This is a genomic window from Streptomyces sp. NPDC051907, assembly GCF_040681075.1.
Taxonomy (GTDB): domain Bacteria; phylum Actinomycetota; class Actinomycetes; order Streptomycetales; family Streptomycetaceae; genus Streptomyces.
In genome coordinates, this window is record NZ_JBFAYB010000079.1 from 1 (window position 1) to 44,032 (window position 44,032).

Consider the following 44,032-nt stretch of genomic DNA (forward strand, 5'->3'; position numbering starts at 1 on the left):
ACGCGGGCGCACGGCGCGCTCGATCCGCCGGCCGCTCGCCCGGGCGCCCGGCCGAGGGCGGCCCTGCGCTCGCCGCGCTCGACTTCCACTCGAGTCGCGGCTGGCATCTTTTCGAGGGTGTCGACGACCTGGAAGGGTTCCCCATGAGCCAGACACCGCACGTCCGCCCCGCGGACTCCTTAGAGCCCGCCGGCCCAGCGGCGGGCTCGTCCTCACGGCGGCGGTCGGGCCGCTCGTCCGCCGAGCGCGGGGTCCGGCGGTGGCCGGTGATCCTGCTGCGCTGCCTGATCACCGCGTTCTTGGTGCTGACCCTCGTACAGCCCGTGCTGGCCGGGATGTTCGTCACCGGCGAGGTGGACCTGCTGGAGCTGCACGAGATCAACGCGCACACCATCAGCTTCCTGTCCTGGCTGCTGGTCGTCAGCGCCGTGCTGCTGTGGCGGCCCGGTCGCGGCCCCCTCTGGCCGATCCCGGTCGCCCTTCTCCTGTCGGTCCTGGTGCAGATGCAGTCGGGGTGGGGCTTCTCGCGGGCGCTCGAACTGCACATCCCCGTCGGCGTGGCCCTGACCGCCGGCGCCACCGCCCTCGCCTACTGGGCGTTCTCCTACCGCGGCGGCCGCCGATGAGCACGCAGCGGAGGCCTCCCCTGTCCCGGCGGCGGCTGCTGGGGCTGGCCGGCGCGATGGGCGCGGCCGCCGCGGCCGGCGCCGCGGGCTGCGGCAGCCTCGGCCGGGAGGTGGCCGGCGAGCTGCTCGCCAGCTCCGCCGAGCTTCCCCAGCCGTTCCAGATCCCGCTGCCCGTGCCGAAGACCGCCGTGCCGGTGGGCGCCGCCGGCGGGGTCGACCGCTACGAGCTGGTGCAGCGGGTCGCCGACGTGGAGATCCTGCCCGGCCTCAAGACCAAGGTCTGGGGGTACGACGGAACCTTCCCGGGCACGACCGTCGTCGGCCGCTCGGGCCGGCAGATCGTCGTCAGGGTGCGCAACGAACTGCCCGTGCCCACCTCCACCCACCTCCACGGCGGCGTCCAGGCCCCCGAGTCCGACGGCTATCCGACCGATCTCGTCGTGCCCAAGGGCTACCGCCACGACCCCGCCGCCGGCCACGGCGGCCACGGCGGGGCGATGCAGGTGGCCCCGGCGGACTGGACGCTGTCGCAGGGCGCGAAGGACTACACGTATCCGCTGGACCAGCCCGCGGCGACGCTCTGGTACCACGACCACCGGATGGACTTCAGCGCGCCGCAGGTCTGGCGCGGGCTCGCCGGGATGCTGCTCGTGCACGACGACGAGGAGGAGCGGCTCGGGCTGCCCTCCGGCGAACGGGACGTGCCGCTGATGATCTGCGACCGAGCCTTCGAGGAGGACGGCGCGCTGCGCTATCCGTCCCTCGACCCGTCGCTGACCGGCGCGCCCGGCGTCGAGGACGCCTACATGGAGGGCGTCATGGGCGATGTGATCCTGGTCAACGGCGCGCCCTGGCCCGTCTTGGAGGTCGACGCCGCCCGCTACCGCTTCCGCCTCCTCAACGCCTCCAACGCGCGCCGCTACCGGCTCGCGCTGGAGCCCGGCCCCCGCGAGGGCGCCTCGTTCACGCAGGTGGGCAGCGACGCCGGGCTGCTGGGCGCGCCCCGCTCGCACGAGGAGCTGCCGATCGCTCCCGCCGAGCGGTTCGAGGTGATCGTCGACTTCTCGCGCTACCCGGTGGGGACCAGCGTCACCCTGGTCAACACACTGGGCGAGGGCGGCGCCCGGCGGGTGATGCGGTTCAAGGTCGCCCGGCGCGCGAAGGACGGCAGCAAGGCCCCGTCCAGGCTCGCCGACGTCGAGCCGCTGCGCGCCTCCGCGGCCGTCGCGGAGCGGCAGTTCGACTTCCGGCAGCAGAGCGTCGACGGCGTGCGGATGTGGACGGTCAACGGAAAGCCGTTCCGCTCCTCACAGTTCGCGGCCAGGCCCCGGCTGGGCACTGTCGAGCGCTGGCGCTTCACCAGCGACTTCCACCACCCCGTGCATCTGCATCTGGCGCACTTCCAGGTGCTGGCGCGCAGCGGGAAGCCGCCGCTGGACAGCGACGCGGGCTGGAAGGACACGGTGGACGTGCGCCCGTACGAGGTGGTCGACGTGCTGGCCCGCTTCGGCGGGCACCGCGGCCGGTACATGTTCCACTGCCACAACCTGGAGCACGAGGACATGGCCATGATGGCGAACTTCCAGGTCGTGTAGGGGTGTCGGGCCCCTCGGTCCGGTCGGCTTCGAGCGGCGCGCGACCACAGCGATAGGCCGCTGCGTCACGGTCTGCGCATCGCGGACCCGCCGGCATCTCGGGGGCGGGCCGCAGCCGGCACTGAGAGGGGTTGGGGCGAGCCATGCGCGTACTGTTCACGACCTGGGCCTGGCCGTCGCATCTGTATGCGATGGTGCCGTTGGCATGGGCTTTCCGGGCCGCGGGCCACGACGTCCTGGTGGCGAGCCAGCCGGCCCTGGGCGAGGAGACCGCGCGGACCGGTCTGCCCGCCGCGTCCGTCGGCACGGACGTCGACGCCGTGGGGATGGTGCGGGGCTACGTCCTGCCCGCCGCGAACGACCCGGCGGACGGCGGCGGGCAGGCCCCGCGCACCGGCAAGGGCCCGCGCGCGATGCAGATGTTCTACGCGCACGCCGACTCCATGACGGACGACCTGGCGCGGCTGGCCCGCGACTGGCGCGCCGACGCGGTGGTGTTCGAGCCGACGGCGCTGGCCGGGCCGATCGCGGCCGCGGCGGCGGGCGTTCCGGCGGTGCGCCTGCTGTACGGAACCGATCTGATGGGGCGCGCCCGCGCGCTGCTGCCGCAGGTCCTCGCGCCGCTCGCCGAGCGCAACGGCGTCGGCGCGTTCGACCCGTTCGGCCTGCTGACCGTCGACCCGTGCCCGGACGACTTCCAGGTACCGGTCGACCATGCGCGCCTGGCCATGCGGTACGTCCCCTTCAACGGCCCCGGCGGGCCGCCTCGTCCCCCGCTCGGCCCGCCGGGGACCGCACGTCGCCGCGTGGTGGTGACCTGGGGTCACACGATGGCGAAGCTGGCGCCCGAGCGTTTCTTGGCGCCCCTCGTCGCGAACGCCCTCGCCGGCCCTGAGACCGAGGTCGTCCTCGCGGTGTCCGCCGGGCAGCGTCCGCTGCTGGGCGAGCTCGCGCCGGACGTCCGGGTCGTCGAGGACACCCCGCTGCATCTGTTGACCGACCACGCCGACCTGGTCGTCGCGCACGGCGGCGCGGGCACCGTGCTGACGTCGCTGCGGGCGGGCGTGCCGCTGCTGCTCGTACCGCAGCTGCCCGACCACCTCGGCCACTCGGGCCGGGTGCTCGCCACCGGCGCCGGCGAGGTGCTGACGCGGGACGAGGCGACGCCCGAGCGGCTGCGCGCCGAGGCGCGGAAGCTGATCTCCGGCGACGCGCACCGCGCCGCCGCGGACAAGCTGCGCGAGCAGATGCTGGGCCTGCCGTCCCCGGCCGAACTGGTCGCCGAGATCGAGTCGAGGGTGGTCGCATGTGCGGCATAGCGGGGTGGGTGGACTTCCAGCGCGGGCTGCGCGAGGAGACGTCCACGGTGCGGACCATGGTGGCGCAGCTCGCCAACCGCGGCCCCGACGCGGAGGCCGTGTGGGCTGACGACCGGGCCGCGCTGGGCCACCGCAGGCTCGCCGTGATCGACGTGGACGGCAGCCCGCAGCCGATGGTCGCCGAGGAGGACGGCCGCGTCCTCGCGGTGCTGGTGCACAACGGCGAGATCTACAACTTCCGTCGGCTGCGCGCCCAGCTGGAGTCGCTCGGCCACCGCTTCCGCACCGCCGGCGACACCGAGGTCGTGCTGCGCGCCTACCTCGAGTGGGGCGAGCGCTGCGCCGAGCGGCTGGAGGGCATGTTCGCCTGCGCCGTGTGGGATCCGCGCTCCGGCCGGCTGACGATGTTCCGGGACCGGCTGGGCATCAAGCCGCTGTACTACGCCGAGACCGCCCACGGCCTGGTGTTCGGCTCCGAGCCCAAGGCGCTGCTCGCCCACCCGTCGGTGGAGTGCGCCGTCGACACGGAGGGCCTCGCCGAGCTGCTGGCGTACATCGCCACGCCCGGCCACGCCGTCTACCGCGGCATGCGGGAGGTCCCCGCGGGCCATGTGGCCGTCGCACGGGACGGATCGCTCGTCGAGTCCCGCTACTGGACGCTGCCCAACCACGAGCACCCCGACGACCTCCCGACCACCGTGGACACCGTGCGGGGGCTGCTCCAGGAGTCCGTCTCCAGCCATCTGGTCTCCGACGTCCCGCTGTGCACGCTGCTCTCGGGCGGCGTCGACTCCAGCGCCATCGCGGCGATGGCCGCCGCCGACGGGCGGCGCCCCAAGACCTTCGCCGTGGACTTCGAGGGGCACACCGAGCGGTTCCGCAAGGACTTCTGGCACGAGGACCCGGACGCGCCGTACGCCGCCGAGGTCGCCCGCCACGTCGGCGCGGACCACGAGCCGGTGGTGCTGCGCACCTCCGACCTCGCCGACCCGGTGGTCGACGCGGCGGCGCTGCGCGCCCAGGACCTGCCGCGCCCGATCCCGGACATGGACCGCTCGCTGTATCTGCTGCTGCGCTCGGTGCGCCAGCGCTCCACGGTCGCGCTGATGGGCGAGGTCGCCGACGAGCTCTTCGGCGGCTACCAGTCCTTCCGCGACCCGACGCTGGTGGACACCGCGAACTTCCCCTGGGTCACGATGGGCCTGCGGGTCGCCCCGCACGGCATGAGCACCGGGCTGCTCGACCCCGGCTTCCTGAAGAAGATCGACGTGCCGGGGTACTCGGCCCAGCGGTACGCGGAGACGGTCGCCGAAGTCCCGCGCGTGCCGGGCGAGTCCGACCAGGAGCACACCATGCGCGTGGTCGGCCACGCCCATCTGTCGCGCTGGCTGCCGCTGCTGCTCTCGCGCGACGACCGGCTGAGCATGGCGGTCGGCCTGGAGCTGCGCGTTCCGTACTGCGACCACCGGCTGGTGGAGTACGTCTACAACATCCCGTGGGGGATGAAGACGGCGGACGGCCGGGAGAAGAGCGTGCTGCGCTCCGCCGTCGCCGATCTGCTGCCCGCCTCGGTGACCCAGCGGCGCAAGAGCCCCTTCCCGATCACGCAGGACCCGCGCTACGGCGAGGTGCTGCGCAGCCGCTTCAACGAGGTGGTCGCCGATCCCGCCAGCCCGGTGCGTCCGCTGCTGGACGGCCCGGCCTGCACGGAGCTCGCCAAGGAGGACCGCCCGATCGCGGTGGACGGCTGGGGCGAGCGGCGGAACGTGGAGATGGTGCTCCAACTGGACGCGTGGCTGCGGCACTACCGCGTACGACTCGACATCTGAGAGGGGCAAGAGCCCATGCTGCAAGAGGAGCTCAAGGAGCTCGCGGCGCCGATCCTGGACAAGGTCAAGGCGCATCCGTTCTGGTCGGGGCTGCGGGACGGGTCGCTGCCCGCCGAGTCGCTGGCCCACTTCGTCCAGCAGGACACCGGCTATCTGCTGCCCTTCTACTCCCGCGCGCTGGCCCGCACGGCCGCCGCCGCCCGCAGCGACGAGCATGTTTCGCTGCTCGCGCGCTCGATCAGCGGGACGCTGGAGGCGCGCGACAAGCTGCGCGAGGCGTACGGGTCGCTGGCGGCCGAGCTGGACGCGCCGGCGCTGGACCCCGAGGCCGCGGTCGATCCCGCCACGCACGCGCACTGCGCGTTCTTCCAGGCGGCGAGCGCGCGGTCGTTCGCGGCGGGCTTCGGGGCGCTGCTTCCGATGGTGTGGTTCAACTACCAAATCTCCAATGACCTGTTGGAGCGGCACACGCCCGGCTCGCGCTACGCGCCCTGGATCGAGGTCTACCACCCGGGCGAGGGCTACGGCTACGCCGTGCAGGCCTTCATGGGGACCGCCGACCGGCTGGGCGAGGAGTTCGGCGCGGTCGAGCGGGCCGAGTTCGTCAAGCACTTCAGCGTCAGCACTCGCTATGAGTGGGCCTTCGCCGAGGCCGCCTGGTCCAGGCCGTCCTGGCCGTTCTGACACACCGTATACACACTGATCGGAAGGGACTGCTGTGAGCACCCAGACCCCGCCCAGGTACCCGTTCGCGTGGACCCCGCCCATGCAGGTCCCCGAGGCGCTGCGCAATGTGCACAAGTCGTCGGCGATGGAGGTGACCCTGCCGAGCGGGGACGTCGCCACGCTGGTGACCCGTTACAAGGACGTGCGGGCGCTGTTCGCCGACAAGCGCCTCTCGCGCAATATCGCCCGCCCCGACTGCGCGCGGATCTCCAAGGACAACGACCTGTTCATGGACCCGAACATCGACCCGGACCCGCCGGAGCACACCCGGGTGCGGTCGCTGGTCACCAAGGCGTTCACGGCCCGCCGCATCGAGGCGCTGCGGCCGTATGTGCAGCAGGTCGCCGATCAGCTGCTGGACGAGATGGAGGCCGGCCCCCAGCCGGTCGAGCTGAACGAGGCGCTGGCCTTCCCGCTGCCGATCATGGTGATCTGCAAGCTGCTCGGCGTGCCGGCCGAGGACCGCGACCAGTTCCGCGCCTACGTCGACGGCTTCCTGTCGGTGACCAAGCTGTCGCCGGAGGAGGTCGGCCAGTGCCGGCAGAACCTGTGGAAGTACCTGGGCGACCTGATCGACTCCAAGCGGGACAACCCGGGCGACGACCTGGTCAGCGAGCTGATCCGGGTCCGCGACGACGAGGACGACAGCCGGCTCAACGAGCATGAGCTGCACTTCTGGACACAGGGTCTGCTGATCGCCGGATACGTCACGACGGCCAGCCAGATCGGCACCGGCACGGCGGTGCTGCTGCACCACCCGGAGTTCGTACGGGCGATCCAGGCGGACTGGTCGCTGGTGCCGTCGACCGTCGAGGAGCTGCTGCGCACGCAGATCATGGGCTCGTCGGTGGGGACCATGCGGTACGCGATCGACGACATCCCGCTCTCGGACGGCACGGTCATCAAGAAGGGCACCAGCGTCCTGCTCTCCGAGGAGGGCGCGAACATGGACCCGGAGGTCTTCGACTGCCCCTTCGAGCTGGACATCCGCCGCAAGGAGAACCACCACATGACCTTCGGCGCGGGCCTGCACTACTGCGTGGGCGCGGCGCTGGCCCGGATGGAGCTCCAGGTCGCCACCGAGTCGCTGCTGCGCCGGTTCCCGAACATCAGGCTGGCGGCGCCGGCGGAGGAGCTGCCGCGTGCGCTGGGCGGGTTCATGGAGGGATTCACCGAGATCCCCGTCGAGTGGTGAGGTGAGCGGTATGCGGGTGACGGCCAACTCCGAGACGTGCGCGGTGAGCAGTCTGTGCGTGTACCGGGTGCCGGGGGTCTTCGACCAGGACGAGGACGGTCTCGTCCAGGTCCTGGACGAGACGCCGGCGGAGGAGCTGTACGAGGAGATCCGGCGGGCGGCGAGGGGCTGCCCGACGAAGTCCATCAAGGTCCACGAGGACAGCGAGGCGCCGGCGACGACCTGACACGCCGCGGGCGAGGGCCCCTGGCACCGGGAACCATTCCGGGCCGGGGGCCCTTGGCGTGGGCGGCGGGGGGGCGCGACGGGTCGCCGGCTACGCGGGCGGGTTCCTGCCGGCCGGGGTGGCGGGTTCGGCGTACGCCTGGAGGATGGCCTCCGCGTGCGGTGGCGGCGGGGGGTGGACTTCGACCGGTCCCTGCGGGTGTGAGGGCGGGCGCGCGGGGATGCAAGGGGGCCCCGGCACGGGAGCCCACCGGGCTTGCGACCGGTACGGGACTCGACCGCAACCTATCCGCCGCGCGGGGGCCACCGGCCCGCCGGCACCATCGCGGGCTGCGGACGACTCGGGGCGCCCGGGCGCAACCGGCTCCCCGCGTGCGGGAGACGCGGCTCGCCAGCCGTACGGGACTCGGCCCAACCAGTCCCCCGGCCGCGGGAGACCACCAGCCCCCAGCCCCGCCGCAGGACGCGGACCCCAACCAGTCCCCCACCCCAACCCACCCCACCGCACGACGCAGGGCCCGGGCGCCTCCGAAGAGGGAGTCCGGGCCCTGCTCTCGTGCCGGGGGAATCAGGCCGTGCGGGACAGCAGTTGAGCGACCGCCGTCTTCAGCGCGCCCGTCGGGTCGGGCGCCGCGCCCTCGGAGCGCCAGGACACGAATCCGTCCGGGCGCACCAGCACCGCGCCGCCCGGCTCGATGCCGTACGCCTTGGCCAGACCCGGACCCGCCGCCGTGTACTGCGCGCCCGGTCCGCCGATGCGGTGCGCGGCGATCGCGACGCCGAGGTCCTCGGCGACGGTCTTCGCCGCGTCCGCCCACGCCTGGCCGTCCTCGGCGGTGAGGACCACCGGGGTGCGGCCGTACAGGTCGAGCACGGAGACGGTCTCGCCGTCGCGCTCCAGCTCCAGATGCGGCGCCCTGGTGCCGGGCTCCCCGCTGAGCTGCTGCGGGGAGACGGGCGGGCCCGGGGTGTAGCGGTAGCCGAAGACCGTGGTGGCGTACGCGTCCGCCTGGTCCTGGCCCTCCCCTTCGTCGCCCGTGCGCTCCTGCATCATCCCGAGCGCCTGCTGGAGCGTCATCCAGGCGACCGGGTGCCGCTCCGTCTGGTAGGTGTCGAGCAGCTCGGACTCCGCCTCGCCGTCGAGCACCGCGGCCAGCTTCCAGGCGAGGTTGCTGGCGTCCTGGATGCCGAGGCTCGCCCCGAACCCGCCGGTGGGCGGCACCAGGTGGGCCGCGTCGCCGACCAGGAAGACCCGGCCCTGACGGTACTCGCGGGCCACCTGCGCGCCGATGACGAAGCTCAGCCACTTCGCCCCGCCGGCGGGCAGCTGCGCGACGATGCCGACCTCCAGGTCGGGCTCGCCGATCGCGGCCCGGACCAGCTCGATCGCCTTCTCCTCGGTGATGGAGTCGAGGGTGTCCCCCGGCGGCATCCCCGTAGCGAAGATCCAGCGCTCCTTGCCGTCGTGCGCGAACAGGATGGTCGACGGCGCGGGCTTGTCCAGGTAGCAGACGCCGACCGGACGGCCGCGGGCCGCCTTGCTCAGGTCGGCCTCGAAGAGCACCGAGACGGTGGTCGCGAACTCGCCGGGGCCGTCGGTCTCGATGCCGAGCGTGCTGCGGATCGGGCTGCGACTGCCGTCGGCCGCCACCAGGTACTTGGCGCGGACCGTGCGCTCGGCGCCCGTGCCGGTGTCCTTCAGCACGGCGGTGACGCCGTCCTCGTCCTGCTCGAAGGAGACCAGCTCGGTGGAGAAGGCGAGCTCGGCGCCCAGCTCCCCGGCACGCTCGCGCAGCAGGTGCTCCAGCCGGTCCTGGTCGATCGGCGCCCACTCGCAGGGGCTGACCGAACCGCTCGGGTCGGGCTGGTCGGTGGGCCCGCTGAAGATCTCCGGGCCCGCCAGCGTCTCGGCGCGGATCATCAGCAGCTTGCTGAAGTCCGTGGCGAGGCTGGCCTCGGACCAGATGCGGTCCTCCAGGCCGACCTGCCGGTACAGCTCGACGGTGCGCGGATTGACGCCGCGCGAGCGCGGGTGGCTGAGAGTGTCGGGGTGCCGCTCGACCACGAGCGAACGTATCCCGTGCCAGCCGAGGAAGACCGCGGTCGACAGCCCGGTCACGGCGCCTCCGACGACGAGGACCGGGACCTCCTCAGTGGTCTTGCTCATGGACGGACTTCCTTTCCTCGGGTCGTCACTTGCGGCGCCGCGCTCAGCCGGCCTTGCGGCAGATGACGACCGTGTCGTAGTCGCTGAGCGGCTTGACCTCGGTGGAGGCGAAGCCCGCGTTCTTGGCGTGCTCGAGAAGCTCGGAGGTCGGGTACTCGGAGCCGCCGTCGGTGACGAGCAGCATGTCGAGGCTGATCACCAGGTTCTCGACGTGGTCGGGCTGGTCGTCGAGCATCCGGTCGTAGACGATCAGCGCGCCGCCGGGGTTGACCGCGTCGAAGGCCTTGGCCACCAGGTCGCCGCGCTGCTGGCGGTCCCAGTCGTGCAGCACATGGCCCATGGTCACCACGTCGGCCTTCACGGGCAGCGGGTCGGTGAAGAAGCTGCCGCCGTGGAAGTGGACCTTGCCGGTCAGCCCGTAGCTCTCGATGTGCTCCTCGAAGAGCGGCGCCATCGGGGGCAGGTCGAAGACATGGCCCTCGAGGTGCGGCTGGTTCTTCACGATGATGGAGCAGAGGTTGCCGCGGGCGCCGCCGACGTCCAGGACGGACTTCGACTTCGACCAGTCGAACTTGCCGACCAGCTCGGGGCCCACGACATGGGTGAGGGCGTCCATCATGTGCACGAACTGCTTGAGGATGTGCGGGTTCTCGACCACGACGTCGAAGTGGGAGCCGGACTGCTGCTCGCCGGTGCGCAGCGCCTCGCCGAGTCGGCCCCAGGCCGGGTAGAGGTTGCGGTTGGAGCGCTCGAGGAAGCCGCCCACCCAGGTACGCTCGCCGCGCACGAGGTAGGTGTCGGCGCCCTGGGCGTTGCGGTAGCCGCCGTCCGCGCGCTCCAGCAGGCCCAGGGCCGTCAGCAGGTTCAGCCAGTCGCTCAGGCCGCGGCCGTGCAGTCCGAGCTCCTTGCGGATCTCCTCCTCGCTCGAGGCCCCCCTCTTGTGCAGCGTCGTGAACAGATCCAGTTCGACTGCGGTCAGCAGCGCCTTGGCGTCGCAGAACGCATTGCTCAGCCGGATGATTCCGGCCGGCGTGCTGACATCCGGGCTGGTTTGCGTCATGCGCAGGACTCCTTCCAACACGGCGCATGGCCAGGCGCCAGGCCGTGTGGCGGAGAATCCACGGCACGGGTTGAGGTCGCCTCAAGAGGGACTGGGGCAGGGGTCCGGGGAGTGCGAGGCGGCCGGGAGCAAGGCGGCGCCTGCCCACTCGGCCACCGCCGCGTCTCCAGCGCCCCTCTAGTGGGCGTGGTTACTCATCTTGGGTGCCGTGGAGGGATCCCGGCGGAAGCCCAGCTTGCCCAGAGGGGATATGCATGTATGACGTGAAGATCCCGGTGCTGATCGTCGGTGGTGGTCCCGTCGGCCTGTCCACTGCACTGTTCAGCGGCCGACGTGGAGTGCGCACGATGCTCCTGGAGAAGAGGGACAGCACCTCCATGCTCCCCCGCGCTCCGGGTCTGCAGGCCCGAACCATGGAGCTGTTCCGCGCGGCGGGACTCGGCAAGGACATTCGTGCGCTCGAAATGGGTGACTCCCACGCCTACTTCGAGGGTGGGATCATCAAGGTCGAGACGTTCGCCGACATCGACAACGCCGAGCTGCTGGAGTCGCCGTCGCTCGACGGCGAGACGGTCAGCCCCGAGCGTGTGATGGGCTGCGGCCAGGACCGGTACGAGAAGGTGCTGGTGGCCAAGGCCAAGGAGTACGGCTCGGACGTCCGCTTCAACACGAAGCTGATCTCGTTCGAGCAGGACGCCGACGGCGTCACCGCCGTCGCCGAAGAGGGCGGCACCGGAAAGCGGTTCACCATCCGCGCCGACTACCTCGTCGGGGCCGACGGCGCCGGCAGCCGCATCCGCGAGGCGCTCGGCGTCAAGCGGGTCGGGCGCGGCACCGTGTTCAACGCCCTGAGCATCTACTTCCGGGCGCCCGAGCTCGAGACGCTGCTCAAGGACACCAAGTTCATCCTGTGCTACGCCTCCGCGGGCGGCACCCTGATGGGCCTGTCCCGGCTGCACGGCTGCGACCCGTGGCTGGCCGCGCCCATCTACTTCCCGGAGAAGGGCGAGAAGCCCGAGGACTACACCGACGAGCGCTGCATCGACATCGTGCGCCGGGCCGCCGGCAAGGACATCGACGTCGAGATCATGGACAAGGTGCCGTGGCAGGGCGCGCAGCTGGTCTCGGAGACCTTCCGGGACGGGCGGGTCTTCCTCGCCGGCGACGCCGCCCACGTCCACCCGCCGGCCGGCGGCTTCGGCGCCAACACCGGCATCCACGACGCGCACAACCTGTCCTGGAAGCTCGCCGCGGTCCAGCACGGCTGGGGCACCGAGGAGCTGCTCGACACCTACGACGCCGAGCGCCGGCCGCTGGGCACCGCCATGTCGGAGCAGGCGCTGGTGCGCAACCGCATCCGGCACGGCTACTCGACCGAGCAGGACCGGGCCGACTTCGTGGACGACGTGATCATCACGCTCGGCTACCGGTACCGCTCCACGTCGATCATCGGCGCGCAAAGCACGAAGGTGCTCACCCCCGACCTGGAGCTGACGGGCGAGCCGGGCACCCGGGCGCCGCACGTCTGGCTGCGGCGGGGCGAGGAGACGATCTCCACGATCGACCTGTTCTGGGACTCGTTCGTGCTGCTGACGGGCCCCGACGGCGGCGCGTGGGCGGAGGCCGCGGGACCGCTCGCGGAGAAGCTCGGCATTCCGCTGCGTACCCACACCATCGGCGCGGGCGCGGAGCTCAGCCCGACCGACCGCGACTGGGCCGAGGTCTACGGCGTGGGCGCGGGCGGCGCGGTGCTGGTGCGGCCCGACGCCTTCGTCGCCTGGCGCAGCGCGGACGGCGCCGAGGACCCGCAGGGCGTGCTCGCGGACGTCCTCGCCCAGGCCTCCGGCGTGCACGGCGCCGTAGCGGCCCAGTGAGAGGGCGGGCTCAGATGACGCAGGACGAGAGCGTGCATCCCGGCGCCGTGCTGGCGCAGGCGATGGCCTTCCAGCCGGCCCGGCTGGTGCTGACGGGCATCGAGATCGGGCTGTTCACCTCGCTGGCCGAGCAGCCGGCCACCGAGGAGGGCATCAGGAAGCGGCTGGGTCTGCACCCCAGGGGCACGGACCACTTCCTGGCGGCGCTCGTCGAGCTGGGCTTCCTGGAGCGGTCGCCCGAGGGGGAGTTCCGCAACTCCCGTGCGGCGCGGCAGTTCCTGGTCCCCGGCGACGAGGGCTATCTGGGCGGCTTTCTGCGGATCGCCGGCCAGGTGATGTACCCGGCGTGGGACCGGCTGGGCGAGGCGCTGCGCACGGGCGCCCCGCAGGCGTCCACGTACACCGGCGAGGACATGTTCGGCGAGCTGTACGAGAGCGACGAGAAGAAGGACGGGCTCGTCGGGATGGCGGAGGACGCCAGCCGACCGCTGATCCCTGCGCTCGTCGAGTCGTTCGAGTGGGAGAAGCACTCCTCCGTCCTCGAACTCGGCGGCTGCCGCGGCAATGTGCTGGCGGGCCTGGCGAAGGCGCATCCGCACCTGGACGCCTGCGTCTTCGACCTGCCGCAGCTGGAGGGCGACTTCACGACCCATATGGCGGACATCGGCATGGCCGGCAGGGTCCGCTACCACGGCGGGGACTTCTTCGCCGACGCGCTGCCGCAGGCCGATGTGCTCATGATCGGGCACGCGCTGGTCGACTGGAACGACGAGCAGCGCAGGCAGCTGGTGAAGAACACCTTCGCCGCGGTGCGTCCCGGCGGGGCGTTCCTGGTGTGGGACCCGGTGATCGTCGACGACGACGAGAGCTATCTGCGCAATCTGATCCGCAGCCTGAACCTGCAGCTGATGACGCCGCACGGCAAGGGCTACCGGGTCGAGCAGTGCGCCGAGTGGATGCGGGAGGCCGGCTACGCCGAGGTCGACCACACCTCGCTCGGGCACGACGTCACCCTGGTCGTCGCCCGCAAGGACTGACGAGGGCGGGCTGGATCTGCGGGCTGGATCCAGCCCGCCCGGTCGGCCGGACCGGATCAGGCCCTGTGGGTCAGGGCCTGATCCGGTCGAGGTGTTCCTCCTGGAGCCGGCGGCTGCTGCGCAGGAAGTCCAGCAGCAGCTCCAGCTGCTCGGCGGTGTACCGCGCGACCTGCCGGAAGCCGTCCTCGGCGAGCGGGCCGAAGAGCTCCCCGACCGCCCGCACGGCTTCCGGCGTCGGCCGCACCACCGACTTGCGCCGGTCCTTGGGGTCGGGCGAGCGGGTGACGTAGCCCAGCTTGTCGAGGCGGTCCAGCAGGGCCGTGACACTTCCCGTGGTGAGTCCGAGCGCCGCGCCCAGTTCGCTGGGCGCGGCGCTTTCGCGCTGCATGAGGACGTCCAGAGCGTGCAGGTCGGTGCGGTTGACGCCGAGGCGTTCGGCGGCGGCCGCGTCGAAGGAGTCGACGGCCGTCTGGAGCGCGCGGATCTCCATGCCGAGCTCCTGCTGAAGATTCTTCCTGTTATCGCTTGACATCCAAGTAACTCGACCTTCAAGATAAAAACCTCGATAGCTTGACTATCAAGATAGTCGAGCGCCAAGAGAAGTCAATATCGGGTCGTTGCCCGGGTTCCAGGAAGGAACACTGCGATGAACACCCAGCACACCGTCTCCACGGCCAAGACCGGTGCCGCCAATGCGGCGGAGGCCGCACGAGTCGAGGCGTACTACACCAATGTGAAGCGACTGGGCCACTGGACCGACTCCCGCACCGTCCAGGTCACCGCCCGCCGCAGCTCGGTCCAGCTGGACCTGCGGTCGGCCGCCATCCCCGAGGGCGACCTCGAGGTCGAGATCGCCGGCGAGCGGTCCATCGTCAAGATCCTGGTGCCGGACGGCACGGTCGTCGACGAGTCCGCGCTGGAGTACGTAGGCCGGTCCAAGGTCAAGGATCTGCAGCGGCACTCGGCCGCGGGCGGCCGCCGGCTGCGGCTGACGGGCGTCCTCAAGCGCGGCGAGGTCCGCATCGTCCGCGGCGGCGTGGCGACCCTGACCGCGATGTTCTCCAAGGAGTTCGTCGACGACTGCCGCACGGCCCACCGCGACGGCGTCCTGCCGACCGTGCACACCCCCGAGAGCGTCCGCGAGGGAACCCCGAGGGATGCGGGCTGATCCTTCAACAGAGTCTTGAGCACGCCCCCGTAGCTTCGGGACAGCCGCCTGCCGGGCCCTCCGGCGGGCGGCTCCACCGCAGGCTCAGGGGGCGTGCTTATGACACCTCATCAGATACAGGCTCTGTTCATCGGCCTCGCGGCCATTCTCGTCCTCAGCCGGGTCCTCGGCGCCGGCGCGCGCTATCTGGGCCAGCCGCCGGTCGTCGGCGAGATCCTCGCCGGAATCCTGGTGGGCCCCTCGCTCTTCGGCGGCGCCATAGCGGACTTCCTCTTCCCGGCCGACGTCCGGCCGCTGCTCGCCGCGCTCGCCAACCTCGGCCTGGTCCTGTTCATGTTCGTCGTCGGATACGAGCTGGACCTGGCCCTGCTGCGCGGCAAGGGGAAGGTCGCGGCCAGCGTCTCGCTCTGCTCGGTCCTGCTGCCGTTCACCCTCGGGGTGCTGCTCGCCCTCCATCTGAGCGACAGCCACCAGACGGGGAACCGGACCGGGTTCGTGCTCTTCCTGGGTGCGGCGATGGCCGTCACCGCCTTCCCCGTGCTCGCCAGAATCCTGTCCGACTCCGGCCTCGGCCGGACTCGCATCGGCGGGATCGCGCTCGCCAGCGCCGCCTTCGACGACATCGTCGCCTGGTCGCTGCTGGCCGTCGTGGTCACCGTCTCCGGCGGCGGCGACCAGTGGGCGATGCTCCTCGCGCCGGTCTATCTGGCGGTGATGTTCTTCGTGGTCAAGCCGGGACTGCGGCGGCTGTTCGACGACGACCGCGGCAGCGGGCGGATCAGCGCCGACCGGCTCATCGTCGTCCTCGGCGGACTGATGCTGTCCTGCTGGGCGACCGAATGGCTCGGCGTGCACTTCGTCTTCGGCGCGTTCCTGTTCGGCGTGGTGATGCCCCGCGGCACCACGGAGCTGGTCCGCATGCAGGTCGTCGACCGGTTCGAGCACCTCAGCCGGCTGCTGCTGCTCCCGGCGTTCTTCGTGGTCGCGGGCCTGAAGGTCGATCTGTCGCAGCTGGGCATGAAGGGGCTCGGCGAGCTCGGACTCATCCTGCTGGCAGCCATCTCCGGCAAGTTCGTCGGCGCCTTCGTCGGAGCCAGGGCGAACGGCGTGCCGTCGCTGCAGAGCACGGTGCTCGCCACGCTGATGAACACCCGGGGGCTCACCGAGCTGGTCATCCTCACCATCGGCCTCCAACTGGGCGTGCTCGACCCGCAGCTGTACTCCCTGATGGTCGTGATGGCCCTGGTGACCACCGCGATGGCGGGCCCGCTGCTGCATCTGCTGAAGCGGCGCGCGGGCAGCACCGAGGCGATCGGAGACTACCCCGACGCCGCCGCCGACCCGGGGGACGACGACGCGGCCCGCGAGCGGCCCGCCGTCTCGACGAGCAAGACGACGGGCTGAACGCGACGGCCCCCATCGGGGAGACCCCAGACTGGGGCCTGCCCGGCTGTCGAGGACCCGGGGACGACGACGCGACCCGCAAGCGGCCCGTCGTCTCGACGAGCAAGGCGATGGACTAAGCGCGAGGGCCCCTAGCGGGGAGACCCCAGACTGGGGCCTGCCCCGCCGCCAAGGACCCGGGGACGACGACGCGACCCGCAAGCGGCCCGTCGCCTCGACGAGCAAGGCGAGGGGGTAAGCGCGAGGGCCCCTAGCGGGGAGACCCCCGCCCGGGGACTGCCCCGCGACCAGCCGGGCTCCCTCGGACCGCCCACGCCGGCCACCGCACGGTGAGCGCGACCGTGCGGCTCAGTACGTCGCCCCCAGCGCGCGTCGTCCCGCGGACACGTCGTCGCCCTCGTCGCGGTGGCGCTGGTCGCGGTGCTGCTCGGGGCGCTGGGGATCGCCGCAGGGCAGCGGCAGCAGCCATAGAGCCGCGAGCGCTATAGACCGCCGTGTGGGTCGGCGGCCGCCTCAGCCGCCATACCCGCGCGGCCCGGCGGCCGCGCAGACCGGCACCTGGCGCCCGGCGCACGCTGCGGCGCGACGGCCCCAGCGCGATCGGGCGCGACACGCGGCACCCCCAACTCCCCCGCGCCCCCCACCGCGTCAGACCCTCTCCGCCCCGCCCCGGTCCGCCGAGGCCGGGCCCGCCGTGCCGGTCGCGACGCGCAGCCGGTCCGTGATCTCCTCGGCGGTCAGCACCAGCGCGAAGCCCTTGCGCAGCACGGCGAGCTCGGGCTCCTGGCGCGCCTCGTCGTCGGTGGCCGTGACGTCCGCGCCGAACACGACCTGGTAGCCCCGTTCGTACGCCTGCCGGGCGGTCGTGCCACAGCAGTAGTTGGTGAGCGTTCCCGTGACGACGACCGTGTCGCGGCCGAGGTTGCGCAGCACCGTGTCGAGCGGGGTGTCGTAGAACGCTCCGTAGGACGGCTTGCGGATCAGGACCTCGTCGTCCCGAGCGCCCATCGCCTCCCACACCTCCGCGGGGCCCGGCCGGCGCCAGTCGGCGTCGGAGTGCGGAAGGCAGCGCAGGGCGTGCGGCCGGTCCAGGCCGAGATGCGTGTCGTCGAAGATCGTCCAGATCACCGGGACCGCCGCGGCCCGGCAGTCCTCGACCAGCCGGCGCAGCCTGGGGGCCATCCGGGTGGCCGCGGGCACCCAGTACGGACTCCAGCCGGGCCGGACGAACTCGTCCTGCATGTCGATCACCAGCAGCGCGGTCTTCTCGGGCCGCATCTCGAAGGTCGCCCGGCCGTGCGCATAGGCCTGGCGCGCCCGCGCGGCCACCCACTCCTCGGTGTACTCCACCCCTGCCCCCTCCATCGACGACTGCCTGACTACCTCGGTTCGATGTACCTCGTTTCGATATGCGAGAGTAGCAGCATGCTGGAACTCTCGATCCTTGGATTCCTCGCCGACGGGCCCCTGCACGGCTACGAACTGCGCCGCCGTATCGCGCACTTGTCCGGCCACGCCCGCCCGGTCAGCGACGGCAGCCTCTACCCGGCGATCAGCCGGCTGGTCGCGGCCGGGCTGCTGGACCGGCGGACCGAGCCGGGCGCCTCGGCCGCCCAGCGGCACACCCTGAGCCTGACCGCGGCCGGCCGCGCCGAGCTGCTGCGCCGGCTCCGGGCGCCGAGCGACCTGGAGATCAGCGACAGCACGCGGTACTTCACGGTCCTCGCCTTCCTCTCCCAGCTCCCCGACACCGCCGACCAGCACGCGGTGCTGCGCCGGCGACGGGAGTTCCTGGAGGAGCCCGCGAGCTTCTTCCACGAGGGCGACCGCCCGCTCGGCGCCGAGGAGACCGACGATCCGTACCGCCGGGGCATGCTCACGATCGCCCGCGCCACCAGCCGCGCGGAACGGACCTGGCTGCGCGAGGTGCTGGACTGACCCAGCAACACCCGCCAACACCCGCCAACACCCGGCGACACCCGACAGCACCCGGCACCCGGCCGGCGCCTCCCCCGTACGAGAGCACCGGCACGACGACGGCCGAACGCCGCAGGCACACGCACGGGAGGGCCCGCCGGCCGACCGGCGGACCCTCCCGCTTCACCGCGACGCCCGGCCCCTCAGCCGAGCGTCGCCCCCGCCAGCAGCTCCAGCTGCCCCGCCTCGGCGGTGCAGGGGAAGACCAGCAGCTCGTCGCAGCCGGCCTCCTGGTAGGCCGCGGCCGTCTCCCGCAGCCGCCCCTCGTCGGTGATCACGGCCTTCGCCGCCATCTCCGCCTTGGGGCCGATGAAGGCGTAGTACGCCCGCAGATACGACTCGGCGACCTCCTGAGCCCCCGGGCCCAGGCACGCGTACACCAGCGCCACCAGCCGCGGCGCCCCGCTACGGCCCCGGTCCTGCCACGCCTGGCGGGCCTGGGAGGCCAGTTCGGCGTACGCGGTCGCGGAGCTCCCGCCGGCGATCCAGCCGTCGGCGAACGCGGCCGCGCGGGCCATCGCCGCGGGCGTGTGACCGCCCACGATGATCTCGGGCCCCTCGCCCTCGGGGAACGGCCCGATGCCGGGGACCGGCCCCTTGCCGGCCCAGACCTCCCGCAGCTCGGCGAGGATCGCGTCGAGCCTCCTGCCCCGGTCGCCGTACGGCGCCCCGGTGGCCCGGAAGTCGTCGTCGCGACCGCCCGCGGCCACCCCGACCGTCAGCCGCCCGCCCGAGATCTCATGGATCGTGGCGAGCTGCTTGGCCAGCAGGGGCGTGCCGGGGCGGTACGCGGCGAGCAGGATGGAGGTGGTCAGCCGGATCCGCTCGGTCACCGCAGCGGCGGCGGCGAGCGAGGTCAGCGGCTCGTAGCTGTCGTACACCAGACGGTCGAGCGTGCCGAGGCTGGAGAACCCGTGGTTCTCCGCCAGCCGCGCCCAGTCGACGAGCCGGCGCCCGTCGATGTCCGGCACTGTGGTGGGCAGGCCCACTCCGATCTCCACGCGGGTCTCCTTCTCCTCAGCGGTCTCGGGGCGAGGGCCGGGTCAGCGGTTCTTACGGCCGATCACCAGCGTGTTGCCGAGCGGCAGTTCGTGCTCGGCGATCGAGGCGAAGCCGGCCGTCCGCATCCACTGGCCGCAGTCGCCCGGGTGGTAGCCGGCCCCGGCGGGCGTCATCACCAGCATGTGCAGGCTCGACACCAGGCTCGCCAGATCGGGCTTGTCGCCGGGCATGGGGTCGTACACGAGCAGCGCGCCGCCCGGCCGCAGGGCCGTGAACGCCTTGGCGATCAGGGCCTTGCGCTCCTCCAGCGAGAAGTCGGCCAGCACATGTCCGATGACGACGACGTCGGCCTCGGGCAAATCGTCGGCGAAGAAGTCCCCGCCGGTGAAGGAGAGCCGGTCCGCGACGCCGAGCGTCGTGGCGTGCTCGGCGCACGGGCCCTCGTTCTGCGGCCGGTCGAAGACCTGGCCGCGCAGATGCGGCTGGGCCCGCAGCAGCAGCCCCGCGAGGTTGCCCCGCGCGCCGCCGACGTCGAGCAGCGTGCTCCAGCCGCTCCACTCGACCGCGTCCAGCAGATGCGGGACGAGCGGTGCGCTCAGCGAGTCCTGCATGGTCAGGAACACGCGCTGCGCGGCCGGGTCGCTGAGCATCGCCTCGAAGTCGCCCTCGGCCTGCGGGGCGCCGGTGCGCAGCGCCTGGGTGAGCCGTCCCCACGCGGGATAGAGCACGAAGTTGGCGCCTTCGAGGAAGCCGCCCGTGTAGTCCTTTCCGCGTACGAGATGCCGCCGGGCGCCCTCGCTGTTGCGGTAGCGGCCGGCGGAGCGCTCCAGCAGTCCGAGCGCCACCAGGGCGTCGAAGAAGTCGGTCGCGGCGCGCGGGTGCAGCCCCAGGGCCGCCCGCAGCTCCTCGACCTCGGCCTCCTGGTCGGCGGTGGCGTCGAGCGTGGAGAACACTCCGAGCTCCAGCGCCGTCAGCAGCAGCTTCGCGGAGGCGAACCCCAGCCCCAGCCGGCCGATGCCGAAGGGGTCCTTGGGGTCCGTCACCGGGTCGACGGTAGTCATGCCGGGCTGTCCTCCTTGAGGGTCGTGTCGTCCGTGCCGTCGCCCGGGGCCCGCTCGTCGTCGTCGCCGGACAGCCCCCTGACCACGGCGTGCCTGCGCAAGGCGAGCGCGCCGCCCATGGCGAGCGCCATCACCGCGAGCATCAGGTAGTAGACGGGCTCGGGGATGACGTCGATGAGCCGGACCATGCCGCTGCCCGCGCCGCCGCCCAGCGCGGCGAACAGCCAGAGCAGTCCGAGCATGTGGGCGATGAACTTGCGGGGCAGCACGTCGGCGACCGCCGCGATGCCCACCGCGGCGACGATGAGCTCGCCGCAGGCGTGCATGAGGTAGACGACGAGCAGCCACAGCGGGGAGACCTTCTCGTCGCCGGAGGCGAGCGCCGACGCCAGCGCCATGACCAGGAAGCTGACGCCGGTCAGCGCGAGGCCGGTGGCGAACTTCGCCGGCACCCCGCTGCTGCCGCGGCCGTACTTCAGCAGCGCCCAGGCGAACACCGGCGCCAAGACCAGGATGAACAGCGGCGTCGCCGACTGGAGCCAGCTCACCGGCACGTCGAAGCCGAGGACGTGACGGTCCGTCGACTCCTTGGCGAACAGGGTGAGCGAGGAGCCGTCCTGGGCGATCATCGACCAGAAGAGCGTCGAGCCCAGGAAGATCCACAGGAAGGAGCGCAGCCGCCTGCGGTCGCCCGCCGTCAGCTCGCGGCTGCGGTAGAGGACCGTGTAGGCGAGCACCGGCGCGATGATGCTGGCCGAGCCGACCAGCGCGATCGCCCCTGAGGGCTTCAGTCCGCCGGACGCGACCCCGGCGGTGACCAGCAGGACCACCGCGGCGACGGTCCAGCCGATGCGCCGGAAGGCGCGCTGGGACTCCTCGGGGCTCAGCGGCCGCCCCGGCTTGTTCCCGACGTCCCTGAACTGGTGCTGGCTCACCCAGAGCTGGACCGTGCCGAGCAGCATGGCCGTGCCGGAGACGGCGAAGCCGAGCTGCCAGTCGACGCGTTCGCCGAGGAAGCCGGCGATCAGCGGCGAGAGCAGCGCGCTCACCTGGATGCCGACGTACATCAGCGAGATGCCGGCCTCGCGCCGCCCGCTGTCGTTGCCGAACATCAGGTTGAGCATGGCCTGGTGGTTCGGCTTGTACAGGCCGAGTCCGACCGCCAGCAGGACCAGGCCCAGCGGGGTGGTCCACAGCCAGGGCGCCGCCAGGGCGAAGTGGCCGACGGTGGTGACCACGGCGCCCAGCAGCAGGGTCCGCCGGGGGCCGAGCACCCGGTCGGCGATCCAGCCGCCGGGCAGGCAGAGCATGAAGGCGAGGCCGATCCACGCGCCGAAGAGCGCCGCGGAGTCGGCCTTCGCCAGCCCGAGCCCGCCCTCGGAGCGGGGGGCGACGGCGAAGAGGACGAGGATGGCCTGCATCCCGAAGAAGCCGAACCGCTCCCACACATCGCTCATGAAGAGCGTGCGGTACCAGGGCGGCCAGCTTCTGACGGAGCCGGTGCCGGCGCCGCCGACTCCGGGGACTTCTGCGGGTCGTGCGTCTGTCATGCCGAGCCGTCTCCTTCCGTGCGCGCGAGGCCCAGCCGGGGCCGGAAGGAGAGGTACAGCCCGCCGACGGCGTTCTGCGGGCTCATCGGGGCCTGCTTCTGCTCATGGACCTTGTTGAGGTTGGCGAGCGGGTTGGGGTCGCCGCTCTCGGCGCCGTTGAGGTGGGCGTGCACCCGCGAGTAGACGTCCTGCGCGTCGTCGAGGTCGGCGATGCCGGTGACGATGCGGTCGAAGGCGTCCTGGATGCTCAGGCCCTCGCGCTGGTCGCTGGTGAGCTTCTGCGCGTTGTAGAAGTGGTGCTCCTTGCCGCGGTAGCTCTCGTAGAACACGGAGACCAGCACCAGGAGCCGCTCGTAGGAATGCCGGTAGACCGTGTTGTAGAACTCCCACGCCTCCTTCTCCGTCACCTCGCCGCGCAGCACGCTGGAGATGCTCGCCGCCGCCAGCATGGCGCTGTAGGTGGCCAGGTGGACGCCGGTGGACAGCAGCGGGTCCAGGAAGCAGGCGGCGTCGCCGCTCAGCAGATAGCCGGGGCCGCAGAAGCTCTCCGCGGTGTACGAGTAGTCCTGCTCGACCTTCATCCCGGAGACCTGCTCGGCCCCTTCGAGGAGCGCCTTCAGATGCGGGGTCTCGGAGACGGCCTTGTCGTACACCTCCTGGATGCCGCCGAGCGCCTTCTTCTTCTCGTTGAAGATGTCCCGGCCGGTGACCAGTCCGACGCTGGTGGTGCCGTCGTGCAGCGGGATGTTCCAGAACCAGCCGTCCTGCGAGGAGATGACGGCGATGGCGCCGTCGGGCCCGCGGTCCAGCGGCTTGACGTTCTTCCAGTAGGACCAGGCGCCGACGTTGCGGAAGATCTCGTGGTACTGGCGGTTCTTCAGGTGCTTTGCGGCGAACACGCCGCCGCGGCCCGAGGCGTCGACGACGTAGTCGAAGGCGATCCGGCCGCTCTGGCTCGGGTCTTTGGTGCCGGCCCACAGCGCGGCGACGGGGCGCTCGCCCTCGAACTCGAGCTCCTTGACGGTGATGTTCTCCACCACCTCGACGCCGAGCGAGGCGGCGTGGCGCAGCAGGATCTCGTCGAACTCGGAGCGGATGACCTGCCAGGCGTTGGCGCCGTCGTCGCCGAGGCTGTTGAACCTGACCTCCCACTCCTCGGGTCCCCAGAAGAAGTAGGCGCCGCCCTTGGGCTGGAAGCCGTGCGACTCCACCTTGTCCCAGACGCCGAGCATCTCCAGGATCGGCCGGCAGGACGGCAGGATCGACTCGCCGATGTGGTAGCGGGGGAACTCGTCGCGTTCCAGCAGTGTGACCTCGAAACCGTCCTTGGCCAGCAGGCCGGCGGCGGTGGACCCCGCGGGCCCTCCCCCGATGACGAGGATCTGGGTGGAACCACGCATGTATTTCTCCAATCCTCAGGAGCTCGCGGAACGGGGTTCTGACCGTCCGCTGCACCGTGCCGGTGACTGCCGGAGAGAGGCTGGAGAACTCCTCGACGCTCACAGCCGCCCGATGCCGGGATTCAAGGCCCCTTCAAGCGGGAGCTGGTCGCCTGTTGGCTCGAACTCGGCTGCTGTGCCGAAACTAAGGAGATGAGATGGCTTCTCTTGCTGTCGGGCGCTGGGCCGCGGGCGCCGCGGCGACCACGCTGCTGGCCGTCGGTCTGGTCGCCGGTGCGCCGGCGGGGGCCGCGCCGGCCAAGGACCCCGCGGCCGTCACCGCGAAGGCCGCGGTCCGGTACGGCCAGCCGGGCCTGTACGCGAAGAACATCGACACGCTGATGGCGTTCTACCGCGACGGGCTCGGCTTCTCCGTGCTGTACCGCTTCCCGGAGACGGGCCCGGGGGTGTTCGGGACGGTCGTCCTGAACGACTCGTACTACATCACCGTCTCCACCTATGACGTGGTCAAGCAGTCCACGGGCATGAAGAACCTCGGCCGGACCGCGCTCAAGCAGTCCGAGCTGGTGATCCTCACCCCGAACGTGGACGCGGTGTTCCTCCAGGCGAAGAAGGCGGGCGCCAAGGTGCTGATGGCGCCCAAGGACCAGCCGTGGGGCGAGCGCTCGGCGTATGTGGCCGACCCCGAGGGCAATCTGGTGCAGATATCCACGCACAACGAGTAGGACGCGGCGCCGCGGACGGCCGAGGGCGTGCATCCCCTGGATGCACGCCCTCGGTTTCGTGTGCGCTCAGGCCTGGACGGGCGCGGCCCTCCTCACCGGCTCGTCCCAGTCGACGCGGTACGAGTACACCGGGTCGGTCGCCTTGACGCCGATCTTGAGGAAGAACGGCAGCACCAGGTCGCGTACGGCCCGCTGGAAGCCGTTGGCCGCGGCCTTCTGGTTGCCGGTCTTGCGCCCCTCCTTGATGATCTTCTCGACCCGCTCCTTGCGCAGCGACTGGAAGGCCGCGAACGCCGCCTCGGGGGTGGGCAGATCGCGCAGGCACTTGGTCAGCACGATGGAGTCCTCCATCGCCATCGAGGCGCCCTGGCCCACGTGCGGCGAGGTGGCGTGGGCCGCGTCGCCGACGAGGCAGACCCGGTCGCGGTGCCACCGGGGGATGGAGAGCATGTCGTAGATCGGGTAGCCGATGATGCCGGACTCGGTGGACTCGATGATCGCCGACACCGGGTGGTGGTCGTTGCGGTGCTTGGCGAGCAGCTGCTTCTTCCAGGTCTCGTGCGCGACCTTGTCCAGCTCGCCGCGGCCCGGCTCGGCCGCCTGGTGGAAGTTCTCGAACCAGTAGATCTCCCCGCCGGGGATGGTCTGATAGCCGAAGAACCCCTTCAGGCAGAACGACATCCGCATCACGCCGTCGGCCGGGGCGGCCTGGTCGCTGCGGGTGTAGCCGGCCGTGCCGATCACACCGGTGTACTCGGGCCGAGGGGCCTCGGGCAGCACGGTGTAGCGGGTCTTGGAGTGGATGCCGTCGCAGCCGACGAGGAAGTCGCCCTCGGCGGTGGAGCCGTCGGCGAAGCGCGCGACGACTCCCGTGGCCGTGTGCTCCAGGCTCTCGAACGACTTGCCGAACTCGATCCGCACGCCCCGGTCCTGCGCGGCCTCCCGCAGCGCCTTGTTGAGCAGGCCCCGCTTGATGAGCAGGGTCTGGGCCGGGTTCTCGCCCAGGACCTTGCCCTTGTGGTTGAGGAAGGCCGTGCTGGTGGTGTGCGTCCCGTACTTCTCGACATCGGCGACGATGCCCAGGGTCTCCAGCACGGCCAGTCCGTTGGGCGCCAGGTTCAAGAACGCTCCGGCGCCGTCCCGCGGTTCGTCGCCGGCCTCGTATACGACGGCCTCGACGCCGATCCTCTGAAGGAACATGGCCAGGGTCGGACCTGCGATGCCGCAGCCGATCAGGAGCGCTTTCTGCGGTGCAGCCGATGCTCCGCTGCCCATGCTCAACCTCGTTTCCCCCGCTAAGGGTTAGCCGCGTACTGCCAGTGCGCCCAGGATAGGAAGTCCCACTTGCGGACCGCTAGAGCGCTCTGGCCGTGTCGCTCGCCTATCCCTTCTCGAGGTCCACCCGGGGCAGTGCGCGCTCCAGCCACCGCGGCAGCCACCAGGCGTGGCGGCCCATCAGCTGCATGGCGGCGGGCACGATCAGACAGCGGACCACCACGGCGTCGATGAAGATGGCGACGGCCAGTCCGAAGCCGAACTGACGCAGCATCCGGTCGTCGCTCATGATGAACGAGCCGAAGACGACGATCATGATGGCGCCCGCCGCGGTGATGACCCCTCCGGTGCGGGCCAGGCCCTCCCGCACGGCGTGGGCGTGGTCGCCGGAGGCGGCCCACTCCTCGCGCATACGGGAGATCAGGAAGATCTCGTAGTCCATCGACAGGCCGAAGACGATGGCGAAGATCATGATGGGCAGGAACGCCTCGATCGGCCCGGCCTCGGCGCCGAACCGGCCGTCCTGGAAGACCAGGGCGACCGCGCCCAGCGCGGCGCCGATGCTCAGCAGGTTGAGCAGCGCCGCCTTCAGCGGGATGAGCACCGACCGGAAGACGGCCATCAGCAGCAGCACGGAGAGCCCGACCACGATGGCGACGAACAGCGCCATCCTGGAGGCGACCTTGTCCGAGTAGTCCACGGTCGCCGCGGTCGCGCCGCCGACCAGGTACTGCGCGCCGGTCCGGTCCGCCACCCGCGGCAGCACGTCGTCGCGCAGCCGCTCCAGCAGCTCGGTGGTCCGCTCGTCCTGGGGCGCCGTGGTGGGGTACGCGATGAGGGTGGCGGCGGCCTTGTCCTCGGTGGGGATCGGGCCGGTGACGCCGGCGACTCCCGGCACGCCGCCGAGCTCCTTGGCCAGCGCGGCCGCCGCCTGCTCCGACTTTCCGCCGGCGTCGGCCACCACGACCAGCGGGCCGTTGAAGCCGGGGCCGAAGCCGTCCGCCAGCAGGTCGTAGGCGCGCCTGCTGGTGGTCTCGGCCGGCTCGTTGCCGGCGTCGGCGAGGCCGAGCCGCATGTCGAGCGCGGGCAGCGCGAGCGCTCCCAGCGCCAGCACCGACACCAGCAGGGCGGCGATGGGACGCCGCTGCACGGCGCCGCCCCAGCGGCGCCAGGCCGCGCCCTCGTCGGCGCCGCCTCGCGCGGCCCGCTTCGCGGCCCGGGCGGTGAACTGCCGCGCGAACCGCTTGCCGAACACCGCCAGCAGGGCGGGCAGCAGGGTCAGCGACGCCACCATCGTGATCAGGACGGTCAGACTGACCGAGATCGCGGTGCCGCGCAGCGCGCCCAGCCCCAGGGCGACCAGGCCGAGCAGCGCGATGATGACGGTGCAGCCGGCGAAGAAGACCGTCCGGCCCGCGACGTCGAGCGCGCGGCGCGCCGCCGTGTCGGGCGCCGCGCCCTTCACCAGCTCGGCCCGGTACCTGGCGAAGATCAGCAGGGCGTAGTCGATGCCGACGCCGAGGCCGACGAGCATCATCACGTACGGCGTGAAGCTGGCGATGGTGAAGACGTTGGAGGCCAGGACGATCACGCCGAGGGTCGAGCCGACCGCGAACACGGCCGTGATGATCGGGAGTCCGGCGGCGATGACGGTGCCGAACATGAACACGAGGATGACCAGCGCGGCGAGGATGCCCGCGCCCTCGGCGGCGCCGCCGCCCGGCGCGGCGAGCTCGCGCGCCGCCTCGCCGCCCAGCTCGACGCCGAGCGTCGTCGACTGGACCGTGCGGGCGGTGTCGAGGATGCGCTGCGTGTCCTCGACGGGCGTCTCCTCGGCCGTGCGCTTCAGGTCGACGGTCGCGAAGCCGATCGTGCCGTCCTTGGAGATCGCGCTCTGGTCGTCGTAGAGACTGCGCACCTGGGCGACGCCGGGCAGCTTGGACACCTTGTCCAGCATCGCGTCCACGCTGCGCTCGGTCTCGGGCGAGCGCAGCGTGGAGTCGCTGTGCAGCACGATCTCCAGGGTGCCGCCGGCCTGCGCGGGCGCGTGCTCGCGCAGCAGCTCGACGGCGCGCTGGGACTCGGTGCCGGGCAGCGTGTAGTCGTCGCGGTAGCTCTCGCCCATGGACGACGCGCCGGCCCAGACGCCGACGAGCACGACGACCCACAGGGCCAGCGCGGCCCATCTGTGCCGTCCGGCGAGGCCCGCCATGCGGGCGAAGACGCCGGCCCGCTCTGGGGGCTCGGCGGAAACGGTCTCCAGTTTCTCTGGTGGCCTCACGGTCACGGAGCCCTCCTCACGAAAATAGGGGGTCTATGAACCCGCGTCCGGCTCGCCCGGGACTACAGCGGCGGTCAAGCGCGGCCTCAAGCGAGCGTGTAGAGGGCGGCGCCATGGTGTCCGGGCGTCGCCGGATCGCGCGCACGGCACGCGCGGGCGGGGGCGACGGGACGAGGAGCGTTCGGTGACGTGTGCTCGTACGCTGCTGCTTTGCCTCGCGAGCGGGCGGCGGCTGCGCCTGGATCCGCGCCCAGGGCGGCGGCCGCCGTCGGCGCCAGAGAAGCTACGGCGACAGGTGGACGGGGTGCTGCGTCAGATGGACGAGGCCGACTCGGCCGCCGGGGTCGGACGCCGGCCCAGTCGCCCGCGGGCCGGGGAGCCCTCGGGCGGGCCGGCGGCGCCGCGGAGGGCTGTACGACCGCGTCCGATACGGCTGTCTCGCCGAAGCGGGCGTCCGATCCCCCTCCGCGTCGCCGACCGCTCCATGTACCACTGCCATCGGCTGCGCCACGAGGACCGGGGAATGACGGGCCAGTTCACCGTCGTCGAGACCGGTACCGAGGACAGCGCGCCGAAGAAGATCGCCGGCGGCGGGGGGCACCGCTCCTAGCCCGGCGTCCGACCACTGGAGGAGACCCATGGGCACGCCCCCTCGCACCGCGCTGGTGACCGGAGCCAATCGCGGCATCGGTCTGGCCGTGGCGACGCTGCTCCACGCGCACGGCCACCGGGTCGTGCTCGCCGCCCGCGACGAGGACGGCGCCCACAAGGCCGCCGCCGCGCTGGGCGAGGACGCCGTGGGCGTCGCGCTCGACGTCGCCGACCCGGACTCCGTCGAACGGGGTCTGCGCGAGGCCGGCGAGGTGGACGTCCTCGTCAACAACGCGGGCGTCCAGCTGGACTGGGGCGCCAGCCCCACCGGCGTCGACCTCGAGCTGGTCCGGCGCACCCTCGAGGTCAACCTCCTCGGCTCCTGGCGCGTGTCCCAGGCCGTCGTGCCCGCGATGGTGCGGCGCGGCTGGGGGCGGGTGGTCAACGTCTCCAGCGGGACCGGGTCGTTCGCCTTCGGCATCGCCGAGATGTGCCCGGCGTACTCGGTCTCCAAGGTGTCGCTGAACGCGCTCACCGTGATGCTGGCCAAGGAGACGGCCGGCACGGGCGTCCTCGTCAACGCCATCAACCCGGGCATGGTGCGGACCCGGATGCGGCCCGACGCGGAGCAGAGCGCCGAGTCGGCCGCCGAGCACATCGTGCGCGCGGCCACCTTGCCGGACGACGGTCCCTCGGGGGTGTTCCTGCGCCGCGACGCGGTCGTCGACTGGTGAGGCGCCCCGGCGAACACGGCTCAGGCCCGGTCCCCCTCGAATCCGCGGAGGGGGGCCGGGCCTGAGCCGTGGGAGCCGTGGCTCATCTGGTGTCGAGGAACGACGTGTCGTGCTTGCCGGCCCGGAAGGCGGGGTCGGCGAGCACCTCCCGCAGCAGCGGAATGGTGGTGTGCACGCCGGGCCCGGCGATGCGGAACTCCGCCAGCGCCCGGTCCATCCGGTCCAGCGCCGCGTCCCGCTCCGGCGCCCAGGTGATCACCTTCGCGAGCAGGGAGTCGTACTGCGAGGGCACCCGCCAGCCCGCGTACCCATGGGTGTCGACCCGGACGAAGGGCCCGCCCGGCGGGGTGAACTCCTCCAGCGTGCCGGGGCAGGGCGCGAAGTTGCGCGCCGGGTCCTCGGCGTTGACCCGGCACTCGACGGCCGCGCCGCGCGGCGCCAGGTCCTCCTGGGCGTAGCCGAGCGTCTCGCCGGCGGCGACGCGGATCTGCTCGCGTACGAGGTCGACGCCGAAGACCGCCTCGGTCACCGGATGCTCCACCTGGATACGGCAGTTCATCTCCATGAAGGAGAACCCCTCGTCGTGGACGAGGAACTCGAACGTGCCGGCGCCGGTGTAGCCGACCGCCCGCGCGCCCCGGACCGCGGCGCGCGCCATGGCCGCCGTGAGCTCCTTGTGCAGACCGGGCCCCGGGCTCTCCTCGATCAGCTTCTGGTGCCGGCGCTGCACGGAGCAGTCCCGCTCGCCCAGGTGCAGCACGGTGCCATGGCCGTCCGCGAGGACCTGCACCTCGATATGGCGTGCGCTGTCGCAGAACCGCTCCAGATAGACGCGGTTGTCGCCGAAGACGGCCTGCGCCGTCGCCCTCGTCTGCCGGTAGGCGGGCAGCAGCTCGCTCTGGTGGCGTACGACGGTCATGCCCCGGCCGCCGCCGCCCGCCGCCGCCTTGATGATCAGCGGGAACCCGATGCGGGCCGCCAGATCGGTCGCCTCGGCGGCGCTGTCGACGGTGCCCGGGCTGCCGGGCAGCACCGGCAGTCCGGCGTCGGTCATCAGCTCCCTGGCGACGGCCTTGTCGCCGAGCCGCGCCAGGACCTCGGGGCGGGGGCCGATGAAGACCAGGCCGTTGTCGGCGCAGATCTCGGCGAAGTCGGGGTCCTCGGAGAGGAAGCCGTAGCCGGGGTGTACGGCGTCCGCCCCGGTCCGCAGCGCCGCCTCGACGACCGCGGGCGCGGAGAGGTAGCTCTTGCGCGGCATGCCGGGGCCGATCTGCACGGCGGCGTCGGCCGCGCGCACATGGGCGCTGTCCTTGTCGACGGTGGAGTGCACCGCGACGGTGCGGATGCCCATCTCCTTGCAGGTCCTGATCACCCGCAGGGCGATCTCGCCGCGGTTGGCGACCAGGACGGTCTCGATGGCCACGGTCACTCCTCCCCGGCCCGGCCCGGCTCCTCGGCGTCGAGGAGCACCACCGGCTGTCCGTACTCCACCGGGCTGCCGTCGGCGACCAGCACCTCGACCACCCGGCCCGCCCTGGTCGCCTCGAGCGGATTCATCAGCTTCATCGCCTCGACGATGCCGAGCTGCTGGCCCACCTCGACCCGGTCGCCGGGCCGGACGAACGGCGGCGCGCCGGGCGAGGGCGCGAGGTAGAAAGTGCCCACGAGCGGCGCGCACTCGTGGTACCCGTCGACCGACTCCTCCTCGGGCTCGGGCGCCGCGGCCGCCTCGCGGGCCGCGGGCGACCGGCCCTCCTCCCACTCCACCTCGATGCTGGCCGCGCCCAGGCTGACCCGCACCCGGCGCGGATGGCTGGCCCCCACCCGTACGACGTCCGCGATGGAGCGGCAGATGTCGGTGAGGGCGAGGGCGCTGGTGTCGTAGTCCAGACCGGCGAGCGGGTCGTCGGTCCCTCGGCTGCCGAGGCTCTCCTTGGTCACTTCGCTCATCGGTATCTCTCCGTAGAACCTGCGGTTGCCGTTGCGGCCGCCGTCGCCGTTGCCGTTGCGGCTGCCGATGCCGTTGTGGCCGATCACGGCCGCGTTCCCAGCTCGTGGTCGTGGGCCAGGCCGAAGGCGCGGAAGCGCCGGCGGCGGGCGGCCGGCGACGCGGTGGCGGCGCGCAGCTCGCGCAGCGCCACGACCGCGGCGCGGCGCACGGCGTCGCTCATCGCCGTGGTGTCGGTGTGCCCGCCGCCCTCGGGCTCGGGGATCACGCCGTCGACCACGCCGAGGCGGAGCAACGAGGCCGCGTCCAGGGCGAGTTCGTCCGCCGCCACCGCGGCCTCCGCCGCGTTCTTCCAGAGGATCGCCGCACAGCCCTCGGGGCTGATCACCGAGTAGGTGGCGTTGGCGCACATCAGCACCCGGTCGGCGACGCCGAGAGCGAGCGCCCCGCCGCTGCCGCCCTCGCCGGTGACCACGGCGACCACCGGCACGGGCAGCGAGCCCATCAGCCGCAGGTTCTCGGCGATGGCGTTGGACTGGCCCTTCTCCTCGGCGGTGAGGCCGGGGTACGCGCCGGGGGTGTCGATCAGCGTCACCACCGGGATGCCCAGCTTGGCGGCGAGCCGCATCAGCCGGGCGGTCTTGCGGTATCCGGCGGGCGAGGGCATCCCGAAGTTGCGGCTGACCAGCTCGGCGGTGGTGTGGCCCTTCTGATGGCCGATCACCATGACGGGCAGTCCGTCGAGGCGGCCGATGCCGCCGACGACCGCCGGGCACTCCTCGCCGGCCCGGTCGCCGTGGAGCTCGACGAAGCCGTCGAGCCAGTAGCCGATGTGCTCGAGCGCGGTGGGCCGGCCGGCCTCGCGGGAGAGCTGGACGCATTCCCAGGCCGGCAGCTGGTCCAGCAGCTGGCTGTCGCGGACGACGGGGTCGCTCTCGCCGCCGCCCCAGTCGGGCCCGGGGACCTCGGCCACGGCGAGCAGCCGGCTGAGCCGGGCGCGCAGCTCGGTGCGCGGCCACACGTCGTCCACCAGGCCGTGCTCCAGCAGGAACTCGGCGGTCTGGAAGCCCTCCGGGAGCTGCTGTCCGATGGTCTGCTCGATGACCCGGGGCCCGGCGAAGCCCATCCTCGCGCCGGGCTCGGCGACCACCACGTCGGAGAGCGTCGCGAACGAGGCGGCGACCCCGCCGTAGGTGGGATCGGTGACCAGCGTGACGGTGAGCAGACCGGCCTCGTCGAGCTCGGCGAGCGCGTTGCTCGTCTTGGCCATCTGCATCAGGGAGAGCGCGCCCTCCTGCATCCGCGCTCCGCCGGACGCGGTGACGATCAGCAGCGGGGAGCGGTCGGCGAGCGCGGTCTCGGCCGCCGTGGTGATCGCCTCTCCGGCGGCCACGCCCAGGCTGCCGCCGAAGAAGCGGAAGTCCATGACGGCGGCGACCAGCGGCCGCCCCTCGATGCGCCCGCGGACCACCAGGACGGCGTCCTGCTGCCCGGTGCGGGCCCTCGCCTGCTGGAGCCGCTCCGCGTACGGCTGCTGGTCCACGAAGTCCAGCGGGTTGATCTGGGTGGGCCGCACGGGCACCGATTCGGCGCTGCTCGCGTCGAAGAGCTGCTCGATGCGGCTGGGTGCGTCGAGCCTGGCGTGCGCCCCGCACTCCGGGCAGACCCGCAGCAGGCGCGCGTAGCGCTTGCCGTAGACCAGGGAGCGGCAGCCGGAGCAGGAGACCCAGGCCGCCTGCTCGCCGGCGGTGGCGTTGGCCGTGGCGTTGCCGACGGGGTGAACCGTGGTGGTCATCTGTGCATGCCCTTCAGTAGGCCGCCTCTACCTCGTAGATGCCGAACGGCACGGCGAGCCGGGTGTCGCGGTAGGGGCGCAGGGGCGCCGTGTCCTCGCGGTGCTCGGCGCTCTCCTCCCAGCGCCGGAATGCGGCCAGGTCGGCCCAGCGGCTCACGACGACGAGCGCGGTCGGGTCCAGCGGGGAGCGCAGGAGCTCGTTGCCGAGCATCCCCTCCACTCCCGCCAGCCTCTTGCTGACCAGGTGGTACGCCTGGCGCACCGCCTCCAGCTGCTCGTCGTCGTGGGCCGCCTGGTAGACCAGGACCCGGACCTCACGCGCCATGCGAGGACGCCTTGCCCTCGATGTGCGCGACCACGCGCATGGTGTTGAACGAGCCCTTGCCGCGGTAGGGGTGGAGCCGTTCGCGGTGGGCGAGGTGGGCGTCGCTGGTCTCGAAGTCGCGGAAGCCCTTCTCGTCGACCCAGTCGCTGACGATGAAGTAGACGCTCTCCTCGTCGTTGTCCTTCGACAGCCACTGGCCCAGACACGCGGGGTGGCCGGTGACCGCCTCGGTGCTGCCGCGCCATGCCTTCTCGAAGTCCGACTCCAGGCCGGGGTTGATCTCCATCCGCAGCAGGACCCGGAAGGCGCCCTCGCTCCGCGTGCTCTTGCCGTTGGTCATCAGGAGATCCCTCCGTCGACGCCGATGGTGGACCCGGTGACGTACCGGGACAGGTCGCTGGCGAGCCAGAGGATCGCGCCGGCGACCTCTTCGGGGGTGCCGAGGCGCCCCAGCGCGGTCTTGGCGCTGTACCGCTCGATCATCACCTGCTGCTGCTCGGCGGGCATCTTGCGCAGGTTCTCGGTCTCGATGACGCCGAGCGCGACGACGTTGAAGCGGATTCCCTTGGCCCCGAACTCCTTGGCCAGGGACCGGTTCAGGCCGACGAGCGCCGCCTTGGTGGTGGTGTAGTGGGAGCGCAGGGGTATGCCGGCCTCGACGGCCTTGGAGCCGATGCTGACCACCGAGGAGCCCCGGCGCAGCAGCGGCAGCGCGTTCTGGATCACCAGATGGGTTCCGGTGATGTTGGTGTCGATGATCCGCCGCCACTCCTCGAAGCGCAGCTCCGCGTACGGGATGTGGCTGATCGCGCCCGCGTTGTTGACCACCAGGTCGAGCCGGCCGAAGTGCTCCTTGGCCTGCGCGATCAGGGCCGCGACCTCGGCGGGGTCGGAGACGTCCGCCTTGACGACGTGGTGGTTGCCGCCGGTCTCCTTGAGCTCCTTCTCCAGCGAGGCGACGGCGTCGCTGGAGTTCTGATAGCAGGTCAGGACGTCGACGCCGGACTGGGCCAGCGCCCGTACGATGCCCCGGCCGACCCCTCGGGTGCCGCCGGTGACCAGGGCTTTCCTGCCCTTGAGATCGAGATCCATGAAGTTCCTCCGTCGATACGTCGATGCGTCGATGCGTGGGCGCCTCGGGCTGCGAAGCGGCCGCGAGGGTTCAAAACAGCAGGAGTCAGAGCAGCAGGGGTCAGAGCAGCGGGGGCTCAGAGCAGCAGGGCGAGGGCGGCGCAGTTGGCGAGCAGCGCGAGCAGGGTGAGCACGCTGCGCCGCTGGTTCCACGCGCCCCAGTCCCACCGCGGGTCGTTCTTCTCGAAGTCCTCGGGCAGGTTGTCCGGGTCGAGGGTCTGCACCCACTTGTTGACCGGGACGTTCTTGGTGAGCGAGATCGTCACGGTCGCCAGCGCCAGCACGGCGCCGACGACGAACAGTGCGCGGACCGCCTGGTCCGGCGCGATCACGGCCAGGACGACGTCGCCGATCAGCGTCCCGAGCAGGCACAGCGGCATCGCCGGGTCGTACCGGGTGGCGAAGAACGCGTGCGCGTGCACATAGCGGTCGGCGGGCAGCGCCGCGAGCAGCGGCCAGCCGCCGAGCTGGGTGCCGAAGAGCACGCCGGCCGCCAGCCCGTTGACGAGGACGACCAGGGGGACCAGATAGGCGATCAACTGACTCCTCCTAGCCCGCCGTGGTCCGGCGAGCGGCCTCGGCCTCGACCTTCTGCTTGATGAGGTTCATCTGGATGCCGGTGTTGCGGTTGAGGTGCTCGGTCATGCCGGCGTCGGAGGCAGGGGCCTCGGGCTTCATATGGAAGTCCTGCACCCAGCGCATCCGCACGCCCTCGTCCTCCTGGACGTACTCCCAGTACAGGCGCATGAACTCGAAGGGACCGGTCTCCACCCGGTAGGCGTGGACCGTCCGTGTGCGCGGGTCGGGGGTGCGCCGGGAGACCCAGCTCCACACGTTGCCGTCCTCGTCGGGGTGCATGGTGAGCCGGAAGGTGATCTCCCGGCCCTCCTCCTCGAGCACCTCCACGGAGGCGTACTCGCTGAAGAGCTGCGGCCAGGACTTCAGATCGTTGGTCATGTCCCAGACCAGGTCCATCGGCGCGTCGATCACGATGCTGTTGTCGGTGTGTCCAGCCATGGCGGTCTCCTGCTTGTCGTCTGTGGGTCGCGGCCGTCAGTCCGCCCGGCCGAGGACGAGCGCGGCGTTGAAGCCGCCGTGTCCGCGGGCGAGGACCAGCGCGGTGCGCAGCTCCTGGTGGCGCGGCTCGCCGAGCACCAGGTCGATCTCGTGTCCGGGTGCGGGCGCGGCCGGTCCCACGGTGTGCGGGATCACCTGGTCGCGCAGGCTGAGCAGCGCCGTGGCGACGTCGAGGGGCGCGCCCCCGCCGTACAGCCGGCCGGTCAGCGTCTTGGGCGCGGTGACGGGGACGCCGCCGGGACCGAAGACGTCGGCGAGCGCCCGGGCCTCGGCGAGGTCGGCCGCGGGCACGCCGAGCGCGTCGGCGAACACCACGTCCACGGCGGCGGGTTCGAGCTCCGCGTCGGCGAGGGCCGCCTCGACGGTGCGGCGCAGCGACGGCGGGCGCTCGGATCCCGGCGGCGGGTCGAAGCCGGCCGCGTAGCCGAGGACCCGGCCGTAGATCCGCTGGGCGCCGCGGGCCCTGGCGGCCTCGGCGCTCTCCACGATGAGCATCGCGCCGCCCTCGCCGGGCAGATAGCCCGTGGCCTCCGCGTCGAAGGGCAGATAGGCGCGGGCGGGGTCCTGCACGGTGGACAGGGCGCCCGTGGACAGCTGCGCGGTCAGGCCGTACGGGCACAGCGACGCGTCGGTCCCGCCGGTGACGACGAGCCGGGAGCCGGTGCGGATCAGCCGCCGGGCCTGGCCGATGGCGTCGAGCCCGCCGGCCTGCTCGCAGCAGATCACTCCGCAGGGGCCGCGCAGCCCGTGCCGGATGGAGACCTGTCCGGTGGTGGCGGCGTAGAACCAGGCGATGGACTGGTAGGCGCCGACCCACTCGGAGTTGTGCTGGTACAGGTTCTCCATCTCGTGCTGGCCGAACTCGGTGCCGCCCGAGGAGCTGGAGGTCACCACGGCCAGTTCGTACTCGGGCAGCTCGGCCGGGTTGACCTCGGCGTCGGCGATGGCGGCCTCGGCGGCGGACAGGCCCAGATGCGTCCAGCGGTCGGTCTGCTGGATCAGCCGGCTGGGCACCTGCTCCTTGGCGACGAAGTCCGGGACCTCGCCCGCGAGCCGCACCGGGTAGCCGGACGGGTCGAAGCGGGTGATCCGGCCGATCGCGCGATGGCCGCCGAGGACGGCGGACCAGTGGGCCTCGGCGCTCAGCCCGGTCGGCGCGACGACGCCGAGACCGGTGATGACCGGGGCCTGTGCGGTGGCAGCGCTCACCGTCAGCTCCTCCCGTACTCGACCGCGCCGGGCCTGGCGAGCAGCATGGCGCTCTGGAAGCCGCCGAAGCCGCTGCCGACGCTGAGCACCACGTCCATCCGGTGCTCCCGGGCGGTGAGCGGCACATAGTCCAGATCGCACTCCGGGTCGGAGGTGCGCAGATTGGCGGTGGGCGGGACCACCTGGCGGTCCAGCGCCAGGGCGCAGGCCGCGACCTCGATGGAGCCGATCGCGCCCAGCGAGTGGCCGACCATCGACTTGATCGAGCTGACCGGCACCTTGTAGGCGTGGGCGCCGAGCGTCCGCTTGAACGCGGCGGTCTCGTGCCGGTCGTTCTGCTTGGTGCCCGAGCCGTGGGCGTTGATGTAGTCGACGGAGGAGGGGGCGAGGCGGGCCCGGTCGAGGGCCACCTTGATCGCCTCGGCCATCTCGCGTCCGTTGGCCTTCAGCCCGGTCATATGGAAGGCGTTGCTGCGGCCGGCGAAGCCGACGAGCTCGCCGTAGACGTGGGCGCCGCGGGCCTCGGCGGCGCTCTTCTCCTCGAGCACCAGCACCGCCGACCCCTCGGCGAGCACGAATCCGTCGCGGTCCTGGTCGAACGGGCGCGAGGCGTGCTCGGGGTCGTCGTTGTTGGGCGAGGTGGCCTTGATGGCGTCGAAGCAGGCGGAGGTGATCGGGGAGAGCGGGGCGTCGGTCGCGCCGGTCAGCACGACGTCGGCGGTGCCCTCCTCGATGAGCTGCGCGCCGTGTCCGATGGAGTCGAGACCCGAGGTGCAGCCGGTGGAGATCAGGGCGACGGGTCCTTCCGCGCCGACCTCCCAGGCGACCTCGACGGCCAGGGTGCTGGGCACCATGTAGCCGTACAGATGCGGCACTCCGTAGGTGTGGTCCACCAGCCAGTGCTTGCCGGCGTCGCTGAGCAGGACGTACTCCTCCTCCAGCCCCATGGTGCAGCCGACGGCGCTGCCGATGCTGACGCCGATGCGCTCGGGCGGGGTGTTCGCGAAGTCCAGCCCGCTGTCCTGGACCGCCTCCCGCGCGCTGACCACCGCGAACTGCGCGGCCCGGTCCATGCGGCGGATCTGGCGCGGGTCAAGCCCCTGCGCCGCCGGGTCGAAGTCCGCCTCGGCCGCCACCTGCGAGCGGAAGCCCGCCGGGTCGAAGAGCGTGATCCGGCGGGTCGCGGTGCGCCCCGCGGAGAGCAGCTCCCAGAAGGCCTCTCTGCCCACCCCGCCCGGCGCCACGACACCGATGCCGGTGACGACGGCCCTGCGGCTCACTGGGCACCGCCCACCTGGGGGTTGGACTCCTGCGGCCGCTGGACCTTCTCGGTGTCCACATGCCCGAGCTCGGGGCGCGGTGCGAGCGGCGAGAGGTGGAAGGCGGCGTTCGCCGTCTCGGCGCCGGTGTTCAGCAGCCGGTGGCGTACGCCGATCGGCACGAGCAGCGAGTCGCCCGGCCCCAGCGTGATCGGCTGCCCGTCCATCGTCATCTCCAGCTGTCCGGAGACGACGTGCAGAAACTCCTCGGAATACGGGTGGTAGTGCTCGGTGACGAAGTCGCCCGGCTCCAGGGTCAGCACACCGCCGAATCCGGAAGTGCACCCCACAGTCCTGGGGCTGAGCGTCGTCCGGATGTCGCCGCCGCGCCGGGTGTTGGCCTCGACGTCGTCAGCGTGCACCCGCACGGTGCGCGTGATCTCGGTGGTCACTGCCCGCCTCCTCAACGACCTGGTCCGTCCAGTGGCCCGAACCGTCCCAGCCGTTCCTAAAGACCCGCTCGAAGCGGCGTCGACGTGCCTGCCCCGGCCCCCTGGTGTACCGGCGCTCGAGCCCGGGGCGAGCGCGCTGGTCCCCCATGATCTGGCAGGAGTTCGCCCACCGAGGGGAGTCGGACCATGCCGTTCGCGGCCATCACGTATGACATCAAGGCGGGCTTCGAGAAGGAGATCACCGAGATCTTCACGAGCTTCCGCAGGGTCGGCTCCCCCGTCGTCAAGGGCGACGGCGGCGAGGAGACCGCGCGGATCCTCGCCACCGCCGTCTTCATCCGCGACGACACGATGGTCCGCGTCATCGAGTACGAGGGGGACCTCAAGGCCATCGCCCGGCACATGGCGACGCAGCCGGGCGTGCGCGAGGTCGAGGAGAGGCTCGCCCCCTATCTGACGCGGCCCCGTGCGACGGACACCGTCGAGGGCTTCATCGCCACCTTCGAACGGTCCCTGCTCACCTGCATGGCGCAGATGTCTGTTCGCGACGCGCCGGCGCGCGACGCGAACTGAGCACGAACTGAGGGAGATTGAGTTGCTGAACCGCAGAAGTCTGCTCAAGGCGGGCACGGCGGCCGGTGTTCTGGCCGCTGTGCCCGCCGGTCTCGTTCTGGGCACGAGCCCCAAGCGCGCGGCCGCCGCCGCGACCGCCTCGTTCACGGTCCCGCTGAGGGTGCCGCAGCCGCTGAAGCCCACGCGGATGGCCGCGTACGACGTCTACCGGCTGACCACCCGGGAGGCGGACGTGGCGATCGTCCCGGGGACGACCACCCGGGTGCGCTCCTTCAACGGGACGCTGAGCCCGCTGATCGTCGCACGACGCGGCCGTCCGGTGGTCATCGAGCAGGCGAACGCCCTGGACGTGCCCTTCTCCATGCATCTGCACGGCGGTCATGTCCCGGCCCACTCCGACGGGCATCCGAACAACGAGGTGACGCCCGGCCGCAGCCGGCTGTTCCACTATCCCAACACCCAGCTCGGCTCGACGATGTGGCTGCACGACCACTCGCACCACTCGCACGCCGAGAACATCTACCGCGGCGCGGCTACCACCTATCTGCTCTCCGACCCGGCCGAGGACCGGCTCCCTCTCCCCAAGGGGCAGTACGACGTCGTCCTTCAGCTGCGCGACGCGAAGCTGGCGGAGGACGGCGCGCTCGTCTACGACCTGAACGGCTTCAACGACCGGCCGACGTTCCTGGTGAACGGCTCGCCCAGGCCGTACTTCGAGGTCGCCGCCCGCAAGTACCGCCTCCGGCTGGTCAACACCTCGCAGGAGCGGGCCTTCGTGCTGCGGCTGGGCGAGGGCGACGAGTTCACGCACATCGCCACCGACGGGGGGCTGCTGCCGGCGCCGGTGGCGAGCCGGGTCCTGCAGCTGTGGCCGGCCGAGCGGCAGGAGATCGTCGTCGACTTCTCCAGGTACCCGGTCGGCTCGAAGATCGGGCTCCAGACGATGCAGACGTACCCGGGCGAGACGCCGGAGGTGATGCGCTTCGACGTGGTGCGCACGGCGGAGGACCCCAGCAGCGTGCCGGCGGTGCTGCGGCCGGCTGAGGACCTGGGCACGCCCACGGTGGAGCGGCAGTTCGCCATGGCCTTCGACCAGGCGAACAACCAGCACACCATCAACGGGAAGGCCTTCGACGTGAACCGCGTCGACTTCCGGCCCAAGCTGGGCACGACGGAGATCTGGACGATCGAGAACAAGGACGCGGCGTTCGGCATCCCGCACTCGCTCCACCCGCACCTGGACCACTTCCAGATCGTGGACCGCAACGGCAAGCCGGTGGGGCCGAGCGAAGCGGGGATGAAGGACACCATCACGGTGCGGGCGGGCGAGAACGCCCGTATAAAGATCAAGTTCACCGAGTACAGCGGGATGTACATGTTCCACTGTCATCTCATGGGCCATCTGACGATGGGGATGATGGGCCAGATGGAGATGGTCCGCTAGCGGGTCCGCTCATCGCTCCACACATGCTCGGCTCCACACATGCTCACGGCCGCGGGGACCCAGGGTCTCCGCGGCCGTGCCGGTCGTCCGGGCGGGCTTCAAGAGCGGCCTCGGGCGCTACGTACGGGTTCACACGAGCGCCCGCGCAAAGACCGCCGCGGCGGTCGCCGTGTCAGATCACGGTGACCGCCGCGGCGTTGAGCGCGAGAGCGGCGACGGCGAGCAGTGTGCGCAGCAGATGCCAGCGGCGCCACAGCGGGCGCGGGTCCTGCCAGTCCGCCGGCAGGTCGTTCGGGTCCTCGACGGCTTTGACCCTGCGGTTGATCGGAACGTTGCACAGATGCGAGACGGCGGACACCCCCAGCAGCAGCACCGCGGCCGCCGCGAACAGCAGCTGCGCGGCGCCGTCGTCGGCGATGACGGCGAGCGCCGCGGCCAGCAGCGTGGAGGTGAGGACCACGACGGGCATGGTCGGGTCCCAGTTGCGGCCCAGCAGTTTGTGCGCGTACACGTAGACGCCCGTCTCCATGGCGAAGAGCGCCGGAAGGACGCTCAGCGCCACGGCGAAGAGCACCCCCGCGGTGACACCGCTGCCGAGGAGAACGGCTATCCCCAGCACCTCCGTCATGGCGCTCAGGCCCCGTGCGGGTGGGTGTCGACGGTCAGCTGGGCGATGGAGCGCATCGTGGCGTTGCGGAAGTACGCGGCGAAGCCGGCCGGGGAGGAGGTGTCCCGCTCCTCGGCGAGATACGGCTGGAGCTTCTCCTCCAGGGCGTGGACGCCCTTCTGCGTGGCCATATGGCGTCCGATGGCGGCGAAGTCGCCCTCGTAGTGGATGACGCGCACCATCACGTCGTCCTTGATGAACACCCCGGTGCCGAGCAGTCGGCCGGCGGCCGCGCCGTCGTCGCCCTTGAAGTCGGGGGTGTCCACCCGGCTGAACTCGGCGAAGATCTTGGCGATCTCGTCCTCGTGCCCGGGCTTGACCCGGTAGGTGATCGCTGCGTAGGGCATCAGATTCCTCCATCGACGGTGATCGTGGCGCCGGAGACGTAGCGGGAGGCGTCGCCCGCCAGGAAGAGCACGGCGCCGGCGACGTCCTCGGGGCGGCCGAGCCGGCCCAGGGCCGTCATCGCGGCGATCCGCTCGCGCAGCTGCGGCGGCAGCTCTCCCCCGGTCTCGGGCTCGGTGACGCCCGGGGACACGGTGTTGACCCGGATGCCGCGCGGCCCGAGCTCCTTGCACAGCGCCCGTCCGAAGCCGACGAGGGCCGCTTTGGACGCGGAGTAGTGGGCACTGAACGGGCGGCCGCGCAGGGCGACCGAGGAGCCGATGTTGACGATGGACGCGCCCTCCTCGAGGAGTTCGAGGACGGCCTGGGTGACCAGGTAGGCGGAGGTCACATTGTGGTCGAACAGCCGCTGCCACTCGGCCGCGTCCAGGTCGCCGAGTTTCGCGTGGCCGTCGATGCCGACGTTGTTCACCAGCGCGTCGAGCCCGCCGAGCTGCTCCTGGCAGACCTCGGCGAGCTTCTTGGCGCCGTCGGCGGTGGTGACGTCGGCGCGTACGGTCAGATGCCCGGGACCCAGCTCGGCCAGCTCCCGCGCGAGCGACTCGGCGGCCTCACCGTCCCTGCTGTGTCCCGCCACCACCCGGGCGCCGGACCGGGCGAAGGCCACAGCCGTCGCCCGTCCGATGCCTCGGGTGCCTCCGGTGACGAGGACCCGTTTGCCGGCCAGGCCGGAGGTGACGGCGTCCTGCGCGCTCATGCCGCCTCAGGGAGGCTGGCGTTGATCATCTTGAGCAGGATGCGGGGGGTCTCGGCCTCGACGACCGCGTCGTCGGACAGGTCGACGCCGCGCTCGCGCTTGATGACGCCGGTCACCTGGAGCAGGGCCAGGGAGTCATAGCCGAGATCGATGAAGGGAACGTCCAGCACCGCCTCGCTGTCGAGGTCGACGCCCTCGGACTCGCCTGCGCATTCGCGGAGCTTGCCGGCAAGCTCCACCAGGGTGAACTCGCTCACTGGATCCGTCCTCCCTCGTTGGTCCAGACATAGAAGGCCTGCGCCATGGCGTCCTTGGGCTCGCGCCAGTTGGGGTCGTACGGCGATACGCACTCGGCGAGGCGGGTGTTGATGTCGTCGTAGAGGGGGTGGCTGCGAGCCTGGTACAGGCGCGGGCTGATGTCCTCGTCGGCTTCGACGAGGTGGAAGTAGAGATCGTGGAAGGTGAACAGCGACCGCCGCGTCACACCGATCATGTGGGGCAGCTCGCTCGAGTCGGACTCCTCGAAGATCTTGGCGATGTCGCCGGCCTTGCCCGGCTCCATCCGAGCCACTATGAGCGTCCGGTGTGCCACCGTCGGCCTCCTTCGTGGAATGTGCTGGGAAGCCCTGCAGTTGGCGGGCCTTCGCAAACCGTGACAGGCAACGCTGGAGCACCGCTCGATCCGCCGTCCAACACCGGCGGCGGGGCGAGGAAGGCGTCGAGGTCCAGGGTGCGGCGGCGCAGCACGCCCGGGCTGCGCCAGGCCACGTCCTCGCGCAGGGGGCGGCTGCGGTCGTGGAAGTACACGGCGTCCAGACCGCCGCCGGGGGCGGTGGCGAGCATCGGGTTGGCGACCAGGAAGTCGCGTGCGGCGGGGGTGTCGCGGGCCACGTGCAGCCAGATGCCCAGGTGCCGTACGGGGGTGGGGGCGGGCACGATCTCGGCGTTCAGCCGCATCTTGTACTGGACGACGGGGCGGGCGAGGTAGGGCGCTCCGCCGGACAGGTCGACGGCCTCCACGCCGTGGCGCCAGGCCCAGTCGAAGACGAAGTACTCGGCGGCGATCAGCGCGCCCGCCCTGCGCAGGGCGGGGTCGGCGTCGAGGACTCCGGTGAGCCGGAAGCGCAGGGTCCTGCGGCGGGCGTCCCAGCGGCACAGCGCCCCGGCGATGCGCTGACCGGCGGGGCCGCCGGCCCGTACGAAGAACAGATGCCCCTGGCGCAGCAGGCACTCCCGCATCACGGTGGGGCTCTCGCTGACGGCGTAGGGGCCGTAGCGGTCGCGCACGGTGGGCAGCAGCATCCGGCGGTGGAAGAAGTCCAGGTCCTCGTCGGTCCCGGCGTGCTCCAGGCTCCAGCCGTCGACGCGCTGGTTGCGCCGGAAGCGGTCGAGGTTGCGGCGGCTGCGGCCGGCCAGCACGGTCGTCAGGTCGCCGCGTATCGGCACGATCTGGTGGACCCTGGCGGGCAGCAGCAGCGACCGGGCGCGCGGCAGGGCGGCCAGACGGCGCCGGGAGGCGGCGACCATGACCAGCTCGGGCGCCTCGGCCGCGGGCTCGCCGGGGCTGCCGCGGTGGCACTCGATCTGGGCGAGGAGCCCTTTGCCGATCTCGTACGGGCCGGTGTACGAGGCGGTCGGCGCGCCGTCCGCGCCGGCGGCGAGGACGGCGCGGCGCGGCAGGGCGGCCCGCAGCTCGCCCTCGTACAGGCGGCGCAGCCGGGCGACGGCGGGTTCGGCGCTGTGCCGCCAGCCGTAGTCGGCGCGGGCGCGCAGCGTGCGGATCATCGGGGACTCCCATCCGGGGCGGTCAGGACGAGGGAGGAGTTGTTTCCGGCGAAGCCGAAGCTGTTGACGAGGGCGCTGCGGGGGGCGTCGGGCTGGGCGCGGGGCGAGGTGAGCAGGGCGAGGGAGCGGGCTGCGGCCTCGGGCGCTCGCAGGCCGGGGGTGCCGGGGGCGGTGCCGGTGCGCAGATAGCCCAGTGCCGCGGCGACGCCGGGTGCGGAGGAGGCGTGCATGAGGTGGCCGACGCCGCCTTTGTGTCCGCTGACGGGCACGCCGACCCAGCCGCGGGGCGCCCCGACGGCGTGCAGGGCGGCGAGTTCGACGGTGTCGCCCTGGAGGGTGCCGGTGGCATGCCGAACCCGGCCTTCCGGGGGCTCTCGGCCGCACCGGACCAGCCCGTGAATGGCCCAGTGAACCAGAGGGAAATGGCCTGCGCCGTGGGCCACT

44 protein-coding genes and 1 pseudogene are annotated in these 44,032 nt (G+C 71.9%); 17 read left to right on the plus strand and 28 right to left on the minus strand.

Annotated features, from left to right (window positions below; genetic code table 11):
* Window positions 1-143 precede the first annotated feature (143 nt).
* From AB0M39_RS30945 to AB0M39_RS30975, 7 genes are all read left to right on the plus strand, one after another.
* Complete coding sequence (locus AB0M39_RS30945; RefSeq protein WP_365369496.1) at window positions 144-626, plus strand: hypothetical protein; 483 nt, start codon at window positions 144-146, stop codon at window positions 624-626.
* Complete coding sequence (locus AB0M39_RS30950) at window positions 623-2,221, plus strand: multicopper oxidase family protein (protein WP_365369499.1); 1,599 nt, start codon at window positions 623-625, stop codon at window positions 2,219-2,221. Before AB0M39_RS30945 ends, AB0M39_RS30950 begins: the two co-directional genes overlap by 4 nt.
* Window positions 2,222-2,364: 143 nt before the next feature.
* Complete coding sequence (locus tag AB0M39_RS30955; protein WP_365369501.1) at window positions 2,365-3,540, plus strand: nucleotide disphospho-sugar-binding domain-containing protein; 1,176 nt, start codon at window positions 2,365-2,367, stop codon at window positions 3,538-3,540.
* Window positions 3,528-5,369, plus strand: coding sequence for an asparagine synthase (glutamine-hydrolyzing) (gene asnB, locus AB0M39_RS30960; protein ID WP_365369504.1), 1,842 nt, complete (start codon window positions 3,528-3,530; stop codon window positions 5,367-5,369). The genes AB0M39_RS30955 and asnB overlap by 13 nt, the downstream gene beginning before the upstream one ends.
* A 15-nt stretch (window positions 5,370-5,384) precedes the next feature.
* Window positions 5,385-6,053 (plus strand): TenA family transcriptional regulator, encoded by a 669-nt coding sequence (locus AB0M39_RS30965; protein ID WP_365369507.1) that lies wholly within the window; start codon window positions 5,385-5,387, stop codon window positions 6,051-6,053.
* 34 nt (window positions 6,054-6,087) lie between these two features.
* Window positions 6,088-7,290: a cytochrome P450 gene (locus AB0M39_RS30970; RefSeq protein ID WP_365369510.1), complete on the plus strand. Its 1,203-nt coding sequence runs from the start codon at window positions 6,088-6,090 to the stop codon at window positions 7,288-7,290.
* 10 nt (window positions 7,291-7,300) lie between these two features.
* Entirely contained in the window at window positions 7,301-7,516 is a 216-nt protein-coding gene (locus AB0M39_RS30975; protein ID WP_365369513.1) for a ferredoxin, read from the plus strand.
* 567 nt (window positions 7,517-8,083) lie between these two features.
* Here AB0M39_RS30975 and AB0M39_RS30980 read toward each other — a convergent pair.
* Window positions 8,084-9,682 (minus strand): FAD-dependent monooxygenase, encoded by a 1,599-nt coding sequence (locus tag AB0M39_RS30980; RefSeq protein ID WP_365369516.1) that lies wholly within the window; start codon window positions 9,680-9,682, stop codon window positions 8,084-8,086.
* Between the two features lie 43 nt (window positions 9,683-9,725).
* On the minus strand, window positions 9,726-10,742 hold the full coding sequence (locus AB0M39_RS30985; RefSeq protein ID WP_365369519.1) for a methyltransferase: 1,017 nt from the start codon (window positions 10,740-10,742) through the stop codon (window positions 9,726-9,728).
* 254 nt (window positions 10,743-10,996) lie between these two features.
* Here AB0M39_RS30985 and AB0M39_RS30990 point away from each other — a divergent pair, with 254 nt between their 5' ends.
* Both AB0M39_RS30990 and AB0M39_RS30995 read left to right on the plus strand, forming a co-directional pair.
* On the plus strand, window positions 10,997-12,616 hold the full coding sequence (locus AB0M39_RS30990) for an FAD-dependent monooxygenase (protein WP_365369522.1): 1,620 nt from the start codon (window positions 10,997-10,999) through the stop codon (window positions 12,614-12,616).
* A 14-nt stretch (window positions 12,617-12,630) separates the two neighbouring features.
* Window positions 12,631-13,653, plus strand: coding sequence for a methyltransferase (locus tag AB0M39_RS30995; RefSeq protein WP_365369524.1), 1,023 nt, complete (start codon window positions 12,631-12,633; stop codon window positions 13,651-13,653).
* Between the two features lie 70 nt (window positions 13,654-13,723).
* On the opposite strand, the gene AB0M39_RS31000 is transcribed toward AB0M39_RS30995, so the two are convergent.
* The gene (locus AB0M39_RS31000) at window positions 13,724-14,185 is read right to left on the minus strand and encodes a MarR family transcriptional regulator (protein WP_365369527.1); all 462 of its coding nucleotides are present in this window, start codon (window positions 14,183-14,185) and stop codon (window positions 13,724-13,726) included.
* Between the two features lie 114 nt (window positions 14,186-14,299).
* Between AB0M39_RS31000 and AB0M39_RS31005 the strand changes: the two genes are divergently transcribed.
* Window positions 14,300-14,821: a hypothetical protein gene (locus AB0M39_RS31005; protein ID WP_365369530.1), complete on the plus strand. Its 522-nt coding sequence runs from the start codon at window positions 14,300-14,302 to the stop codon at window positions 14,819-14,821.
* Between the two features lie 99 nt (window positions 14,822-14,920).
* A complete protein-coding gene (locus AB0M39_RS31010; protein WP_365369533.1) occupies window positions 14,921-16,225 on the plus strand; it encodes a cation:proton antiporter in 1,305 nt (434 codons plus the stop codon).
* Between the two features lie 648 nt (window positions 16,226-16,873).
* Here the strand turns inward: AB0M39_RS31010 and AB0M39_RS31015 are convergent.
* Complete coding sequence (locus AB0M39_RS31015; protein WP_365369535.1) at window positions 16,874-17,575, minus strand: isochorismatase family cysteine hydrolase; 702 nt, start codon at window positions 17,573-17,575, stop codon at window positions 16,874-16,876.
* A 75-nt stretch (window positions 17,576-17,650) separates the two neighbouring features.
* Between AB0M39_RS31015 and AB0M39_RS31020 the strand changes: the two genes are divergently transcribed.
* Window positions 17,651-18,163 carry a PadR family transcriptional regulator gene (locus AB0M39_RS31020; protein WP_365369537.1) on the plus strand — a complete coding sequence of 171 codons (513 nt, stop codon included), beginning with the start codon at window positions 17,651-17,653 and terminating at the stop codon, window positions 18,161-18,163.
* Window positions 18,164-18,345: 182 nt separating this feature from the next.
* Here the strand turns inward: AB0M39_RS31020 and AB0M39_RS31025 are convergent, their stop codons facing one another.
* The 4 genes from AB0M39_RS31025 to AB0M39_RS31040 are packed head-to-tail and all read right to left on the minus strand — an operon-like array spanning window position 18,346 to window position 23,215.
* On the minus strand, window positions 18,346-19,203 hold the full coding sequence (locus tag AB0M39_RS31025) for an LLM class flavin-dependent oxidoreductase (RefSeq protein WP_365369540.1): 858 nt from the start codon (window positions 19,201-19,203) through the stop codon (window positions 18,346-18,348).
* A 42-nt stretch (window positions 19,204-19,245) separates the two neighbouring features.
* Window positions 19,246-20,265, minus strand: coding sequence for a methyltransferase (locus AB0M39_RS31030; protein ID WP_365369543.1), 1,020 nt, complete (start codon window positions 20,263-20,265; stop codon window positions 19,246-19,248).
* A complete protein-coding gene (locus tag AB0M39_RS31035) occupies window positions 20,262-21,815 on the minus strand; it encodes an oligopeptide:H+ symporter (protein ID WP_365369546.1) in 1,554 nt (517 codons plus the stop codon). The genes AB0M39_RS31030 and AB0M39_RS31035 overlap by 4 nt, the downstream gene beginning before the upstream one ends.
* Window positions 21,812-23,215 (minus strand): tryptophan 7-halogenase, encoded by a 1,404-nt coding sequence (locus AB0M39_RS31040; RefSeq protein ID WP_365369549.1) that lies wholly within the window; start codon window positions 23,213-23,215, stop codon window positions 21,812-21,814. The genes AB0M39_RS31035 and AB0M39_RS31040 overlap by 4 nt, the downstream gene beginning before the upstream one ends.
* A gap of 197 nt (window positions 23,216-23,412) precedes the next feature.
* On the opposite strand from AB0M39_RS31040, the gene AB0M39_RS31045 reads away from it, so the two are divergent.
* Window positions 23,413-23,940, plus strand: a complete 528-nt coding sequence (locus tag AB0M39_RS31045) for a VOC family protein (RefSeq protein WP_365369552.1) — start codon at window positions 23,413-23,415, stop codon at window positions 23,938-23,940.
* A 66-nt stretch (window positions 23,941-24,006) separates the two neighbouring features.
* Here AB0M39_RS31045 and AB0M39_RS31050 read toward each other — a convergent pair whose 3' ends face one another.
* On the minus strand, window positions 24,007-25,215 hold the full coding sequence (locus tag AB0M39_RS31050; RefSeq protein WP_365369555.1) for an FAD-dependent monooxygenase: 1,209 nt from the start codon (window positions 25,213-25,215) through the stop codon (window positions 24,007-24,009).
* A 106-nt stretch (window positions 25,216-25,321) separates the two neighbouring features.
* Window positions 25,322-27,427: an MMPL family transporter gene (locus tag AB0M39_RS31055; protein WP_365369599.1), complete on the minus strand. Its 2,106-nt coding sequence runs from the start codon at window positions 27,425-27,427 to the stop codon at window positions 25,322-25,324.
* A gap of 553 nt (window positions 27,428-27,980) precedes the next feature.
* Here AB0M39_RS31055 and AB0M39_RS31060 point away from each other — a divergent pair.
* Both AB0M39_RS31060 and AB0M39_RS31065 read left to right on the plus strand, forming a co-directional pair.
* Complete coding sequence (locus tag AB0M39_RS31060) at window positions 27,981-28,106, plus strand: multicopper oxidase domain-containing protein (protein WP_365369557.1); 126 nt, start codon at window positions 27,981-27,983, stop codon at window positions 28,104-28,106.
* A gap of 28 nt (window positions 28,107-28,134) precedes the next feature.
* Window positions 28,135-28,821: an SDR family NAD(P)-dependent oxidoreductase gene (locus tag AB0M39_RS31065; RefSeq protein ID WP_365369559.1), complete on the plus strand. Its 687-nt coding sequence runs from the start codon at window positions 28,135-28,137 to the stop codon at window positions 28,819-28,821.
* A gap of 82 nt (window positions 28,822-28,903) precedes the next feature.
* On the opposite strand, the gene accC is transcribed toward AB0M39_RS31065, so the two are convergent.
* From accC to AB0M39_RS31120, 11 genes are all read right to left on the minus strand, one after another.
* Complete coding sequence (gene accC, locus AB0M39_RS31070) at window positions 28,904-30,244, minus strand: acetyl-CoA carboxylase biotin carboxylase subunit (RefSeq protein ID WP_365369561.1); 1,341 nt, start codon at window positions 30,242-30,244, stop codon at window positions 28,904-28,906.
* 2 nt (window positions 30,245-30,246) lie between these two features.
* Window positions 30,247-30,858 (minus strand): biotin/lipoyl-containing protein, encoded by a 612-nt coding sequence (locus AB0M39_RS31075; RefSeq protein ID WP_365369563.1) that lies wholly within the window; start codon window positions 30,856-30,858, stop codon window positions 30,247-30,249.
* Window positions 30,855-32,564 carry an acetyl-CoA carboxylase, carboxyltransferase subunit beta gene (gene accD / locus AB0M39_RS31080; protein ID WP_365369565.1) on the minus strand — a complete coding sequence of 570 codons (1,710 nt, stop codon included), beginning with the start codon at window positions 32,562-32,564 and terminating at the stop codon, window positions 30,855-30,857. Before accD ends, AB0M39_RS31075 begins: the two co-directional genes overlap by 4 nt.
* Before the next feature lie 13 nt (window positions 32,565-32,577).
* Entirely contained in the window at window positions 32,578-32,889 is a 312-nt protein-coding gene (locus AB0M39_RS31085; RefSeq protein WP_365369567.1) for an antibiotic biosynthesis monooxygenase family protein, read from the minus strand.
* Window positions 32,879-33,229 carry an antibiotic biosynthesis monooxygenase family protein gene (locus AB0M39_RS31090; RefSeq protein ID WP_365369569.1) on the minus strand — a complete coding sequence of 117 codons (351 nt, stop codon included), beginning with the start codon at window positions 33,227-33,229 and terminating at the stop codon, window positions 32,879-32,881. The genes AB0M39_RS31085 and AB0M39_RS31090 overlap by 11 nt, the downstream gene beginning before the upstream one ends.
* Complete coding sequence (locus AB0M39_RS31095) at window positions 33,229-33,981, minus strand: SDR family NAD(P)-dependent oxidoreductase (RefSeq protein WP_365369571.1); 753 nt, start codon at window positions 33,979-33,981, stop codon at window positions 33,229-33,231. The genes AB0M39_RS31090 and AB0M39_RS31095 overlap by 1 nt, the downstream gene beginning before the upstream one ends.
* A gap of 116 nt (window positions 33,982-34,097) precedes the next feature.
* Complete coding sequence (locus AB0M39_RS31100) at window positions 34,098-34,559, minus strand: DUF1772 domain-containing protein (RefSeq protein WP_365369573.1); 462 nt, start codon at window positions 34,557-34,559, stop codon at window positions 34,098-34,100.
* A 10-nt stretch (window positions 34,560-34,569) separates the two neighbouring features.
* A complete protein-coding gene (locus AB0M39_RS31105) occupies window positions 34,570-35,037 on the minus strand; it encodes an SRPBCC family protein (RefSeq protein WP_365369575.1) in 468 nt (155 codons plus the stop codon).
* Window positions 35,038-35,073: 36 nt separating this feature from the next.
* Window positions 35,074-36,306: a ketosynthase chain-length factor gene (locus AB0M39_RS31110; protein ID WP_365369577.1), complete on the minus strand. Its 1,233-nt coding sequence runs from the start codon at window positions 36,304-36,306 to the stop codon at window positions 35,074-35,076.
* A 2-nt stretch (window positions 36,307-36,308) separates the two neighbouring features.
* Complete coding sequence (locus tag AB0M39_RS31115) at window positions 36,309-37,586, minus strand: beta-ketoacyl-[acyl-carrier-protein] synthase family protein (RefSeq protein WP_365369579.1); 1,278 nt, start codon at window positions 37,584-37,586, stop codon at window positions 36,309-36,311.
* On the minus strand, window positions 37,583-38,017 hold the full coding sequence (locus AB0M39_RS31120) for a cupin domain-containing protein (protein WP_365369581.1): 435 nt from the start codon (window positions 38,015-38,017) through the stop codon (window positions 37,583-37,585). The genes AB0M39_RS31115 and AB0M39_RS31120 overlap by 4 nt, the downstream gene beginning before the upstream one ends.
* A gap of 186 nt (window positions 38,018-38,203) precedes the next feature.
* Here AB0M39_RS31120 and AB0M39_RS31125 point away from each other — a divergent pair, with 186 nt between their 5' ends.
* Window positions 38,204-38,590 (plus strand): SchA/CurD-like domain-containing protein, encoded by a 387-nt coding sequence (locus tag AB0M39_RS31125; RefSeq protein ID WP_365369583.1) that lies wholly within the window; start codon window positions 38,204-38,206, stop codon window positions 38,588-38,590.
* Window positions 38,591-38,612: 22 nt separating this feature from the next.
* A complete protein-coding gene (locus tag AB0M39_RS31130) occupies window positions 38,613-40,034 on the plus strand; it encodes a multicopper oxidase domain-containing protein (RefSeq protein WP_365369585.1) in 1,422 nt (473 codons plus the stop codon).
* A gap of 172 nt (window positions 40,035-40,206) precedes the next feature.
* On the opposite strand, the gene AB0M39_RS31135 is transcribed toward AB0M39_RS31130, so the two are convergent.
* The 7 genes and pseudogenes from AB0M39_RS31135 to AB0M39_RS31165 all read right to left on the minus strand — a co-directional run.
* Window positions 40,207-40,662: an anthrone oxygenase family protein gene (locus tag AB0M39_RS31135; protein ID WP_365369587.1), complete on the minus strand. Its 456-nt coding sequence runs from the start codon at window positions 40,660-40,662 to the stop codon at window positions 40,207-40,209.
* A 5-nt stretch (window positions 40,663-40,667) separates the two neighbouring features.
* Window positions 40,668-41,048, minus strand: coding sequence for a SchA/CurD-like domain-containing protein (locus AB0M39_RS31140; protein ID WP_365369589.1), 381 nt, complete (start codon window positions 41,046-41,048; stop codon window positions 40,668-40,670).
* The gene (locus tag AB0M39_RS31145; RefSeq protein WP_365369591.1) at window positions 41,048-41,803 is read right to left on the minus strand and encodes an SDR family oxidoreductase; all 756 of its coding nucleotides are present in this window, start codon (window positions 41,801-41,803) and stop codon (window positions 41,048-41,050) included. Before AB0M39_RS31145 ends, AB0M39_RS31140 begins: the two co-directional genes overlap by 1 nt.
* Entirely contained in the window at window positions 41,800-42,060 is a 261-nt protein-coding gene (locus AB0M39_RS31150) for an acyl carrier protein (protein ID WP_365369593.1), read from the minus strand. Before AB0M39_RS31150 ends, AB0M39_RS31145 begins: the two co-directional genes overlap by 4 nt.
* Window positions 42,057-42,395: a TcmI family type II polyketide cyclase gene (locus AB0M39_RS31155; protein WP_365369595.1), complete on the minus strand. Its 339-nt coding sequence runs from the start codon at window positions 42,393-42,395 to the stop codon at window positions 42,057-42,059. Before AB0M39_RS31155 ends, AB0M39_RS31150 begins: the two co-directional genes overlap by 4 nt.
* A complete protein-coding gene (locus AB0M39_RS31160; protein WP_365369597.1) occupies window positions 42,374-43,588 on the minus strand; it encodes a GNAT family N-acetyltransferase in 1,215 nt (404 codons plus the stop codon). Before AB0M39_RS31160 ends, AB0M39_RS31155 begins: the two co-directional genes overlap by 22 nt.
* Window positions 43,585-44,032 (minus strand): annotated as a pseudogene (locus AB0M39_RS31165) (hypothetical protein); the annotation flags it as partial. The gene AB0M39_RS31160 and the pseudogene AB0M39_RS31165, both read right to left, overlap by 4 nt.

What these genes read in the sequence shown, in the direction of transcription:
- AB0M39_RS30945 (WP_365369496.1), top strand. Translation starts at nt 144, where the DNA reads ATGAGCCAGACACCGCACGTCCGCCCCGCGGACTCCTTAGAGCCCGCC.
- AB0M39_RS30950 (WP_365369499.1), top strand. Translation starts at nt 623, where the DNA reads ATGAGCACGCAGCGGAGGCCTCCCCTGTCCCGGCGGCGGCTGCTGGGG.
- AB0M39_RS30955 (WP_365369501.1), top strand. Translation starts at nt 2,365, where the DNA reads ATGCGCGTACTGTTCACGACCTGGGCCTGGCCGTCGCATCTGTATGCG.
- asnB (WP_365369504.1), top strand. Translation starts at nt 3,528, where the DNA reads ATGTGCGGCATAGCGGGGTGGGTGGACTTCCAGCGCGGGCTGCGCGAG.
- AB0M39_RS30965 (WP_365369507.1), top strand. Translation starts at nt 5,385, where the DNA reads ATGCTGCAAGAGGAGCTCAAGGAGCTCGCGGCGCCGATCCTGGACAAG.
- AB0M39_RS30975 (WP_365369513.1), top strand. Translation starts at nt 7,301, where the DNA reads ATGCGGGTGACGGCCAACTCCGAGACGTGCGCGGTGAGCAGTCTGTGC.
- AB0M39_RS30980 (WP_365369516.1), bottom strand. Translation starts at nt 9,682, where the DNA reads ATGAGCAAGACCACTGAGGAGGTCCCGGTCCTCGTCGTCGGAGGCGCC.
- AB0M39_RS30985 (WP_365369519.1), bottom strand. Translation starts at nt 10,742, where the DNA reads ATGACGCAAACCAGCCCGGATGTCAGCACGCCGGCCGGAATCATCCGG.
- AB0M39_RS30990 (WP_365369522.1), top strand. Translation starts at nt 10,997, where the DNA reads ATGTATGACGTGAAGATCCCGGTGCTGATCGTCGGTGGTGGTCCCGTC.
- AB0M39_RS30995 (WP_365369524.1), top strand. Translation starts at nt 12,631, where the DNA reads ATGACGCAGGACGAGAGCGTGCATCCCGGCGCCGTGCTGGCGCAGGCG.
- AB0M39_RS31000 (WP_365369527.1), bottom strand. Translation starts at nt 14,185, where the DNA reads ATGTCAAGCGATAACAGGAAGAATCTTCAGCAGGAGCTCGGCATGGAG.
- AB0M39_RS31005 (WP_365369530.1), top strand. Translation starts at nt 14,300, where the DNA reads ATGAACACCCAGCACACCGTCTCCACGGCCAAGACCGGTGCCGCCAAT.
- AB0M39_RS31010 (WP_365369533.1), top strand. Translation starts at nt 14,921, where the DNA reads ATGACACCTCATCAGATACAGGCTCTGTTCATCGGCCTCGCGGCCATT.
- AB0M39_RS31020 (WP_365369537.1), top strand. Translation starts at nt 17,651, where the DNA reads ATGCTGGAACTCTCGATCCTTGGATTCCTCGCCGACGGGCCCCTGCAC.
- AB0M39_RS31030 (WP_365369543.1), bottom strand. Translation starts at nt 20,265, where the DNA reads ATGACTACCGTCGACCCGGTGACGGACCCCAAGGACCCCTTCGGCATC.
- AB0M39_RS31035 (WP_365369546.1), bottom strand. Translation starts at nt 21,815, where the DNA reads ATGACAGACGCACGACCCGCAGAAGTCCCCGGAGTCGGCGGCGCCGGC.
- AB0M39_RS31040 (WP_365369549.1), bottom strand. Translation starts at nt 23,215, where the DNA reads ATGCGTGGTTCCACCCAGATCCTCGTCATCGGGGGAGGGCCCGCGGGG.
- AB0M39_RS31045 (WP_365369552.1), top strand. Translation starts at nt 23,413, where the DNA reads ATGGCTTCTCTTGCTGTCGGGCGCTGGGCCGCGGGCGCCGCGGCGACC.
- AB0M39_RS31050 (WP_365369555.1), bottom strand. Translation starts at nt 25,215, where the DNA reads ATGGGCAGCGGAGCATCGGCTGCACCGCAGAAAGCGCTCCTGATCGGC.
- AB0M39_RS31055 (WP_365369599.1), bottom strand. Translation starts at nt 27,427, where the DNA reads ATGGCGGGCCTCGCCGGACGGCACAGATGGGCCGCGCTGGCCCTGTGG.
- AB0M39_RS31060 (WP_365369557.1), top strand. Translation starts at nt 27,981, where the DNA reads ATGTACCACTGCCATCGGCTGCGCCACGAGGACCGGGGAATGACGGGC.
- AB0M39_RS31065 (WP_365369559.1), top strand. Translation starts at nt 28,135, where the DNA reads ATGGGCACGCCCCCTCGCACCGCGCTGGTGACCGGAGCCAATCGCGGC.
- accD (WP_365369565.1), bottom strand. Translation starts at nt 32,564, where the DNA reads ATGACCACCACGGTTCACCCCGTCGGCAACGCCACGGCCAACGCCACC.
- AB0M39_RS31085 (WP_365369567.1), bottom strand. Translation starts at nt 32,889, where the DNA reads ATGGCGCGTGAGGTCCGGGTCCTGGTCTACCAGGCGGCCCACGACGAC.
- AB0M39_RS31090 (WP_365369569.1), bottom strand. Translation starts at nt 33,229, where the DNA reads ATGACCAACGGCAAGAGCACGCGGAGCGAGGGCGCCTTCCGGGTCCTG.
- AB0M39_RS31095 (WP_365369571.1), bottom strand. Translation starts at nt 33,981, where the DNA reads ATGGATCTCGATCTCAAGGGCAGGAAAGCCCTGGTCACCGGCGGCACC.
- AB0M39_RS31105 (WP_365369575.1), bottom strand. Translation starts at nt 35,037, where the DNA reads ATGGCTGGACACACCGACAACAGCATCGTGATCGACGCGCCGATGGAC.
- AB0M39_RS31125 (WP_365369583.1), top strand. Translation starts at nt 38,204, where the DNA reads ATGCCGTTCGCGGCCATCACGTATGACATCAAGGCGGGCTTCGAGAAG.
- AB0M39_RS31135 (WP_365369587.1), bottom strand. Translation starts at nt 40,662, where the DNA reads ATGACGGAGGTGCTGGGGATAGCCGTTCTCCTCGGCAGCGGTGTCACC.
- AB0M39_RS31140 (WP_365369589.1), bottom strand. Translation starts at nt 41,048, where the DNA reads ATGCCCTACGCAGCGATCACCTACCGGGTCAAGCCCGGGCACGAGGAC.
- AB0M39_RS31145 (WP_365369591.1), bottom strand. Translation starts at nt 41,803, where the DNA reads ATGAGCGCGCAGGACGCCGTCACCTCCGGCCTGGCCGGCAAACGGGTC.
- AB0M39_RS31160 (WP_365369597.1), bottom strand. Translation starts at nt 43,588, where the DNA reads ATGATCCGCACGCTGCGCGCCCGCGCCGACTACGGCTGGCGGCACAGC.